This window comes from Tessaracoccus sp. OS52 (genome assembly GCF_020687685.1).
Lineage (GTDB): Bacteria > Actinomycetota > Actinomycetes > Propionibacteriales > Propionibacteriaceae > Arachnia.
The window spans coordinates 1,249,721-1,306,036 of the sequence record NZ_JAJEWM010000001.1 but is presented as its reverse complement, the minus strand read 5'-3'; the positions used below and the strand labels follow the sequence as shown (position 1 = coordinate 1,306,036).

53 protein-coding genes, 1 tRNA gene and 2 pseudogenes (2 of these 56 only partly in view) are annotated in these 56,316 nt (G+C 68.7%); 40 read left to right on the top strand and 16 right to left on the bottom strand.

The genetic code is table 11. From position 1 onward, the window contains the following. The 3 genes in view from LKO27_RS06135 to LKO27_RS06125 are tightly spaced (at most 52 nt apart) and all read left to right on the top strand, a layout consistent with a single transcriptional unit that may run on beyond the window. Nucleotides 1-1,023: the end of a bifunctional (p)ppGpp synthetase/guanosine-3',5'-bis(diphosphate) 3'-pyrophosphohydrolase gene (locus LKO27_RS06135; protein ID WP_227737229.1), read on the top strand. The gene continues 1,185 nt to the left of window position 1, outside the view; 1,023 of the gene's 2,208 nt are visible here — the last part of the coding sequence; its start codon lies beyond the left edge, outside the window; the stop codon is at nt 1,021-1,023. Between the two features lie 52 nt (nt 1,024-1,075). Further along, complete coding sequence (locus LKO27_RS06130; RefSeq protein ID WP_227736175.1) at nt 1,076-1,606, top strand: RNA polymerase sigma factor; 531 nt, start codon at nt 1,076-1,078, stop codon at nt 1,604-1,606. A gap of 1 nt (nt 1,607) precedes the next feature. After that, nucleotides 1,608-2,666 carry a hypothetical protein gene (locus tag LKO27_RS06125; RefSeq protein ID WP_227736173.1) on the top strand — a complete coding sequence of 353 codons (1,059 nt, stop codon included), beginning with the start codon at nt 1,608-1,610 and terminating at the stop codon, nt 2,664-2,666. Between the two features lie 56 nt (nt 2,667-2,722). On the opposite strand, the gene LKO27_RS06120 is transcribed toward LKO27_RS06125, so the two are convergent. Then, nucleotides 2,723-3,967 carry a DUF349 domain-containing protein gene (locus LKO27_RS06120; RefSeq protein ID WP_227736171.1) on the bottom strand — a complete coding sequence of 415 codons (1,245 nt, stop codon included), beginning with the start codon at nt 3,965-3,967 and terminating at the stop codon, nt 2,723-2,725. 101 nt (nt 3,968-4,068) lie between these two features. Between LKO27_RS06120 and hisS the strand changes: the two genes are divergently transcribed. Next, nucleotides 4,069-5,391 carry a histidine--tRNA ligase gene (gene hisS, locus LKO27_RS06115; RefSeq protein WP_227736169.1) on the top strand — a complete coding sequence of 441 codons (1,323 nt, stop codon included), beginning with the start codon at nt 4,069-4,071 and terminating at the stop codon, nt 5,389-5,391. Nucleotides 5,392-5,455: 64 nt separating this feature from the next. Here hisS and LKO27_RS06110 read toward each other — a convergent pair whose 3' ends face one another. Then, the gene (locus LKO27_RS06110; RefSeq protein WP_227736168.1) at nt 5,456-6,304 is read right to left on the bottom strand and encodes a DUF222 domain-containing protein; all 849 of its coding nucleotides are present in this window, start codon (nt 6,302-6,304) and stop codon (nt 5,456-5,458) included. Between the two features lie 150 nt (nt 6,305-6,454). On the opposite strand from LKO27_RS06110, the gene aspS reads away from it, so the two are divergent. Continuing rightward, nucleotides 6,455-8,296: an aspartate--tRNA ligase gene (gene aspS / locus LKO27_RS06105; RefSeq protein ID WP_227736167.1), complete on the top strand. Its 1,842-nt coding sequence runs from the start codon at nt 6,455-6,457 to the stop codon at nt 8,294-8,296. A 6-nt stretch (nt 8,297-8,302) separates the two neighbouring features. Here the strand turns inward: aspS and LKO27_RS06100 are convergent, their stop codons facing one another. After that, nucleotides 8,303-9,526 carry a multidrug effflux MFS transporter gene (locus tag LKO27_RS06100; protein WP_227736166.1) on the bottom strand — a complete coding sequence of 408 codons (1,224 nt, stop codon included), beginning with the start codon at nt 9,524-9,526 and terminating at the stop codon, nt 8,303-8,305. 178 nt (nt 9,527-9,704) lie between these two features. On the opposite strand from LKO27_RS06100, the gene LKO27_RS06095 reads away from it, so the two are divergent. The 3 genes from LKO27_RS06095 to LKO27_RS06080 all read left to right on the top strand — a co-directional run bounded on the left by LKO27_RS06095 (nt 9,705) and on the right by LKO27_RS06080 (nt 12,509). Beyond that, nucleotides 9,705-10,382, top strand: a complete 678-nt coding sequence (locus LKO27_RS06095) for a helix-turn-helix domain-containing protein (RefSeq protein ID WP_227736164.1) — start codon at nt 9,705-9,707, stop codon at nt 10,380-10,382. Beyond that, entirely contained in the window at nt 10,369-11,412 is a 1,044-nt protein-coding gene (locus tag LKO27_RS15535) for a three-helix bundle dimerization domain-containing protein (protein ID WP_370629948.1), read from the top strand. The genes LKO27_RS06095 and LKO27_RS15535 overlap by 14 nt, the downstream gene beginning before the upstream one ends. Before the next feature lie 62 nt (nt 11,413-11,474). After that, a complete protein-coding gene (locus LKO27_RS06080) occupies nt 11,475-12,509 on the top strand; it encodes a low molecular weight phosphatase family protein (protein ID WP_227736162.1) in 1,035 nt (344 codons plus the stop codon). A 5-nt stretch (nt 12,510-12,514) separates the two neighbouring features. On the opposite strand, the gene LKO27_RS06075 is transcribed toward LKO27_RS06080, so the two are convergent. From LKO27_RS06075 to LKO27_RS06060, 4 genes are read right to left on the bottom strand one after another with little or no spacing between them, the layout of a single operon-like run. Further along, nucleotides 12,515-13,519: an LLM class flavin-dependent oxidoreductase gene (locus tag LKO27_RS06075; protein ID WP_227736161.1), complete on the bottom strand. Its 1,005-nt coding sequence runs from the start codon at nt 13,517-13,519 to the stop codon at nt 12,515-12,517. Nucleotides 13,520-13,551: 32 nt separating this feature from the next. Beyond that, on the bottom strand, nt 13,552-14,187 hold the full coding sequence (locus tag LKO27_RS06070) for a hypothetical protein (protein WP_227736158.1): 636 nt from the start codon (nt 14,185-14,187) through the stop codon (nt 13,552-13,554). After that, nucleotides 14,184-14,801 (bottom strand): hypothetical protein, encoded by a 618-nt coding sequence (locus LKO27_RS06065; protein WP_227736156.1) that lies wholly within the window; start codon nt 14,799-14,801, stop codon nt 14,184-14,186. Before LKO27_RS06065 ends, LKO27_RS06070 begins: the two co-directional genes overlap by 4 nt. Then, complete coding sequence (locus tag LKO27_RS06060; RefSeq protein WP_227736155.1) at nt 14,794-15,294, bottom strand: SigE family RNA polymerase sigma factor; 501 nt, start codon at nt 15,292-15,294, stop codon at nt 14,794-14,796. Before LKO27_RS06060 ends, LKO27_RS06065 begins: the two co-directional genes overlap by 8 nt. Before the next feature lie 77 nt (nt 15,295-15,371). Between LKO27_RS06060 and LKO27_RS06055 the strand changes: the two genes are divergently transcribed. The 10 genes from LKO27_RS06055 to aroB are packed head-to-tail and all read left to right on the top strand — an operon-like array spanning nt 15,372 to nt 25,213. Then, on the top strand, nt 15,372-16,769 hold the full coding sequence (locus LKO27_RS06055; RefSeq protein ID WP_370629947.1) for a replication-associated recombination protein A: 1,398 nt from the start codon (nt 15,372-15,374) through the stop codon (nt 16,767-16,769). Beyond that, nucleotides 16,766-17,140, top strand: coding sequence for a DUF948 domain-containing protein (locus LKO27_RS06050; RefSeq protein WP_227736153.1), 375 nt, complete (start codon nt 16,766-16,768; stop codon nt 17,138-17,140). Before LKO27_RS06055 ends, LKO27_RS06050 begins: the two co-directional genes overlap by 4 nt. Next, nucleotides 17,137-17,367 (top strand): hypothetical protein, encoded by a 231-nt coding sequence (locus LKO27_RS06045; protein ID WP_227736150.1) that lies wholly within the window; start codon nt 17,137-17,139, stop codon nt 17,365-17,367. Before LKO27_RS06050 ends, LKO27_RS06045 begins: the two co-directional genes overlap by 4 nt. Nucleotides 17,368-17,393: 26 nt before the next feature. Beyond that, complete coding sequence (gene alaS, locus LKO27_RS06040; RefSeq protein ID WP_227736148.1) at nt 17,394-20,060, top strand: alanine--tRNA ligase; 2,667 nt, start codon at nt 17,394-17,396, stop codon at nt 20,058-20,060. Continuing rightward, a complete protein-coding gene (ruvX, locus tag LKO27_RS06035) occupies nt 20,053-20,523 on the top strand; it encodes a Holliday junction resolvase RuvX (protein WP_227736146.1) in 471 nt (156 codons plus the stop codon). Before alaS ends, ruvX begins: the two co-directional genes overlap by 8 nt. Beyond that, complete coding sequence (gene mltG, locus LKO27_RS06030; RefSeq protein ID WP_227736144.1) at nt 20,520-21,635, top strand: endolytic transglycosylase MltG; 1,116 nt, start codon at nt 20,520-20,522, stop codon at nt 21,633-21,635. Before ruvX ends, mltG begins: the two co-directional genes overlap by 4 nt. After that, the gene (locus LKO27_RS06025) at nt 21,635-22,450 is read left to right on the top strand and encodes a shikimate dehydrogenase (protein ID WP_227736141.1); all 816 of its coding nucleotides are present in this window, start codon (nt 21,635-21,637) and stop codon (nt 22,448-22,450) included. The genes mltG and LKO27_RS06025 overlap by 1 nt, the downstream gene beginning before the upstream one ends. Nucleotides 22,451-22,455: 5 nt before the next feature. Further along, a complete protein-coding gene (gene aroC / locus LKO27_RS06020) occupies nt 22,456-23,652 on the top strand; it encodes a chorismate synthase (protein ID WP_227736139.1) in 1,197 nt (398 codons plus the stop codon). After that, entirely contained in the window at nt 23,649-24,143 is a 495-nt protein-coding gene (locus LKO27_RS06015; RefSeq protein ID WP_227736137.1) for a shikimate kinase, read from the top strand. The genes aroC and LKO27_RS06015 overlap by 4 nt, the downstream gene beginning before the upstream one ends. Continuing rightward, a complete protein-coding gene (gene aroB, locus LKO27_RS06010; RefSeq protein ID WP_227736134.1) occupies nt 24,140-25,213 on the top strand; it encodes a 3-dehydroquinate synthase in 1,074 nt (357 codons plus the stop codon). The genes LKO27_RS06015 and aroB overlap by 4 nt, the downstream gene beginning before the upstream one ends. A 102-nt stretch (nt 25,214-25,315) precedes the next feature. On the opposite strand, the gene LKO27_RS06005 is transcribed toward aroB, so the two are convergent. Next, nucleotides 25,316-25,525 carry a CsbD family protein gene (locus LKO27_RS06005; RefSeq protein WP_227736132.1) on the bottom strand — a complete coding sequence of 70 codons (210 nt, stop codon included), beginning with the start codon at nt 25,523-25,525 and terminating at the stop codon, nt 25,316-25,318. 178 nt (nt 25,526-25,703) lie between these two features. Here LKO27_RS06005 and efp point away from each other — a divergent pair, with 178 nt between their 5' ends. The 13 genes from efp (at nt 25,704) to LKO27_RS05940 (ending at nt 39,976) form a co-directional block, all read left to right on the top strand. Further along, entirely contained in the window at nt 25,704-26,270 is a 567-nt protein-coding gene (gene efp / locus LKO27_RS06000; protein WP_227736131.1) for an elongation factor P, read from the top strand. After that, the gene (gene nusB / locus LKO27_RS05995) at nt 26,263-26,694 is read left to right on the top strand and encodes a transcription antitermination factor NusB (RefSeq protein WP_227736127.1); all 432 of its coding nucleotides are present in this window, start codon (nt 26,263-26,265) and stop codon (nt 26,692-26,694) included. The genes efp and nusB overlap by 8 nt, the downstream gene beginning before the upstream one ends. 17 nt (nt 26,695-26,711) lie before the next feature. Then, a complete protein-coding gene (carA, locus tag LKO27_RS05990; RefSeq protein ID WP_227736124.1) occupies nt 26,712-27,845 on the top strand; it encodes a glutamine-hydrolyzing carbamoyl-phosphate synthase small subunit in 1,134 nt (377 codons plus the stop codon). Next, a complete protein-coding gene (gene carB, locus LKO27_RS05985) occupies nt 27,845-31,159 on the top strand; it encodes a carbamoyl-phosphate synthase large subunit (protein ID WP_227736122.1) in 3,315 nt (1,104 codons plus the stop codon). Before carA ends, carB begins: the two co-directional genes overlap by 1 nt. Then, nucleotides 31,156-32,214: a quinone-dependent dihydroorotate dehydrogenase gene (locus tag LKO27_RS05980; protein WP_227736120.1), complete on the top strand. Its 1,059-nt coding sequence runs from the start codon at nt 31,156-31,158 to the stop codon at nt 32,212-32,214. Before carB ends, LKO27_RS05980 begins: the two co-directional genes overlap by 4 nt. A 4-nt stretch (nt 32,215-32,218) precedes the next feature. Next, nucleotides 32,219-33,031, top strand: coding sequence for an orotidine-5'-phosphate decarboxylase (gene pyrF / locus LKO27_RS05975; RefSeq protein ID WP_227736118.1), 813 nt, complete (start codon nt 32,219-32,221; stop codon nt 33,029-33,031). A 133-nt stretch (nt 33,032-33,164) separates the two neighbouring features. Further along, entirely contained in the window at nt 33,165-33,476 is a 312-nt protein-coding gene (gene mihF / locus LKO27_RS05970; protein WP_227736116.1) for an integration host factor, actinobacterial type, read from the top strand. Nucleotides 33,477-33,485: 9 nt separating this feature from the next. Further along, nucleotides 33,486-34,046, top strand: a complete 561-nt coding sequence (gmk, locus tag LKO27_RS05965; protein ID WP_227736114.1) for a guanylate kinase — start codon at nt 33,486-33,488, stop codon at nt 34,044-34,046. A 34-nt stretch (nt 34,047-34,080) separates the two neighbouring features. Then, nucleotides 34,081-34,425, top strand: coding sequence for a DNA-directed RNA polymerase subunit omega (rpoZ, locus tag LKO27_RS05960; protein WP_227737226.1), 345 nt, complete (start codon nt 34,081-34,083; stop codon nt 34,423-34,425). A gap of 116 nt (nt 34,426-34,541) precedes the next feature. Next, nucleotides 34,542-35,729 (top strand): methionine adenosyltransferase, encoded by a 1,188-nt coding sequence (gene metK, locus LKO27_RS05955; RefSeq protein WP_227736112.1) that lies wholly within the window; start codon nt 34,542-34,544, stop codon nt 35,727-35,729. 10 nt (nt 35,730-35,739) lie between these two features. Further along, nucleotides 35,740-37,725, top strand: a complete 1,986-nt coding sequence (locus tag LKO27_RS05950) for a hypothetical protein (RefSeq protein ID WP_227736110.1) — start codon at nt 35,740-35,742, stop codon at nt 37,723-37,725. A gap of 2 nt (nt 37,726-37,727) precedes the next feature. Continuing rightward, nucleotides 37,728-38,642: a methionyl-tRNA formyltransferase gene (gene fmt, locus LKO27_RS05945; protein WP_227736108.1), complete on the top strand. Its 915-nt coding sequence runs from the start codon at nt 37,728-37,730 to the stop codon at nt 38,640-38,642. Beyond that, a complete protein-coding gene (locus tag LKO27_RS05940; protein WP_227736106.1) occupies nt 38,639-39,976 on the top strand; it encodes an RsmB/NOP family class I SAM-dependent RNA methyltransferase in 1,338 nt (445 codons plus the stop codon). The genes fmt and LKO27_RS05940 overlap by 4 nt, the downstream gene beginning before the upstream one ends. Before the next feature lies 1 nt (nt 39,977). Here the strand turns inward: LKO27_RS05940 and rpe are convergent, their stop codons facing one another. Together rpe and LKO27_RS05930 are read right to left on the bottom strand one after the other, a co-directional pair. Next, nucleotides 39,978-40,631: a ribulose-phosphate 3-epimerase gene (gene rpe, locus LKO27_RS05935; RefSeq protein ID WP_227736104.1), complete on the bottom strand. Its 654-nt coding sequence runs from the start codon at nt 40,629-40,631 to the stop codon at nt 39,978-39,980. Between the two features lie 26 nt (nt 40,632-40,657). Then, nucleotides 40,658-41,521: a PAC2 family protein gene (locus tag LKO27_RS05930; RefSeq protein WP_227736101.1), complete on the bottom strand. Its 864-nt coding sequence runs from the start codon at nt 41,519-41,521 to the stop codon at nt 40,658-40,660. Nucleotides 41,522-41,632: 111 nt separating this feature from the next. Here LKO27_RS05930 and metH point away from each other — a divergent pair, with 111 nt between their 5' ends. After that, nucleotides 41,633-45,112, top strand: coding sequence for a methionine synthase (gene metH, locus LKO27_RS05925; RefSeq protein ID WP_227736099.1), 3,480 nt, complete (start codon nt 41,633-41,635; stop codon nt 45,110-45,112). A gap of 19 nt (nt 45,113-45,131) precedes the next feature. Beyond that, nucleotides 45,132-46,016 (top strand): annotated as a pseudogene (locus LKO27_RS05920) (tRNA (adenine-N1)-methyltransferase); the annotation flags it as partial. Here LKO27_RS05920 and LKO27_RS05915 read toward each other — a convergent pair. Further along, a complete protein-coding gene (locus tag LKO27_RS05915) occupies nt 45,962-46,366 on the bottom strand; it encodes a DUF3054 domain-containing protein (protein ID WP_227736097.1) in 405 nt (134 codons plus the stop codon). The pseudogene LKO27_RS05920 and the gene LKO27_RS05915 sit on opposite strands and share 55 nt — an antisense overlap. Nucleotides 46,367-46,435: 69 nt before the next feature. On the opposite strand from LKO27_RS05915, the gene prcB reads away from it, so the two are divergent. The 5 genes and pseudogenes from prcB to LKO27_RS05890 all read left to right on the top strand — a co-directional run bounded on the left by prcB (nt 46,436) and on the right by LKO27_RS05890 (nt 49,973). Next, nucleotides 46,436-47,224, top strand: a complete 789-nt coding sequence (prcB, locus tag LKO27_RS05910; protein WP_227736094.1) for a proteasome subunit beta — start codon at nt 46,436-46,438, stop codon at nt 47,222-47,224. Further along, nucleotides 47,224-47,916 carry a proteasome subunit alpha gene (prcA, locus tag LKO27_RS05905; RefSeq protein WP_227736093.1) on the top strand — a complete coding sequence of 231 codons (693 nt, stop codon included), beginning with the start codon at nt 47,224-47,226 and terminating at the stop codon, nt 47,914-47,916. The genes prcB and prcA overlap by 1 nt, the downstream gene beginning before the upstream one ends. Further along, nucleotides 47,913-48,962 (top strand): annotated as a pseudogene (locus LKO27_RS05900) (prephenate dehydrogenase); the annotation flags it as partial. The gene prcA and the pseudogene LKO27_RS05900, both read left to right, overlap by 4 nt. 18 nt (nt 48,963-48,980) lie before the next feature. Further along, nucleotides 48,981-49,643, top strand: a complete 663-nt coding sequence (cmk, locus tag LKO27_RS05895; RefSeq protein WP_227737225.1) for a (d)CMP kinase — start codon at nt 48,981-48,983, stop codon at nt 49,641-49,643. Nucleotides 49,644-49,652: 9 nt separating this feature from the next. Further along, nucleotides 49,653-49,973 (top strand): hypothetical protein, encoded by a 321-nt coding sequence (locus tag LKO27_RS05890; protein ID WP_227736091.1) that lies wholly within the window; start codon nt 49,653-49,655, stop codon nt 49,971-49,973. 3 nt (nt 49,974-49,976) lie between these two features. Here the strand turns inward: LKO27_RS05890 and LKO27_RS05885 are convergent, their stop codons facing one another. Further along, on the bottom strand, nt 49,977-51,578 hold the full coding sequence (locus LKO27_RS05885) for an ABC-F family ATP-binding cassette domain-containing protein (protein WP_227736089.1): 1,602 nt from the start codon (nt 51,576-51,578) through the stop codon (nt 49,977-49,979). Between the two features lie 132 nt (nt 51,579-51,710). Between LKO27_RS05885 and der the strand changes: the two genes are divergently transcribed. Then, on the top strand, nt 51,711-53,087 hold the full coding sequence (gene der, locus LKO27_RS05880) for a ribosome biogenesis GTPase Der (RefSeq protein ID WP_227737224.1): 1,377 nt from the start codon (nt 51,711-51,713) through the stop codon (nt 53,085-53,087). A gap of 12 nt (nt 53,088-53,099) precedes the next feature. Here the strand turns inward: der and LKO27_RS05875 are convergent, their stop codons facing one another. Next, nucleotides 53,100-54,419: a hypothetical protein gene (locus LKO27_RS05875; RefSeq protein ID WP_227736087.1), complete on the bottom strand. Its 1,320-nt coding sequence runs from the start codon at nt 54,417-54,419 to the stop codon at nt 53,100-53,102. 164 nt (nt 54,420-54,583) lie between these two features. Here LKO27_RS05875 and LKO27_RS05870 point away from each other — a divergent pair. Further along, nucleotides 54,584-54,657, top strand: a tRNA-Pro gene (locus tag LKO27_RS05870). Between the two features lie 253 nt (nt 54,658-54,910). On the opposite strand, the gene LKO27_RS05865 is transcribed toward LKO27_RS05870, so the two are convergent. The 3 genes from LKO27_RS05865 to LKO27_RS05855 all read right to left on the bottom strand — a co-directional run. After that, on the bottom strand, nt 54,911-55,132 hold the full coding sequence (locus LKO27_RS05865) for a hypothetical protein (RefSeq protein WP_227736085.1): 222 nt from the start codon (nt 55,130-55,132) through the stop codon (nt 54,911-54,913). Nucleotides 55,133-55,274: 142 nt separating this feature from the next. After that, nucleotides 55,275-56,135, bottom strand: coding sequence for an aldo/keto reductase (locus tag LKO27_RS05860; RefSeq protein ID WP_227736084.1), 861 nt, complete (start codon nt 56,133-56,135; stop codon nt 55,275-55,277). 15 nt (nt 56,136-56,150) lie between these two features. Continuing rightward, nucleotides 56,151-56,316, bottom strand: the 3' portion of a protein-coding gene (locus tag LKO27_RS05855; protein ID WP_227736082.1) for a sulfatase-like hydrolase/transferase. 1,364 nt of this gene lie beyond the right edge of the window; the window shows 166 of its 1,530 coding nt (coding positions 1,365-1,530); the start codon falls outside the window, past its right edge; its stop codon occupies nt 56,151-56,153.

The following is a 56,316-nucleotide window of genomic DNA, read 5'->3' as shown; positions in this document are numbered from 1 at the left end:
GAGATCAACTCCGACGAGATCTACGTCTTCACGCCGAAGGGCGAGGTGATGGCCCTGCCCACCGGCGCGACGCCCGTCGACTTCGCGTTCGCAGTGCACACCGAGGTGGGATACCGGTGCATCGGTGCCCGCGTGAACGGTCGTCTGGTCGCATTGTCAACGCCGCTTGCGCAGGGCGACAAGGTGGAGGTCCTGACGTCCAAGAGCCCCAATGCCGGGCCGAGCCGCGACTGGCTTGACTTTGTCGTCTCCAGCCGCGCGCGCCAGAAGATCAGGCAGTACTTTTCGCGCGAGCGCCGCGACGAGGCGATGGACACCGGCAAGGAGATGCTGGCCAAGCAACTGCGCCGCACCGGGCTTCCGATGCAGCGGCTGCTGACGCTGGAGAACCTGACGGCGGTCGCGAACGAACTGAGGCAGACCGATGTCCCCAATCTCTACCAGGCCATCGGGGAGGGGCACGTCAGTGCGCAGTCGGTCGTCGAACACCTGATCTCACTGCACGGCGGGGAGGACGAGGCCGTCGACACCGTCACCGAGGACGTGGTCGTCAAGCAGCGTGCCCGCCCGGACGCCTCCGGGGACGTGCGGATCCTCGTCGAGGGGGATCCCTCCATGGTGGTGAAGCTCGCCAAGTGCTGTTACCCGATGCCGGGCGACGAGATCATCGGCTTCGTCACCCGCGGCGACGGCGTCTCGGTGCACCGCGAGGACTGCACCAACGTCCCGGCGCTGCGAGAGCAGCCCGAGCGGCTCATCGGGGTGTCCTGGTCGGCCAGCACCAGCGGCTCGTTCCTGGTGACCATCCAGGTGGAGGGGATCGACCGCGCAAGGATGCTCTCCGACGTGAGCGCTGCATTCTCGGAGCAGCACATCGACATCATCTCGGCGAGCATCTCGACGAACAAGAACCGGCAGTTCATCGGACGGATCACCTTCGAGGCCCCGGACCCGACGCACCTGGGCCACGTCTTGAAGCAGGTACGTCAGGTGCCGGGCGTCTACGACGTCTACCGGATCTGATCGGATCTGGATCCGGGTGTCACATCGGGGTGCCCCGCGACGTATACCGGTTGTGAATGCAGCAAACGAGGAGCGGTTCCGGGACCTCTACGAGAGGACTTCCCGCAACGTCTACGCCTACCTGCGGCGCCACGCCGACCCGGACGTGGCGGAATCCGTGCTGGCGGAGACCTACGTCAAGGCGTGGCGACACCTGGGGGAGCTCAGCGGCGAACCAATCGGGTGGTTGATCGCGACCGCCCGCAACACCCTGCTGGACCACCACCGTTCGGCGCGCCGCCATGACCAGCTCACCGACGCGCTCTTCTCCGCGGCCCGGGACACCCAGTGGGAGACCCCCGAGTCCGCGGCCCTCACCCGTCACATGCTCCTCGACGCCCTCCGGCAACTGAGCGAGGCCGATCGCGAGGCACTCCTTCTGGTCGGGTGGGACGGTCTCGACCACGCCGCCGCGGCCCGGGTCATGAATTGTTCGGCAAACGCATTCACGAAGCGGCTCGAACGAGCCCGTCGGCGGCTCACCCAACTCGTCGCCCCATCCGTCGAGGCGCCCTTCCTGCGCCCGGTCCCGAAAGAGGTTTGAAATGCACGAACTCAGATCAATCCGCCCCACCGATGACGCCATCGACGCGGAGTTCACCCCCGCCCGGCGAAGGGCCGTCCTCGACGAGGTGCTGGCTGCCCGCCCCGTGTCGCCGCGCCGCACCTGGATCCCCATGGCGGTGGCGGCCACCGCGGGCGTCGCCGCCCTGGCCCTGGGGCTCCAGGCACTTTCGCCGGGGCAGCAGGACGTCACCACCGTCCCCGCCGTCGCGTCGACACAGCCAAGCGGGACCCCGTTCGATCCGGGCTCGGAGCAGCCCACCACCGTCGCGCCGCTCGAGCGCGGGGTGGTGGTGGCCGCCGTCCAGCTGGAGCCGGTGGCGGTGGCGGCGGGTGCCGGCCCGGCGCAGGCACAGGGTGCCTACCTGCATGTGGTCACCGTCTCCGAGCAGGATGGTGAGGTCACCGAACGAGACGGGTACGTCGACGCCGAAGGCTGGTCCTGGGTGCGTCAGGCCGGGGTGGGATCCTTCTGGGCGGTGTTCCCCCCGCTGTTGGGAACCGGGCAGGAGTGGCCGACGGACCCCGTGGCGCTGGACGCGCTGCTCCGCGCGGGTACCGGCAACAACAGCGAGGACGAGCGAGTGTTCAAGGGCGTCCACGAGATCCTGATGTCCGACTCCGCGGGGCCGGAACTGCGGGCCGCCGCCATCCGAGTACTGCAGAACCTGTCGGAGAACCCCCAGGAACCGACCACCGGTAAGGAGGGCATCCTCGCCACCCCGCAGACGGTCGTCAGCCGGGTCGCCCTGCCCGACGGCGGCACCGGCCACCGCGTCTCCTTCACCGACCCGACGTCGCGGCCCGGCATGGAGCACACGCTCGTGCTGGACGGCGAGGGGTGGATCGTGGAATCGGGTTCGACTGGCCTGGCCCCTGCGATGATCCCGGCCGACGAGGTCGGGACCAAGCCCGCCACGCCGCAGGGCACCAGCACCTTCCGCAGCGTCGTCGTGACGCGGGAATGGGTGGACGTGCTCCCCTCGGACTTCGTCGAGGTCCTCGGCACGGAGCGGGTCGCCCAGGAGATCGAGGGCTGAGGCCCATCACAGAAAAGAAGCGCTCGTGGCCGCAGGCCACGAGCGCTTCTGCGTGCTCAGGCGTTGAACTCCGCGAGCGTCTCCTGGGCCTGGTCCAGCCATGACTGGTAGGTCTCCAGGGACTTGACCGTGTCCTTGGCCTTGCGGGAGTCCCCCTTGGCCTCGGCGTCGGCGAGGTCAGCCTTCAGCTTGTCGACCTGGGACTGGAAGAGCGCGACGGTGTCGGCGGCCCGCTGACGGGCTTCGGGGTCCGTGCGGCGCCATTCCTCGGCCTCGAGCTCTGCCACCTTCTCACTGATGGTGCGCACGCGCGCGTCCAGATCTCTCATCGCCTTGCGAGGGACGTGACCCACTGCGCTGAGCTTCTCGAGGAAGTCGCGGTGGATGGACTTGGCCTGCTCGACGTCGGTGACGCCTTCGAGATCCTTCTCCACCTGCTCCACGAGCGTGGTCTTTGCTGCCAGGTTCTCCGACTCCTCGCCGTCGACCGCCTGCTGCGCGTTGGTGCGGGCATCGAAGAAGCGGTCCTGGATTGCCCGGAACCGTGCCCAGAGAGCGTCGTCGTCGCTGCGGCGCGCCGAGCCCGCAGCCTTCCAGCGGGCCATCAGGTCCCGGAAGGCCCCGGCCGTGGCGCCCCAGTCCGTGGATTCGGCCAGCGGCTCCGCCTCGGCGATGATCTGCTCCTTGACCGACTTGGCCTCGTCGCGGTGCGAGTTGACCTCGGTGAAGTGGGACTTGCGCCGGCGCGTGTACTGCGTGCGGGCGGACGAGAACCGGCGCCACAGCTCGTTGTCGGTGGCGCGGTCGATGCGTGGGAGGGCCTTCCACTCCTCCAGCAGCGTCCGGAACCGATCCACGCCACCGCGCCAGTCGTTGCCGGTGGACAGGGCCTCGGCCTCGTCGACCATGGCCTGCTTGGCGGCGATGGTGGCGGCGTTCTGTTCCGCCCGGGCAGCCTTGCGGGCCTCGATCTGCGCCGGCAGCAGCTCCTCGAGCTTCTCCAGCTGCGCGGTCAGCGCGGCCAGGTCGCCGACGGCGTTGGCCTCGGCCACGTTCGTCTTCAGGGTGTCGATGGCCTTGCGCGCGTCCTCGGGTGACATGGCCTGCGCCTCGACGCGCGAGCCCAGCAGCTTGACCTCTGCGGCGAGGTTCTCGTAGCGGCGGGTGTAGAACCCAAGAGCTTCTTCGGGGGTGGCGTCGGGAACCTGTCCGACGCTTCGTTCGGTGCCACCCACTGTGACGTAGACCGTGCCGTCCGGATCGACGCGACCGAAGTCCTGGGGCGCTTGCGTTTCACTCATGCGCCCAAATCTAGCTGGAATGAGTCACCACGTCGCATCGAAACCAGATCCGGGTAGGCTGAGGCCGAACAGCGTCGAATCCCTTAAGGTCACCTTCACCAATGGCACGTCCCAAGCCGATCTCCGGCTTCCCCGAGTACCTCCCCGCCGGCCGGTTTGTTGAGACCCAGGTGCTGCGCACCGTCTCCGAGACCTTCGAGCTCCACGGCTTCGCACCCATCGAGACCCGCGCTGTCGAGCCACTCGAGCAGCTTTCCCGAAAGGGCGAGATCGACAAGGAGATCTACGTGGTCCGGCGGCTGCACGCCGCCGAGGGCGAGGCCGACGAACTGGGCCTGCACTTCGACCTCACCGTGCCGTTCGCCCGCTACGTCCTCGAGAACGCCGGGCACCTCGCGTTCCCGTTCCGCCGCTACCAGATCCAGAAGGTCTGGCGCGGCGAGCGTCCCCAGGAGGGCCGCTACCGCGAGTTCACTCAGGCCGACATCGACATCGTCGGTCAGGACTCCCTGGCCGCCCACCACGACGTCGAGATCCCGTTGGTGGCGCTCGACGTGTTCGAGAAGCTGCACAAGGGCATGGGGCTGGCACCCGTCAGCCTGCGCGTCAACAACCGCAAGCTGCTCGAGGGGTTCTACCGCGGGCTGGGCATCACCGAGACCGCTCCGGTCCTGCAGCGGGTGGACAAGTACGACAAGATCGGTCCCGCGGCGGTCTCCGAGCTGCTGACCGCGGAACTCGGGCTCAGCAACGCCCAGGCCGACGCGTGCGTCGCGCTGGCCGGGATCAGCTCCAGTGACGAGTCCTTCGTCGACGACGTGCGCGCCCTCGGCGTCGAGGACGACCTCCTCACCACCGGCCTGGATGAGCTGGCGGCGCTCGTGCGCGTGGCCGGCCGTGCCGTGCCGGACCGGGTGGTGGCCGACCTCAAGATCGCACGGGGGCTGGACTACTACACGGGCACGGTGTACGAGACGCTGCTGACGGGTTCAGAGAAGCTCGGCTCGGTCGCCTCGGGTGGCCGCTACGACTCGCTCGCCACCGACGGCAGGACCACCTTCCCCGGAGTCGGCTACTCCTTCGGGATCACCCGCATCCTTGCCCCCCTCATCGGAAAGGGCGCACTCGGAGCTTCGAGGTCCGTGCCGTCGGCGGTGCTGGTGGCCGTCGACAACGAGGAGACCCGCGAGGAGGCCATCGCCGTGGCCGCGGCCATCCGGGCGCGCGGCATCGCCGTCGAGGTGGCACCGAAGGCGGACAAGTTCGGGAAGCAGATCCGCTACGCCGAGCGTCGGGGGATCCCGTTCGTCTGGTTCGGGGCGGATTCAGTGAAGGACATTCGCAGCGGCGAGCAGGTCTCAGCCGATCCCGCCCACTGGGAACCACCCGCAGCGGACCTTGGCGTCACCGTCGTCCCGGGCTGACTAGTTCCGTCGCTTCTCCCGCAGATGGGGCGGGGGCGACGTCCCGTCGGGTTCGACCAGGTACTCACGTCCCAGCGGTGATCTCCACGTGAGGTGGCCGAAGCTGGTCCTCATCAGCTGCCAGGCTCCGACGGTCTTGGCCCTGTGGACCAACCGGCTGAGCGGGCGAAGTCCATCGACGGCGGTCTGTCGGGAGTGCCTCCGCTGGATCCGCCAGGAGGCCAAGCGCGCTGGCCAGGCGTTCGTCCCGAGAGCGTTCGTCGCCGGCGGAGCCGAACGCACAGGCCAGGTCACCCAGCGTCTGTTCCAGTCGTCTGGCGTCCAGTGCCTCGACTGAGGCGTACATGTGCGTTGTGCCAGCGTCGGGATGCCCGAAGTGGACTCCGCGACCGTGCTGCGCGAGTTCCTCTCGCTCCTGCTGGAGTGCGGGATCTGCCTGCGCGACGAGGCCTCGTGCGAGCCGTTTCATCCGCTGGAAGGAGATCCTGCCAGCCCTGCGGGCGAGTTGGACGTCCACCCACTGCGCGGCCTCAAGCGCGAGCGCGCTCGTCAGCTCGGTGAGCTTCACCGCCTGCCAGCGAGGGATGAGACCCCTGCAGAACGCATCCCACAGGTGCGGATGCCGGTGTTTGAGGTTGAGGACGTCCGCCACGAGAAGGAGCGCAGAGCGGCGAGACAACCCGAGCGCTGCCCCGAGTTCCAGGCCAAGGAACTCGGAGACGGCAGGTGTGCCGTCATCTCCGGGGTGGACGGACTTCTCCACCAAGGCCTCGACGAGCGTGTCCACCCCTACCGAGTACGTCTCGGCAAGTTCGGCAACGGCGATGGATTCCCGGATCTCCGCGATGCGGATGGTCTCACGGGCACGCTCCACCTGGGCCAGCGCCTCGTTCGCGACCTGCTTCCTGTCCATGTGCCCACGATGTCACCCACCACTGACAAACAGCCCTCCGGGTCTTCGCCTGAGGGGTGTCGCGACGTTCGTGGTATCCGGGGGTGGGCGATAGCATGTGGGGTCGTGGGCTGCACCGTCGATGCAGTCCTCCCAGAAAGGAATAGCTCCATGCAGCGCACCCACAAGGCCGGAGAGCTCAGAGCCTCCAACACCGGCGAAACCGTAGTACTGAGTGGTTGGGTCGGCAAGCGCCGTGACCACGGCGGCGTCGCCTTCATCGATCTGCGCGACGCCTCGGGCGTGGCCCAGGTGGTCGTCCGCGACGAGGTGCTTGAGTCCTCCGGTGCCCACGACCTCCGCAACGAGTACTGCATCCAGGTCACCGGCGTCGTCGAGACCCGGCCCGAGGGCAACGCGAACCCGGACCTCCCCACCGGCGAGATCGAGGTGGCAATCAGCGAACTCAAGGTGCTCAACACCTCCGCGCCGCTGCCGTTCCAGATCGACGAGCGGGTGGAGGTGGGCGAGGAGGCCCGCCTGAAGTATCGCTACCTGGACCTGCGCCGTCCCGCGCCGGCAGCTGCCCTGAAACTGCGCTCGGCCGTGAACCGGGCCGCCCGCAAGGTCCTTGACGCGCGTGACTTCGTGGAGATCGAGACCCCCACGCTGACCCGTTCCACCCCCGAGGGTGCCCGCGACTTCCTGGTGCCCGCGCGGTTGTCGCCGGGCTCCTGGTACGCGCTGCCGCAGTCCCCGCAGTTGTTCAAGCAGTTGCTGATGGTGGCCGGCATGGAGCGCTACTACCAGATCGCCCGCTGCTACCGCGACGAGGACTTCCGCGCCGACCGCCAGCCCGAGTTCACGCAACTCGACATCGAGATGAGCTTCGTGGACCAGGACGACGTCATCGAGCTGGGCGAGGAGATCATCAAGGAGGTCTGGGCGTTGAAGGGCCACCAGTTGCAGACCCCCTTCCCGCGCATCACCTTCGCCGACTCCATGGACCGCTACGGGTCGGACAAGCCCGACCTCCGCTTCGACCTGGAGATCACCGAACTCACCGACCTGTTCGCCGACACCTCGTTTCGTGTCTTCCAGGCGCCCTACGTCGGCGCAGTGGTGATGCCGGGCGGCGGCTCACAGCCGCGTCGCCAGTTCGACGCCTGGCAGGAATGGGCCAAGCAGCGAGGCGCGAAGGGTCTGGCCTACGTGACCGTCTCGGAGACCGGTGAGCTGGGTGGCCCCGTCGCCAAGAACCTCTCCGACGCGGAGCTCGCGGCGCTGCCGGAGCGCACCGGCGCCAAGCCGGGGGACTGCATCTTCTTCGCCGCCGGTGCGCGGACCGCGTCGCAGAACCTGCTGGGCGCCGCCCGGGGCGAGATCGGCCGCCGCTGCGGACTGATCGACGAGAGTGCGTGGAGCTTCCTGTGGGTGGTCGACGCCCCACTGTTCAAGCCCACCAACGAAGCCGTGGAGGAGGGCGACGTCGCTGTGGGGGAAGGCGCCTGGACTGCGGTCCACCACGCCTTCACGTCCCCGAAGCCCGAGTGGCTCGACAACTTCGACGCCGACCCCGGGAACGCGCTGGCCTACGCCTACGACATCGTGTGCAACGGCAACGAGATCGGCGGGGGCTCAATCCGTATCCACCGCCGCGACGTGCAGGAGCGGGTCTTCAAGATCATGGGCATCGGGCAGGAGGAGGCGCAGGAGAAGTTCGGCTTCCTCCTCGACGCCTTCGCCTACGGCGCGCCGCCGCACGGTGGCATCGCATTTGGCTGGGACCGCATCGTGGCCCTGCTGAGCAAGTCGGACTCCATCCGCGACGTCATCGCGTTCCCGAAGTCGGGCGGCGGCTACGACCCGCTCACCCAAGCGCCGGCCCCGATCACGCCCCAGCAGCGCAAGGAAGCCGGAATCGACTTCAAGCCCAAGGCCGCCGAGACCGCGGCGAAGGACAAGCCGGACGCGAAGCACGGCGAGTCGGCGGACCCCATCCAGGTCCCCTGACCCGGATCAGTCGAGCTGGACCTGGAGTCTCCAGGGCCGAACGACGGTCCACAGGGCCAGCACGGCCAGCAGTGCGCAGATGAGCATGCCGGCGGCCATCGGCACGGCGCTCGTCATCGGGAAGCTTCCGATCACGGGCCCGACGATGGCCGCCAGGCCCATGTTGAGCGCGCCCATCAGCGAGGCCGCCGTGCCGGAGTCGCGCCGGTGGTGCTGCAGCGCGATCACCTGGCAACTGGGCATGGAGGACCCGAAGCCGAAGGTGTAGGCGAACATCGCAGGCACCAGGGCCCAAGGGCTCTCCGCCGTCGCACCGATCCCGAGCAGCACAGCCGCCGCCAGCACCATCACTCCGGTCCCCATCACCAGGGTCCACTGCGGACCGAACCGGTTGGCCAGACGGCTTCCGGACTGCACCCCGATGAACACGCCCACCGAGCACAGCGCGAAGATCAGGCCGAACCCGCCCTCGGAAAGGTTGAACGTCTCCTGGAACAGGACCGAGGAACTGGAGACGTAGGAGAACAGGCCGGAGAAGGCCAGCGCTGAGGTGAGCCAGACGCCCACGAAGGTCCGGTCCCCGAGCACGCGCGCATAGGCTCCCCGCAGCTCGCCCACCCCGCCACGCGTGCGTTCATGGGGCGGGCGGGTCTCGAGGATCAGCACGAACACCAGCGTGACGACGAAGGCGCCGTAGACAGCCAGCACCCAGAACACCCCTCTCCAGTCCAGCAGGACCACGAGCCAGCTCCCGACGACGGGCGCGATGATGGGTGCCAGGCCGGAGACCAGCGCGAGCCGGGAGAGCATGATCACCAGCCGCCGGCCGCTGAAGAGGTCGCGCGCCATGGCCATGGCGACGACAGCACCACCGGCGGCGGCAAATCCCTGGAGCGCCCGCATCCCGGTCAGGAACGCCACGTTCGGGGCGATCGCCACCAGCACCGAGGACAGGACGTGGATAACCGTCATCCCCACGAGCGGGACCCTGCGGCCCAACCGGTCACTCAGGGGCCCGATCAACAGCTGGCCGACGGAGAACCCGATCACGGTGGCCGACAGCGTCAGCTGCACCTGCGGGTCGTTGATGCCGAGATCAGCCTTGAGGCTGGGGAACGCGGGCAGGTAGAGGTCGATGGTGAACGGACCGAGGCCGGTGAGGAGGCCGAGGGTGAGGACGATGGCGATACGCCGGCGACTGCTGTAGCGGTCCCCGAGATTGACTTCCACGATGCTCCAGAACTGGTGCGGATCAGAAAGAGCCCACGGCGGGCACGAGGTTCCACCGCGGGCGACGTTGCGAGCAGATGCTATACCCCGCATCCAACCGTGTGGAATTGGCTTTCTCGGATGGTCACTCGCGAAGGACTCGGCTACAGTTCTCTCAACGACGATTGAGGGAATACCGATGCTGGTGGATCTGCACGCGGCACTGGCCGATCCGTCACGGCTGGCCGTCGCGCAGTTGCTGTACGCGAACGACGCCACCCCGGGTGAGTTGGGTGAACGCCTGGGCCTGCCGTCGAACCTGCTGGCCCACCACCTGAGAGCGCTCGAAGCCGCGGGGGTCACCGCACGGCACCGGAGCGAACACGACCGGCGACGCCACTACGTCACCCTGCGTATCGACCGCCCCTACGTCGGTTCATTGGTCGCGGTCGGTCTGGAAGGTGTCAAGGTTCCCAGGCGAGTCCTGTTCGTCTGCACCCGGAACTCGGCGCGCTCCAAGCTGGCGGCGGCAATCTGGCGAGCCGGGAGCGACATCCCGAGCGCAGACGCCGGGACGGCGCCCGCCCCGGGACCACATCCCTTGACCGCCCGCGTGGCCGGTCGCCTCCGGCTCCACCTGGACCAGGTAACCCGGCACGTCGACCAGGCGAGGAAACGCGGAGACCTCGTCGTCACTGTCTGCGACCACGTCCACGAGACCTGGGCGGAAGCGGACTCAGCAATGCACTGGTCCGTGCCTGACCCCGTGGCAATCGGCGATGAGGAGGCGTTCGTCTCCGCGGCCGAGATCCTCCGCACCCGCATCGCACTACTGGCAACCAACCTCCAGAAGGGAACGTCCCATGTCCGAATCTGAGAACCCTCCCAAGGCCAATCTGCTGTTCGTCTGCGTCAAGAATGGCGGCAAGTCCCAGATGGCCGCCGCCATCGCCCGCCAGATCGGCGGGTCCGCCGTCGAGGTCACCTCGGCCGGCACCAAGCCCGGTTCCTCCCTGAACCAGGAGTCCATCGACTCACTTGCTGAGGTGGGTGCGAACATGGACGGAGAGCATCCGAAAGCACTCACCGAGGAGATGCTGCGGTCCGCCAGTCACGTCATCCTCGTGGGCACCGAGGCGCAGCTGCCGCAGATGGAAGACCTCGCTGCCGACGTACGCGTGTGGGACACCGACGAGCCCAGCCTGCGCGGCATCGAGGGTGCCGAGCGGATGCGACTGGTCCGCGACGACATCTCCCGCCGGGTCATCGACCTCGTGCTCGAGGTCACCGGGCAGCCCTCCGGTCACGCCGAGCGTTACCGGAGCATCATCGACGACCTCGCAAAGCACTACGAAGGCGTCTTCACAGCCGACGAGGTGCGCGCCTTCGTCAGGGAGGCGCACGCCGCGCTGGCCGCCACCACCCGGATACCCGCCAACCTGCCCGTGTTCGTCGAACGGTTCGCCCACGACAAGCTGCGAGCGGCTGCCAAGAGCAAGGGCGAACCTCTCGACGGCAGGCCCGAACTGTTGTTCGTCTGCGTCCAGAACGCGGGCCGGTCCCAGCTGGCCGCGGCAATGGCCAAGCACTTCTCCGGTGGTCAGGTCAATGTCCGGTCGGCCGGCTCCAGGCCTTCCGGGCAGATCAACCCCGATGCGCTGAGGGTCCTCGAGGAGCGCGGTATCGAGGCCGCCTACCTGTTCTCCAAGCCCCTCACCACCGACGCGCTGCAGGCCTCCGACGTCGTGATCACCATGGGCTGCGGTGACGAGTGCCCCTTCTACCCCGGCAAGCGCTACGAGGACTGGAAGCTCGACGACCCGAACGGGCAATCGATCGAGACCGTGCGGCGGATCGCCGACGAGATCGAGGTGAAGGTCAAGGGTCTCCTCGCCGAGATCCTCTGAACTGGGCACTGATTGTGCGACGATATTGCTCCCAGAGGTCTCTCTGATCGGAGGCAAGGCAGATGACAGCCGGTGAATCGCCCAAGCCCCACCTGCTGTTCGTCTGCGTGAGCAACGGCGGCAAGTCCCAGATGGCTGCCGCACTGGCACGCCAGCTCAGCGGCGACGCGGTCGAGGTCACTTCCGCCGGGACGAATCCCGGCACAGGACTCAACCAGCAATCAGTGGAGGCGCTCCGTGAGGTGGGGGCAACCGTGGAGGGGGAGCATCCCAAGCCACTCACCGACGACATGCTCCGCTCCGCCACGCACTTGGTCATCCTGGGCACGGAGGCCAAGGTCGTGCCGGTCGCGGGGATGTCTGCCCAGGTCCAGGTCTGGGACATCGACGAGCCGAGCCTGCGCGGCATCGAGGGCGCCGCCAGGATGCGTCTGGTCCGCGACGACATCTCCCGGCGGGTGGTCGACCTGGTCATGGAGGTCACCGGTCAGCCGGCGGAACATGCCGCCGAGTACCAGCGCATCGTCGCCGACCTTGCAGCGCGCTACGCCGGCAGCTTCAGCGAGGAGGAGGTGCGCGCCCACGTCCGGGCCGCCCATGCCGAACTCGCACCCGGGAGCCACGTGCGCACCTTCCTGCCCGTCTTCGTCGAACGCCGGGCCCACGAACGCCTCAGGGCAGCGGCGCGGCGCGCCGGTTCCCTGCCCGAAGGCCGGCCGGAAGTGCTGTTCGTCTGCGTGCACAACGCGGGGCGTTCGCAGATCGCCGCGGCCATGGCCAGGCACTTCTCCCGTGAGCGCGTCGTCGTACGGTCCGCGGGTTCCAGCCCTACCGGTGCCATCAACCCCCTCGCGCTGCAGGTGCTCCAGGAGCGTGGCATCCACACGGAGTACCTGTTCAGCAAGGAGATCTCCGCCGATGCCCTGGAAGCCTCCGACATCGTGGTGTCGATGGAGCCGGGACTGCCGCCATATCCGGGCAAGCACCACCTGGAGTGGGTGATCGCGGATCCCGAGGGGCAATCGATCGAGCAGGTGCGACGGATAGCCGACGAGATCGAGGTCCGCGTCAAGGAGCTGCTGGCAGAGATCCTCTGACAGGGTTAACCCGTCAGGCCCCAGGCCTGGGCGGTCAGCTCCAGCGAGCGGAGCCGCACGGCTGGATCGTGGGCGTAGGTGACGGTGATCAGTTCGTCGGCGCCGGTCTGCTCCACGACTGACTGCATCACTTCCGCCACCTGTTCCGGCGTGCCGACCGCGCTGACCTGCAGCATCTTGTCCGCCATCATCCGTGCCATCTCTGTGACCTCGAACCCGGGCTCGCCCGGGGGCTGGAGCTTGGTGCGGCCGCCGGTGCGCTGCATCGCCAGGAACATGTTCTGCGTCACCGTGAACTGGTGGTGCGCCTCCGCCTCGTCCTCGCAGGCCATCACGTTGATCCCCACGCTGACGTAGGGCTTGTCGATCTGCGCGGTGCTGGCCTCGGCGTCGAAGTTGCTGCGGTAGACCTCGAGCGCCTGGAACAGGGCATCGGGAGCGAAATGGGAGGCGAACGAGTAGGGCAGCCCGAGCGCTGCGGCCATGGTCGCGCCCGCCGTCGAGGAGCCCAGCATCCAGATGGGAACCCTGGTGCCCTCCGCGACGCCGACGTGGATTCCCAGCCGGTCGCGGCCGCCGTCGAACCAGTTCATGAGGTCGACGACGTTCGCGACGAAGTCGTCGGGCGCGGCACTGGAGCGCGCCAGCGCTCGGGCGGTGAGCTGGTCGGTGCCCGGCGCCCGGCCCAGACCCAGGTCGATGCGGCCGGGGAACATCTGGGCCAGCGTGCCGTAGTTCTCCGCCACCATCAGGGGCGCGTGGTTGGGCAGCATCACGCCGCCGGAGCCGACGCGGATCCGCTCGGTGAGGCCCGCGGCGCGTCCGACGAGAAGCGACGTCGCCGACGACGCCACGGAGGCGGTGTTGTGGTGCTCGGCGTACCAGAGCCGCTCGTACCCGAGCCGATCCACCAGTTGCGCAGCCTCCATCGCGGCGTCGATCGCCTGCGCAGGGGTCTGGTCGGAGGAGACGGAAACGAGGTCCAGCACGGACAGGGGCACACGAGTCATGAACTCCAACGTAGCCAGTTGGGCAACTCGGTTCAGGAGCTGCCGAGCAGCTCGTCGACGAGCGTTCGATCGCCCGGTTGGAAGAGAAGGTCTTCCCGGTCCTCGGCCACCGAGACGAACTCCGCGTTCCCCGAGGGGGCGAACGCGCCCTGGTAAGTGCCGACCACCCAGTACTCGTCGGACCCGCTGCTTTCCAGGAACAGCAGCGGATCGCCCGCGAGTCGCGCGAGGTTCGAAATGTCTCCGTGCTCCCAGACCCGCACCACGTCCCCCACCTCGGCGGATCCCGCCACCACGTCGAGCACTACGGCCGTGTTGACGGTGGCCGGGGAAGCCATGGCCTCCAGCTCCGCTGCCGACGGGGTGCGTCCCGTCCCCGCGTACGGGTTGAGGAAGGGGTCGTCGGAGGAGTAGCTGGACTCATCCGGGTAGGACAGGGTCGCCTCGCTGGCCTCGACGCGGACCTGTACCACCAGGTCCGCCGCGGCTGCGAGTTCGGAGATGTCGGCGTACCAGGGCCCGTCCACCTGGATGACGGCCTCGACGAGCAGCCCCGAGGTCTGGCTCGTGGGCACTGCCCGCGGGTCGGTTTCACGCAGCGACGAGGTGCAACCGCCGAGGAGGCACAGAACTGTGATCGCGAAGACCGTGTTCTTGACGCTGATCACGGGAGCCACCGGACGCCGTCGTCCTCACAGTGCGACGTGCGCGCGAACTCCCCGTTCGCGCACCCCTCGTCGACGAGCATTCGGGCGCCCAGGGGTTCGGGCAATGCCACGGTCAAGGGCACGTACGGGTTCGAGGGGCACTCGGCGGCCTGGTTGGGGTCGATCCATTGCACCTCTGCCCGGATCGAGACGGCTTCGTCGGTGATCGTGACCTGGGGAGGCAGCACCTCACCGGTGAAGGCGCTCGCGCACTCGACCCGGGTCACCAGCAGGTCGAGCCTGGTGGTCTCGGCGGTCACTGCCGCGGGATCGGCAAGTTGCCAGACCGCGAGGGTTCCCGGCGGCTCGTCGGCCAGCGATGTCGCCTCCGGGGTGCCCGGTGCGGTGGTGGCTGCTGGATTGCTCGAGGCCGGTGCGTCAGCCACATCCAACCCCTCCGGGAGGAGCCGCGGGACGCCCAGTGCCAGGGCGCCCAGCAGCACCACCAGTCCCGCTCCCGCAGCCAGGCGCTGCCCAGCCCGCTGCCTCGATGCCCGGCGCCGAACCACAGCGAGGGGAATCGGCGGGAGATCGTCGGACCCAACGTCGGCCAGACGATCCTTGATGTCATTCATGGTCTGCTCCTTCGCCCAGGTACTGCTCGGAGAGGAGGCTCTGCAGCCGGGCCAACCCGCGTGAGGTCTGGCTCTTGACGGTGCCGACGCTTCGGCCAGTGCGCCTGGCGACCTCCTCGATCGCGAGGTCATCGACGTAGCGCAAGACCACCACCTGCCGTTGCTGCCACGGCAGCCGCGCAAGGGCGGCAGCGAGCACGTGGCGGTCCTCGACCCCATCTCCTGCGCCCGACGGCATCTCAGGCAGCTCGCCGGTCGGAATCTCGCCGCGCCACTTCCGCCGCCACCAGGCCGACTGCAGCCGGATCATCGCCGTGCGGACCCAGCCTGCGGGGTTGCTGTTGATGCCATCCCAGTGCCGGTAGGCCTTCGCGAGCGCCTCCTGCAGCAGGTCCTCCGCCACGTGACGGGAGCCTGTCAGCATCCAGGCGGTCCGAAGCAGCGCGGGGGAGTCCCGTTGCAGGAACTCCTCGAAGCCGTCGGGGTCGGGCATGGGCACCTCCTCACTCTCCCAGAGGGGCTGGACCCCGTGGGAGGTTCCATGCGAACCGCACGGTTAGGCTGATGGGCGTGAACTACGACCTCTTCGGCAACCCGGACCCGAGCCCGGTCAAGCCCGTGGGCTCGCTCGGCGACGCCCGCTTTGAGGGTGCGCCGCTCGCGGTCCGGATGCGGCCGCGCACCCTGGAGGAGATCGTCGGTCAGCAGCACCTCCTCGGGGCAGGTTCGCCACTGCGCAGGCTCGTGGCGGGACAGCCGATGAGCGTGTTCCTGTGGGGGCCGCCGGGCGTCGGCAAGACCACCCTCGCCTCCATCGTCTCCCGTGCCTCGGGCGCCCGCTTCGTCGAGGTCTCCGCTGTCAGCGCCGGCGTGAAGGAGCTGCGTGCCGAACTCGACGCCGCGCGCCGCGAACTGGAGCGCGGCAACCCCACCGTGCTGTTCATCGACGAGGTCCACCGCTTCTCCAAGACCCAGCAGGACGCGCTCCTGCCGGCGGTGGAGAACCGCATCGTCACCCTCATCGCGGCCACCACCGAGAACCCCTCGTTCTCCGTCATCTCACCGCTGCTCTCGCGGTCACTGCTCCTGCGGCTCAAGCCGCTGACCGACGACGACATCGGCGGCCTCGTGGACCGGGCGGTCGCAGACCCGCGCGGCCTCGGTGGCAACGTCGCGCTCACGAAGGCGGCCCGCTCCGACCTCATCAGGATGGCGCAGGGGGACGCACGTCGGGCGCTCACCTTCCTGGAGGAGGCAGCGGCGAGCGCCAAATCGCTGGAGACCACGGAGGTCACGCCCGAGGTGGTGGCCTCCGCCGTCGACCGCGCCACCGTCCGCTACGACCGCGACGGCGACCAGCACTACGACGTCATCAGCGCGTTCATCAAGTCCATCCGCGGTTCCGACCCGCAGGCCGCACTCCACTACCTGGCCCGGATGATCGAGGCGGGGGACGACCCCCGCTTCATCGCCCGCCGGCTGATGATCTCCGCCTCCGAGGACGTCGGAATGGCCGCCTCGGGCGTGCTCCAGACCTGCGTCGCGGCCGCCCAGGCGGTGCAGCTGCTGGGCATGCCGGAGGCGCGGATCACGCTGGCGCACGCGACGGTGGCCGCCGCGACGGCGCCGAAGTCGAATGCCGTCTACCTGGGCATCGACGAGGCCATCGCCGACGTGCGTGCGGGCAAGGGCGTCGACGTCCCGCCGCACCTGCGCGACGCCCACTACTCCGGGGCGGAGAAGCTCGGGCACGGCAAGGGCTACAAGTACCCACATGACCATCCCCACGGTCTGGTGGCGCAGCAGTACCTGCCCGACGACCTACTCGAGGCCCGCTACTACCGCCCCACCCCCAATGGTGCGGAGGCGGCGGTGGGGGAGCGCCTCGCGGCCATCGAGGAGGCCACCTCGGTGCGGCCGCGGTCAGCTAGAGTTACCGCGAAGCGTCACGAGGAGACCACAAAATGACCGTTGGACAGATCGCCGCCCTGCTGGCCGCCGTCGCACTGTGCGTGCTGGTCGCCTTCTGCGCCGTACCGCTGCTGAAGCTCGGGCGGGTGCTGGAGGAACTGCGCCTGGCGGTGCGCGACGTGGGCCACAACTCCGTGCCGATCCTGCAGGAGCTGAAGGGCACCGTCGAGGCCACCAATGACGAGATCGCCAAACTGTCGCTGGTCACAGAGGACGTCCACAAGGTGTCCGGCCACGCCAGCGTCGTCAGTGAGAACGCCGCCCAGATGTCAGCTCTGTTCGCAGCCACGCTCGGGGGCCCCTTGGTCAAGACGGCCGCGTTCACCTACGGCGTGCGCTCGGCCCTGAAGGGACGGAAGAAGAAGTGAGAAGTCTGTTCTGGCTCATCGTCGGGGCCGCCCTGGCCGCTTTCGTGATCACCCGCGGCCGCTCCCTGCTGCTCCGCCTCACCCCGGCGGGCATAGCCGAGCAGGTGGAGCGCAAGGGCAACGAGGCTGCCGTCAGCTTCGGCGACTTCTACGCCACCTTCAAGACCTCCATGGCTGCCCGCGAGGCCGAGCTCCGAGCCGAGCTCGACGTCCCGGACCGCATCTGAATCACCACCGCTAGGAACCAATCCACATGAAGACCTCCGAGATCCGGAGCCGGTTCATCGACTTCTTCGCCGCACGCGAGCACGTCGTCGTCCCGAGCGCCTCGCTGCTCTACAACGACCCGACCCTGCTGTTCGTGAACGCGGGCATGGTGCCGTTCAAGCCCTATTTCCTGGGCGACGAACCGGCGCCGTTCAAGCGGGCCGTCTCGGTCCAGAAGTGCGTCCGCACCCTGGACATCGACGAGGTGGGCAAGACCACCCGCCACGGCACCTTCTTCCAGATGAACGGCAACTTCGCCTTCGGTGACTACTTCAAGGCCGAGGCCATCCAGTACGCCTGGGACCTGGTGACCGGGAGTGTGGCCGACGGTGGCTGGGGCTTCGACGGTGACCGCATCTGGGTGACCGCACTGTACGGCGACAACGAGACGATCGACCTGTGGCAGCAGGCCGGCATCCCCAGGGAACGGATCCAGGAGCGCGGTCTCAAGGACAACTACTGGCACATGGGCGTCCCCGGTCCCGGCGGCCCCTGCTCCGAGATCTACTTCGACCGCGGTCCCGAGTTCGGCCCCGACGGCGGCCCGGAGGCCGACGAGGACCGCTTCCTCGAGATCTGGAACCTGGTGTTCCAGACCGAGGAGCTCTCCGCCGTGCGCGCCAAGGACGACTTCGACGTCCTGCGGCCCCTGGCCACCCGCAACATCGACACCGGCAACGGGCTGGAGCGCACCGCCTACCTGCTGCAGGGCGTCGCGAACATGTACGAGACCGACGAGGTCTTCCCCGTCATCGCCAAGGCCTCCGAGCTCTCGGGCAGGACCTACGGCAGCGACGAGGCCGACGACGTGCGCTTCCGCGTGGTCGCCGACCACATCCGCAGCTCCCTGATGCTGATGACCGACGGCGTGACGCCCGGCAACGAGGCGCGCGGCTACGTCCTGCGCCGCCTCCTGCGCCGCAGTATCCGCGCGATGCGGCTGCTCGGCGTGGGTGACCCGGTGCTCGGCGAACTGCTTCCCGTGAGCCGGGACGTGATGGGCATCTCCTACCCTGAGATCCATGGGGCCTGGGACCGGATCGCCCAGGTTGCCGCGACCGAGGAGGAGTCCTTCCGCCGCACCCTGCAGTCCGGCACCACCATCCTGGACACGGCCGTCGCCCGGGCGAAGCAGGAGCGAGCCTCGACCCTGCCCGGCGAGCAGGCGTTCCAGCTGCACGACACCTACGGGTTCCCGATCGACCTGACCGTCGAAATGGCTGCCGAGCAGGGTCTGGCGGTCGACCGGGAGCGGTTCAACGCCCTCATGACCGAGCAGAAGGAACGGGCACGGGCCGACGCCAAGTCCAAGAAGGGCGGCGGCGTCAGCCTGGAGGCCTACCGCGTCGTCCGCGAGCGCGGGGAGACCCCTTTCCTGGGCTACACGGACCTCGATGTCGAGACGTCGATCTCCGGCATCATCTCCGGCGGCTCCGTCGTCGACCGCGCGGGCGACGGTGACGTCGTCGAAGTGGTGCTGGCCGAGACCCCGTTCTACGCCGAGGCCGGTGGCCAGGACGCCGACCATGGCCGGATCACCGGTGACGGCTTCTCCCTCGACGTCCTCGACGTGCAGCGTCCCGTCCCGGGGCTGGTGGTGCATCGTGTCCAGGTGCTCGGCGAGCTGGCACAGGGTGCACACGCGAGCGCGCACGTGGATCCGTCCGCCCGCCACGCGGGTTCCCAGGCGCACACGGCCACCCACATCGTCCACGCGGCGCTGCGGGAACTGGTTGGCCCCACCGCAACCCAGGCCGGCTCGTACAACAAGCCGGGCTACCTGCGTTTCGACTTCGCCGCGTCCCAGGGCATGTCGGATGAGCTCAAGCTCGAGATCGAGCAGCGCGCCAACCAGGCCATCCGCGAGTCGTTCGACGTGACCGCCCAGCAGATGGAGCTTGAGGAGGCCAAGGCTCTCGGCGCCATGGCGATGTTCGGCGAGAAGTACCCACCGGTGGTGCGCATGGTGGAGCTGGCCGGAGCGTGGTCCCGTGAACTGTGCGGTGGCACGCACGTCCCCAACACCGCCCAGATCGGCGTCCTGAACCTGGTGAGCGAGCAGTCCATCGGTTCCGGCGTGCGGCGGGTCGAGGCACTGGTGGCGGGCGACGCCTTCCAGCGCTTCGCGGCCGAGCGGGCCCTGGTCAACACGCTGACCGACACCCTGCGGGTGCGGCCCGACGAACTCGTGCCCCGTATCGAGCGCCTGATCGCGCAACTCAAGGACGCCGAGAAGCAACTTGCCGCCTTCCAGTCCGCCCAGGTGCTGGCACGAGCCGGGGAACTCGTCGGCGCTGCCCGCGACATCGCGGGCGTGCGCTACCTGGGCGTGCCCGTGCCTGGCCTCGGCGGGGGAGATCTCCGCAGCCTCGCCGGCGACCTGCGCAACCGCCTGGGCAGCGGGCCCGCCGTCGTGGCGCTCGTGGGTGGCGGCGACGGCAAGGCCGCGGCCCTGGTGGCCACCAACGACGCCGCACGCGACCTGGGGCTCAAGGCCGGCCGGCTCATCTCGGTCGCCTCGGAGGCCCTCGGAGGCAAGGGCGGTGGCAGGGACGACATGGCCCAGGGTGGCGGGACGCGGCCGGAGGCCGCCGACGCGGCGCTGTCGGCCGTCGAGCGAGCCATCGCCGACGCCCTGGGTGATCGTGCCTGATCTCCCCACCGGGAACCGGCTCGGCATCGACTGGGGCAAGGCCCGCATCGGGGTGGCCGCGAGCAACAGTGGCACGAGCATCGCCTACCCAGTCGAGACCGTGCCCGCTGGCGGCAATGCCGTGCGTCGCCTGTCGGAACTGGTGGCCGAGTACGAACCGGAGATCGTCTATGTGGGGCTCCCGCTCACCCTGGGTGGCGAGCGGAGCTTCGCCGCCCAGTTCGTGCTGGAGAGGGCCCGGGAACTGGGATCGGCCATTGGGGCCAGGCCGGTGCGCCTCATAGATGAGCGGATGAGCACCGTGTCGGCATCACGTAGTCTTGGCAGTGCGGGTCAACGTGCCAAGCAGCAACGCAAGGTCATCGATCAGGCTGCTGCGGTGGAGATCCTGCAACGTGCGCTGGACCTCGAGATCAGCGCCGGCGTCCCGGCCGGTGAGCCCTTGGAAGGAGTCGACGAGTGAGGCATTCGTTCGTGGACAACGACGGCAACCTGAACTGGCGCACCATCGGATACCACGCCCGAAGCGCCTTCGCGGTCGTCTTGTCGGTGGCGGTGCTCATGGCGGGCGGCTGGTTCGTCTACAGCAAGGTCAACGAGGCCTGGGTCTCGTGGCGAACCGCCGATGACTACATCGGCGAAGGCGTGGACGACGTCTCGGTGGTGGTCCCGCCCGGTGCCACGCTGACGAACATCGGCGACATCCTCGTCGAGAACGACGTGATCAAGTCCACCAAGACCTTCCGGGAGGAAGCGGCCAAGAACCCGGATGCCGCCAAGCTGCAGGCGGGCCGTTACAACCTGAAGACCCAGATCCCCGCCGCCCGGGCGCTGGAGATGATGCTGGATCCCGCGAACCTCGACGTGATCACGATCACCATTCCGGAGGGGTACACGCTCGGGCAGCAGTGGACCACGGTCAGTCGTGAGCTCGGCATCAAACGCGAGGACATCGCCGCGGCCTTCGCAACTGGGAAGATCACCCTTCCCGATTGGGCCGGAGGCAACTTCGAGGGCTTCATGTTCCCCGACACCTACCAGGTGGCGGAGCCGGTTGACCCCCTCCAGATCGCTCAGGCACAGGTGGCCCAGTTCAACCGCGTGGTGGAGGAGATCGGGCTCCAGGAGGGCGCCGCAGCGCTGGGGCTCACCCCATACCAGGTCATCATCGTGGCCTCCATCATCGAACGTGAGGTGGCGCAGGCCGAGTACCGGCCGATGGTCGCCTCGGTCATCTACAACCGCCTCGCCGAGGGCATGAAGCTCCAGTTCGACTCCACGGTGCACTACGCCACCGGCAACTTCGACGTCGTCACCACGACGGCCGAGGAACGGGCCAATCCGTCCCCCTACAACACCTACGTGCACGTCGGGTTGCCCCCCGGCCCCATCAGCAACCCGGGGCGCGCCGCAATCGAGGCCGCGCTCAAGCCCGCGGACAGCAACTACCTGTTCTTCACAACCGTTGACCTGGACACCGGTGAGACCCGTTTCGCCGAGACCGAGGATGGTCACGCCGAGAACGTCGCCGCGTTCCAGGAATGGTGCCAGGCCAACACTGGCCGCTGCGTCTGATGCGCTGCGCAGTGATCGGGGATCCCGCCGCGCACTCGCTGTCCCCGGCCATCCACCGCGCGGGCTACGCCAGGCACGGCCTGGACTGGACCTACGAAGCCATCACGGTCACGCCCGAGGGACTCGATGCTTTCGTCACCGAGGTCCTTGCCGACGACGACTGGGCAGGTCTGAGCGTCACCGCTCCCCATAAGGAGGCCATCTGCCGCTTCGGTGAGCCGGACCACGTCACACGACTCGTCGGTGGTGGCAACACCTTGGTGAAGGGCCAGGCGCCGACCGTGCACAACACCGACGTGCCCGGCTTCGTCCGCGCCTGGCGCCACTATGGGTTGGGGCCACTCAGGCGTGCGGCCATCGTCGGAAATGGCGCGACGGCGCGGTCCCTGATGGTCGCGCTCGCGGGCCTCGACGTGGCCGAGGTGCTGGTGCTCGCGCGCAGGCCGGAGCGTGCAGGCTCGCTCGTGGAACTGGGCCTCGCCCTCGGAACGGCTGTCGAGGCGGTGGCCATCGACGAGGAGCTGCCGGAGGTCGACCTGCTGGCCTCCACCGTCCCCACCGAGGCGACGGCCCCCCACGCCGCGCGCTGGGCGAAGGCGGCCAGCGTCCTCTTCGACGCGGTCTACCACCCTTGGCCGACGCCGATGGCAGGGGCTGCCGCGCCGGGCCAGACCGTGATTACGGGGCTGGACCTGCTGGCCGGGCAGGCCGTCGACCAGTTCTACCTGCTGACCGGCCATGAGGTCACCTTCGCCGACTGCCTATCCGCGGCGCAGGACGAGCTGCGGAGTCGTCACGCAACCGTGGAAGAATGACAGCCATGCTCCGATACCTCACCGCCGGCGAGTCGCACGGCCAGGCCCTGATCGCTTCGATGGAGGGCATTCCAGCCCACGTCCGGGTGGGGGTACCCGAGCTCGAGCGTGCGCTGGCCCGCCGTCGCCTCGGCATCGGACGCGGAGCCCGGATGAAGTTCGAGGCCGACGAGCTCACCCTGCTCGCCGGCTTCCGCCACGGCGAGACGCTGGGCTCTCCGATCGCGGTCATGATCGGCAACACGGAGTGGCCGAAGTGGCAACAGGTCATGGCTCCCGGTGAGGTGGCTGCCGACGCCCTCGCGGAGATCGCCCGGAACGCCCCCCTGACCCGACCACGGCCCGGACACGCGGACCTCGCGGGGATGCAGAAGTACGACTTCGACGAGGCCCGTCCCATCCTTGAGCGCGCCTCCGCCAGGGAGACCGCGGCGCGGGTGGCCTTGGGCGCCATCGCCCACGCCTTCCTCCAGCAGACCCTGGGTGTCACGGTCCTGAGCCACGTCGTGGCGCTCGGCCCTGCGGAGTCCCGCTCGGGGCGACTCCCGACCTACGCGGATCTTGAGGCCATCGACGCCGCACCCACCCGCTGTTTCGACCCCGAGGCCGCCGCCGCGATGGAAGCGGAGGTGGAGGCTTGCCGGAAGGCGGGAGACACCCTCGGAGGTGTGGTGGAGGTGCTCGCCTGGGGCCTGCCTCCAGGCCTTGGTTCGCACATCCAGGGCGACCGACGGCTGGACGCGCGCCTGGCGGGTGCGCTCATGGGCATCCAGGCCATCAAGGGCGTCGAGGTGGGGGACGGCTTCGAGGTGGCGCGCCGCCGCGGCTCTGCGGCACACGACGAGATCCTGCCCGGGGAAACGGGCGTTGAACGGGCAACCCACCACGCGGGCGGCATCGAGGGCGGCATGACCACCGGCGAGGTGCTGCGGGTGCGCGCGGCGATGAAGCCGATCTCCACGGTGCCCCGTGCCCTTCGGACCATCGACGTCTCCACCGGTGAGGCCGCGGCCGCCCACCACCAGCGCAGCGACGTGTGCGCGGTCCCGGCCGCGGGCGTCGTCGCCGAAGCCATGGTGGCCCTCGTCCTCGCCGAGGCGGTCCTGGAGAAGTTCGGCGGGGACTCTGTCTCCGAGACGAAGCGGAACGCCGAGGCCTACCTGGCCCACCTGAGCGAGCGCGGACTGCAGGTGCACTCATGAGCATCGTCCTGGTGGGTGCCCCGGGATCGGGCAAGTCCTCGGTGGGTCGTGCCCTGGCAAGTGAACTCGGCCGAGACTTCATCGACGTCGACGCGCGCATCGAGGAGGTCGTGGGCAAGCCCATCCGCGAGATCTTCGCCGACGACGGGGAGGCGCACTTCCGCGAACTCGAGGAGTCGGCCACCCTGGAGTTGATCCAGACCGACGCCGTCGTGGCGCTGGGCGGGGGAGCGGTGCTGAGCGAGAAGGTCCGGCGTGCGCTGGCCCACCACGACGTCGTCTGGTTGCAGGTGTCCATCGGCCAGGCCACCCGGCGGGTGGGCATGAACACGGTGCGGCCACTGCTGCTCGGCAACGTCCGCGGTCGCCTGATCGAGCTGCTTCGCGAACGCACGCCGCTCTACGAGGAAGTTGCCACCACCACCATCGACACCGACGAACGCTCGGCCGAGGACGTCGCGAAGGAACTGGCGGAGAGGCGGCGTCCATGAACGTGCTCGTGGAGTCCAAGGCCGGACCCTACGACGTTCACATCGCCCGGGACGCCCTCGACCGGCTGCCGGAACTGCTGGAGGGGTCGGATCGGGTCGCCATCATCCACTCCGCGCCGTTGGGCGACATCGCACACCACGTCGCGGGCATGGCCACTGGTCAGGTGATCAGGATCGAGGTCCCCGACGCGGAGGAGGCCAAGACCCCCGGGATCCTGGCCTGGTGCTGGGACCAGCTCGCTGAGGCGGGCTTCACGCGCAACGACGTCGTCGTCGGCCTTGGTGGCGGTACCGCCACGGACCTGGCCGGGTTCGTCGCCGCGACCTGGCTGCGCGGCGTCGCCTACATCAGCGTTCCCACCTCGGTTCTGGGGATGGTGGATGCTGCCTTGGGCGGCAAGACGGGGATCAACCTCGCCGCGGGGAAGAACCTTGTAGGCGCGTTCCACGAGCCGCGCGCCGTCATCTGTGACCTCACACTTCTGGACAGCCTGCCCGCCGCCGAGATCCGGTCGGGACTGGCGGAGGTGGTCAAGTGCGGCTTCATCGCGGACCCGCAGATCCTGAAGCTGGTCTCCGACGACGTGGACGACTCCCTCGACGTCTCCTCCATCCGGTTCGCCGACCTGGTCCGGCGGGCAATCGTAGTCAAGGCAGAAGTGGTGGCCGCCGACCTGACCGAGCGCACCTCGGTCGGCTCCGACGTCGGCAGGGAGGCGCTCAACTACGGCCACACCCTTGGACACGCCATCGAGGCACGCGAACACTTCACCATGCGTCACGGCGAGGCCATCAGCATCGGAATGTGCTGGATGGCCGAGGTTTCACGCCGGCTGCTCGGACTCGACGACGAGACCGCGGCACTCCATGGGCAACTGCTGGGCGGACTTGGGTTGCCCCTGTCGTATGACCCCGATGCCTGGCCGGAACTGCGCAAACTCATGAGCCTCGACAAGAAGTCTCGCGGATCCACCCTCCGGCTGGTCGGGCTAAGGGCCCAGGGCAAGCCCGTGATCATCCGGGACCCGGATGAACGGGTGCTCGCCCAGGCGTACGCGTCCCTCTCCTGAAAGGCCGCCGCACAGCACGAGGGCGGGTGCTTGGTGCACCCGCCCTCGGCCCCGCTCATGGCGGGAAATTTCAGCTACACAAGCTGTACGTCTGAAACAGGATCAGTGACGGTGGTCACGGTCGGTGGCGTCGTTGAACGCCTCCGAAGCGCTGTCCTTCACGTCCTCCACGCCCTGCTTCACGTTGGCCTTGCCTTGTTCCAGGCGGCCTTCAGCTTCGAGCTGCTCGTTGTCAGTTGCATCGCCTACGGATTCCTTGATCTTGCCCTTGGTTTCCTCGGCTGCGTTGGAAATTTTGTCACCCAAACCCATACACAACTCCTTCCGTCGAACTCGATGCCGAATTGCACCGGAGAGGCAAGCCTACGTCGGGATGGGCCCCGATCAAGGGGAAATGTGGCAACTCGGGGCGTTTTTCGCGCCGGAGGCGGGATTGGGTAGACTCTCGCGACGGCCCAATAGGCCACCAGCTGAACGAGAGGCGAATGACGTGGCGTCGACCAACGACCTGAAGAATGGCATGGTGCTGGACCTGGACGGACAGCTCTGGCAGGTGCAGTGGTTCCAGCACCACAAGCCGGGCAAGGGCAACACCGTCGTGCGCACGAAGCTGAAGCACGTGCTGACCGGCAAGATCGTCGACCGGACCTTCAACTCCGACACCAAGGTGGACACCGCCACCGTCGACCGCCGCGAGATGCAGTACCTCTACATCGACGGCGACGACTACGTCTTCATGGACAACACCACCTACGACCAGATCCACGTCAGCGCTGACACCGTCGGCGACGCCAAGGACTACATGCTGGAGAACCAGGCCGCCACCGTCGCCATGCACGAGGGCAACCCGCTGTTCATCGAGCTCCCGGCCTCGGTGGAACTGGAGATCACCTACACCGAACCGGGACTCCAGGGCGACCGCTCGACGGGCGGCACCAAGCCGGCCACCCTCGAGACCGGCAAGGAGATCCAGGTGCCGCTGTTCATCACGACCGGGGAGAAGGTCAAGGTGGACACCCGCGACGGTTCCTACCTCGGCCGCGTCACCGGTGCCTGAGGCGCCCCACTACGGCACCCAGACGAAGGCCCGCAAGGCCGCCCTGGACGTGCTGTTCGCCGCAGAACTGCGCGGTGTCGGTCTGGTCGACCTGCTGAACCAGCAGCTGACCTTCGAGGGCAAAACGGTCCGCGAGCTCACGACCAGCATCGTCCACGGGGTCGCGGAGCACCGCGAGGAGATCGACGCGCGGATCTCCGCGGCCGTCTCAGATTCGTGGACGCTGGAACGGATGCCGGCCGTTGACCGTAATCTGGCCAGGATCGCGGTCTTCGAACTGGACCACACCCAGGTCCCGGCGTCGGTCGCCATCGCGGAGGCCGTGCGTCTGGCCTCGGACCTGTCCACCGACGAGTCACCCACCTTCCTCAACGGCCTCCTCTCGCGAGTCGCGGCCACGAGCCCAAAGCCCACTGAAAACTGACCACTGACGAGGTACGCATGAGTTCTCAACCCGCCGCAATTCTGGTTCTGGAGGACGGACGCGTTTTCCGTGGTCGATCATTCGGTGCAGCCGGCGAGACCTTCGGCGAGCTGGTGTTCAGCACCGGCATGTCCGGTTACCAGGAACTCCTCACGGACCCGAGCTACCACCGTCAGGTGGTGCTGACCACCGCGCCGCACGTCGGCAACACGGGCTGGAACGACGAGGACGACGAGTCCTCCCGCATCTGGGTGGCCGGCTTCGTCGTCCGGGACCCAGCTCCCCGGCCCTCCAACTGGCGCTCCCGCGGCAGCCTCGACGCCGAACTCGCGCGGCAGGGCATCGTCGGGATCGCCGACGTCGACACCCGCGCCATCACGCGCCACATCCGCGAGGCCGGGGCCATGCGCGTGGGGATCTCCACCCAGGACCTTGATGAGAAGTCGTTGCTGGCCAAGGTCCTGCAGCAGCCGTCCATGAAGGGTGCGGACCTGACCGGCGAGGTCACCATCTCCGAGCCCTACGTCATCCCCGCCAAGGGGGAGAAGGTCTACACCGTCGCGGTCCTTGACCTGGGCATCAAGTCCATGTCCCTGGAGCGTCTGTCGGAGTTGGGGATCGAGCAGCACGTCCTGCCCGCGACCGCCACCTGGGACGACGTCGCGGCCATCGGGCCCGACGGCGTGTTCTTCTCCAACGGCCCGGGCGACCCGGCCGCCGCCACCGGCCCCATCTCGCTGCTGCAGGAGGCGCTGGCGAACCGGGTTCCGTACTTCGGCATCTGCCTTGGCAACCAGTTGTTCGGTCACGCACTGGGCTTGCGGACCTACAAGCTGAAGTTCGGCCACCGTGGCCTGAACCAGCCGGTCAAGGAACTCGCCACGGGCAAGGTGGAGATCACCGCGCAGAACCACGGCTTCGCCGTCGACGCCCCCATCGGCGAGGACGTGGCGACGCCCTACGGCACCGCCCGCGTGAGCCACATCTGCCTCAACGACGACGTGGTGGAGGGCCTCGAGCTGCGCCGCGACGGCCGGCTCGCGGCCTTCTCGGTGCAGTACCACCCCGAGGCCGCAGCCGGCCCCCACGATTCAACCCACTTGTTCGACCGTTTCGTCGAGATGCTGGCAAACGCCGGGAAGGAAGCCTGATGCCCCGTCGCCAGGACATTCAATCGATTCTCGTCATCGGATCCGGGCCGATCGTCATCGGACAGGCCTGTGAGTTCGACTACTCCGGGACGCAGGCCTGCCGGGTGCTCAAGGAGGAAGGGTTCCGGGTCATCCTCGTCAACTCCAATCCCGCGACGATCATGACCGACCCCGACTTCGCCGACGCCACCTACGTCGAACCCATCACCCCGGAGTTCGTCGAGCGCGTCATCGCCAAGGAGCGGCCCGACGCAGTCCTCGCCACCCTGGGTGGCCAGACGGCGCTCAACACCGCCATCAAGCTGCATGAGAACGGCGTCCTTGAGCGCTACGACGTCGAACTCATCGGTGCGTCGGTGGAGGCGATCCAGCGCGGCGAGGACCGCGAGCAGTTCAAGCAGATCGTCCTCGGCCTCACCGACATCGCCGGCGGCGCGCCGGAGGTCGCCCGTTCGGCCATCTGCCACAGCATGGCGGAGGTCCTGCAGGCTGCCGACGACCTCGGCTACCCCGTGGTCGTGCGCCCGAGCTTCACGATGGGTGGCGTCGGCTCCGGCTTCGCGCACGACCCCGACGAACTCCGCCAGATCGCCGGTGCGGGCCTGTCCGCCAGCCCCGTCACCGAGGTCCTGATCGAGGAGTCAATCCTCGGCTGGAAGGAGTTCGAACTCGAACTCATGCGTGACCACAACGACAACGTCGTGGTGGTCTGCTCCATCGAGAACTTCGACCCGATGGGCGTCCACACCGGTGACTCCATCACCGTCGCCCCCGCCATGACCCTGACCGACCGCGAGTACCAGCGGATGCGCGACGTCGGCATCGCCATCATCCGTGCGGTCGGCGTCGACACGGGCGGCTGCAACATCCAGTTCGCCATCGAGCCGGCCACGGGCCGGATGATCGTCATCGAGATGAACCCCCGGGTCTCCCGTTCGTCGGCCCTGGCCTCGAAGGCCACGGGTTTCCCGATCGCCAAGATCGCCGCCAAGGTCGCCGTCGGCTACACCCTCGACGAGATCCCCAACGACATCACGCAGGCCACCCCGGCGAGTTTCGAGCCGGTCATCGACTACGTGATCGTCAAGGTGCCCAGGTTCGCGTTCGAGAAGTTCCCGGCCGCCGACTCCACCCTCACCACGCACATGAAGTCGGTCGGCGAGGTGATGGCGATCGGTCGCAACTTCACCGAGGCGCTCGGCAAGGCCCTGCGTTCCATGGAGGACCCGAAGGCGCCCTTCGACTTCACCGCCGCCCACGACCGCTCCGTGCAGGAACTGCTCGACGACGCCAGCCGCCCCCAGGATGGCCGGATCCGGCTCGTGATGCAGGCGCTGCGGCAGGGCGCGACGGTCGAGCAGGTCTACGAGGCCACCGGCATCGACCCCTGGTTCACCCACCAGCTGGAGCTCCTGCGGGATCTGGCCGACGAGGTGCGCGACGCCCCGGAACTCACCCCCGCGGTGCTCCGCAAGGCCAAGAAGCACGGCTTCTCCGACGCCCAGATCGCGGCCCTGCGCGACCTGAGCACCGACGTCATCCGCGGTGTCCGGTGGGCGCTCGGCATCCGGCCGGTGTTCAAGTCGGTGGACACCTGCGCCGCCGAGTTCGAGGCGAAGACCCCCTACATGTACTCCTCCTACGACGAGGAGAACGAGGTTCCGGCCAGGGAGAAGCCCGCGGTGCTGATCCTCGGCTCGGGTCCGAACCGGATCGGTCAGGGCATCGAGTTCGACTACTCCTGCGTCCACGCCACCATGGCCCTGCGCGACGCGGGCTACGAGACCGTCATGATCAACTGCAACCCCGAGACGGTCTCGACCGACTACGACACCTCCGACCGGCTCTACTTCGAGCCGCTGACCGCCGAGGACGTCCTCGAGATCTACCACGCCGAGGTCAAGGCCGGCCCTGTGCTGGGCGTCATCTGCCAGCTCGGCGGCCAGACCCCGCTCAAGCTTGCCCAGACGCTCAAGGACGCGGGAGTCCCGATCCTCGGAACCAGCCCGGAGGCTATCAACCTGGCCGAGGAACGCGGTGCCTTCGGACGCCTGCTGGCCCGAGCCGGACTCCCGGCTCCCAAGCACGGGATGGCCAGCTCGTTCGCCGAGGCCCAGGAGATCGCCGCGGAGATCGGCTACCCCGTCCTCGTGCGGCCCAGCTACGTACTGGGCGGTCGCGGCATGGAGATCGTCTACGACGACACTGCCCTCGAGCGCTACATCGCAGGCGCCACGGAGATCACCGAGGACTCCCCGGTGCTGGTGGACCGCTTCCTCGACGACGCCGTGGAGATCGACGTCGACGCCCTCTACGACGGTGAGGAACTCTTCCTCGGCGGCGTGATGGAGCACATCGAGGAGGCCGGCATCCACTCGGGCGACTCCGCCTGCGCGCTGCCGCCCATCACCTTGGGCGACGCCGCGGTGGAACACATCCGCCACTCGACCGAGCTGATCGCCGAGGGCGTGGGCGTGCGCGGCCTGCTGAACATCCAGTACGCGTTGCACGGTGACACCGTCTACGTGCTGGAGGCCAACCCGCGTGCATCGCGGACCGTGCCGTTCGTGAGCAAGGCGAACGACATGCCGCTGGCCAAGGCCGCCGCCCGGATCATGCTTGGGGAGAAGATCGCGGACCTGCGCACGGCCGGGCTGCTGCCCGCCACGGGCGACGGCGCCACCACCCGTCCGGGGGCGCCCGTCGCGGTGAAGGAGGCGGTGATGCCGTTCAACCGGTTCCGCACCACCACCGGTGCGTTCGTGGACACCGTCCTCGGCCCGGAGATGCGCTCCACCGGTGAGGTCATGGGGCTGGCCCACGACTTCGGCACCGCCTACGCGAAGGCCCAGGCAGCCTCCGGAGGGCCGCTGCCCACCACCGGCACCGTGTTCGTCTCCGTGGCCAACCGGCACAAGCGGCACGCGCTGTGGCCCATCAAGCGCCTCGCGGATCTCGGCTTCAAGCTGCTGGCCACCAGCGGCACCGCCTCGGTGCTGCGGCGCAACGGCGTCGAGGTCACCGAGGTGCACAAGCTTTCCGAGCGCGAGGACGGCGACGAGGCACCCACCATCGTCGAGCTGATCAACAGCGGCGAGATCGACCTGGTGTTCAACACGCCCCAGGGCAACAACGTCGACGGCGCCTCACCGCGCCTGGACGGGTACCTGATCCGCACGGCGGCGGTGCTCGCCGACGTCCCCTGCGTCACCACGGTGCCCGGACTGGCCGCCGCGGTGCAGGGCATCGAGGCGCTGCGCCGAGGCGGGCTCGAGGTGCAGTCCCTGCAGGAATGGGCGGCCGCGACCCGATGAAGCAGCCGTCCGTGGGCACCCGGCTGATGCGCTCTGCGTACCAGCTGGGCCTGCGGCCAGTGCTCTTCCGGCTGCACGGGGGAGACCCGGAGCGGATCCATGAGGACATGGTCCACCTGCTTTCCAGGCTCCCGGTCGGCGCCCGTGGCCGGGTCGCGGATCCGGTGACCGTGGCCGGGATCCGATTCCCGAACCGTGTGGGCTTGGCGGCCGGCATGGACAAGGACGGCCTGGCGGCGGCGGCCTGGGCCCGGCTGGGTTTCGGGTTCGCGGAGTTGGGTACCGTCACGGGCCGTCCGCAGCCGGGCAATCCGTTGCCCCGCGTCTTCCGGCTGCGGGCGTCGAAGGCCATCATCAACCGGATGGGTTTCAACAACGCCGGGGCCGACGCCATGGCCGCCCACCTGCACCGGCTCGGGGTGCGGCGGGGCAACAACGCCGTCGGCATCCCGTTGGGGATCTCGATCGGCAAGACCAAGCTCGTGGCGCTGGACCACGCCGTCGACGACTACCTGCACTCCCTGCGGACGCTGCACCCCTACGCCGACTACTTCGCCGTCAACGTCTCCAGCCCGAACACCCCGGGGCTCCGCAGCCTGCAGGGTGCCGAGGAGTTGGCCGCGCTCCTGGCCGCACTCGTCGGCGAAGCGCGGACGCTGTCCGGCCGGCCCACCCCGATCCTGGTCAAGCTCGCCCCGGACCTCGACGCGGCCCAGCTCCGCGAGACCCTGGCCGTCATCGACGACTCCGGTGCCGCGGGCATCATCGCCACCAACACCACGCTCTCGCGCGCTGGGCTTGCGGCACCCGACAGGGCGCTGGCCCAGGAGGCGGGCGGGCTCAGCGGAGCCCCGCTGACCGAGCGGTCCCTGCGGTTCGTGGAGCGCGTCGCGGCGGGATCCCGGCTACCGGTGGTGGGCGTGGGCGGCATCATGGCGCCCTGCGACGCCGCCCGGATGTTCGACGCCGGTGCGCAGCTGGTCCAGTTGTACACGGGTTTCATCTACTCCGGGACCGCGCTGGTGCGCGGCATCCGCGAACTGGAAGGCAGGTGAGCCGGTGACCGGCTACAAGCAGCGGCTGGACGACCTGACAGCGACCCGCGGCAGGCTCTGCGTGGGGATCGACCCGATGCCCTCGGTGCTGGGCGCCTGGGGCCTGGACACGACGGTGGCCGGGCTCGAGGCCTGCGCCCGTGGCATCGTGGAGGAACTCGCCTCAACGGTGGCCGTCTTCAAGCCGCAGTCGGCCTTTTTCGAGGCCTTCGGGTCAGCAGGCGTGGCCGTCCTGGAGCGCGTCCTTGCCGACATCCGCGGAGCGGGGGCGTTGTCCCTGCTGGACGTGAAGCGCGGCGACATCGGCTCTTCGATGGCCGGTTACGCCACCGCGTTCCTCGACGACGCCTCCCCGCTGCGTGCCGACGCCATCACCCTGAGCCCCTACCTGGGTGTGGGGTCGCTGGTGCCGGCGATCGAGCGCGCCGTCGACTCCGGAAGGGGCGTCTACGTCCTGGCCCGCACCTCCAACCCCGACGGCCTCGCCATCCAGACCGCCGTCGTCGCGGGTGGCACGGTGGCGCAGCACGTGGTGGACGAGGTGGCCGCGGGCAACCCGGGCTGGGACCACGCCGTCGGGCTGGTCGTCGGGGCGACGCACGCGGCGCTGGGCTGCGACGTGTCGGCGTTCAACGGGTCCGTCCTGGTGCCCGGAATCGGGGCCCAGGGCGGCACCATCGAGGCAGTCCGCGAACGCTTCGGACAAGCGGCCTCGCTGGTGCTGCCCACGGCCAGCCGGGAGGTCATCGGTGCCGGTAGGGCCGAACTGCTGGCAAGGGCGTCGGCCCTGCAGGAACAGGCCTTGTCGCTGTCCTGAGAGCGTTCTCCTGGGCCCTCCGATGAAACTCACGGCAACTTTTTCGTGTTCGCGCTAACACCGGTTGTCAGGGGCTAGATTGCAGCCAAGCGTTGGAACACCCCGTCTGGGGGTGACGTTGAACTGGAGTCCCATGGCCATACCGCAGCTGAGCCCTGAACAGCTCGAATCCGCACGCAGTGCCGCAACAGCGGCCCGCCGCGCCCGCGCCAACCTGAAGGAACAGGTGCGCACCGGCGAGGTCTCACTGGGTGCCGCGCTCGAGCGGGCGATGGACGACGACGTCCTGTCCCGAGTGAAGGTGGTGGATCTGCTCCGCGCCCTGCCCAGGGTCGGAATCACAAGATCGCAGGAGATCATGCAGAGCCTCCAGATCGCGCCGAATCGTCGCATCCGCGGTCTCGGCCGCCACCAGGTGGAGCGCCTCAAGGAGTTGTTCTCCTAAGCTGTCGGGGTGACGAAGAACAAAGCAGCAGTCTGGGTGATCTCCGGCCCCAGTGGAGTCGGCAAGGGAACGGTGTGCGCGAGGTTGCGCGAGCTCCGCCCAGAGGTGTTCTTCTCGGTCTCGATGACCACGCGCCCACCGCGGCCCAGTGAGGTGCCTGGGGTGAGCTACCACTTCGTGACGGACGAACTTTTCTGTGAACTGATCGATTCCGGACAGCTCCTCGAACACGCGGTCGTGCACGGGCTGCACCGCTACGGCACGCCGCGTCGTCCGGTCGTGGAGGCACTTGCCGCGGGCCGCACCGTCGTGCTCGAGATCGACCTGCAGGGTGCGCGCCAGGTCAAGCGGAACCTGCCCGAGGCGAAACTGGTCTTCCTGCAGCCGCCCTCATGGGACGAGCTCGTCAACCGGTTGCGGGGCAGGGGCACGGAGGACGAGGAGGCCCAGCAACGTCGCCTCGAGACCGCGAAACTGGAACTGGAAGCCATCACCGAGGCCGACGAAATCGTGGAGAACGACGACGTCGAGAAGACCGTCGCGCATTTGATAGGCTTGATGGGCTTGTGACCACAGGCAAACCCCGTTTCTTGATCAGAGGTCAATCTTGAGCATCCAACCCGAAGGCATCACCAATCCGCCGATCGACGACCTGCTGGAGTCCATCGACTCCAAGTACCGGCTGGTGATTTTCGCGGCCAAGCGCGCTCGCCAGATCAATGCCTACTACTCGCAGCTCGGTGAGGGGCTGCTGGAGAACGTCGGACCGCTGGTTTCAGCCGCTCCGCAGGAGAAGCCGCTGTCGATCGCCCTTCGGGAGATCAAGGACGGCCTGCTCGAGTACACGCAGATCGACCCCGAGGAAGAGGCCGAGCGCGCCGCGGAGGCCGACGCCGATCCGGCTTTCTCGTTCGTCGATCCGTTCGCTGACACCGACCCAGCTTCCTGACCTCCTAGGTTGCAGACTCCCCGCGCCTGCGGGGTCCAGGGCCCAGTGCCTTGGTTGGTGGCTTGTTGCCACCCAAAAACACACGACGTGGCTTGTCGCCACAACAAGGAGTACCAATGAGTCGTCTGTTCACCTCAGAATCGGTCACCGAGGGACACCCCGACAAGGTCGCTGACTCCATCTCCGACGCGGTCCTCGACGCGTTGCTGGAGCAGGACCCCGCCTCGCGTGTCGCCGTCGAGACACTGGTGACCACCGGCCTGGTGGTGGTGGCCGGTGAGGTCACCACCTCGGGTTTCGCCGACGTCGCCCAGATCGCACGCCAGCGGGTCCTGGACATCGGTTACACGTCCTCGGCAATGGGCTTCGACGGCGCCTCCTGCGGTGTGTCCGTTGCCATCGGCGCCCAGTCCCCGGACATCGCACAGGGCGTCGACTCGGCCTACGAGGAACGGGTCGAGAACGACACCGACACGATCAGCCACCAAGGCGCCGGCGACCAGGGCCTGATGTTCGGCTACGCCTGTGACGAGACGCCATCCCTGATGCCGCTGCCCATCGAGTTGTCGCACCGGCTGGCGCAGCGGCTCGCTGAGGTTCGCAAGGACGGAACGCTCGAGTACGTGCGGCCCGACGGCAAGACGCAGGCCTCGGTCCAGTACGTGGACGGCCGCGCCAGCAGCGTCGAGACGGTGGTGGTCTCCACCCAGCACGCCGCAGGCGTCTCGCTCGAGCAGACCATCCGACCGGACATCGAGCGACACGTCATCCTGCCCGTCCTCGAACGCTACGGCTTCGGGTCCCCGGAGCGGGTGCTGGTGAACCCCACCGGCAAGTTCGTGATCGGCGGACCGATGGGGGACGCGGGGCTCACCGGCCGGAAGGTGATCGTCGACACCTACGGTGGCATGGCCCGCCACGGTGGCGGTGCCTTCTCCGGCAAGGACCCCTCGAAGGTCGACCGCTCCGCGGCCTATGCGATGCGGTGGGTTGCCAAGAACGTGGTGGCCGCTGGCCTGGCCAAGCGTTGCGAGGTGCAGGTGGCCTACGCCATCGGCAAGGCCCACCCCGTGGGTTTCTACCTTGACACCTTCGGCACCAGCGCGGTCCCTCACGACCAGATCCGCGACGCCGTCCTGGCGACCTTCGACCTGCGCCCGGGCGCGATCATCCGCGACCTGGACCTCCTGCGCCCGATCTACGCCCAGTTCAGCGCGTACGGCCACTTCGGCCGCGAGGAAGAGGCAGCTTCGTGGGAGCGCACCGACCGCGCCGACGCCCTGGCCAGGGCGGTGAAGGGCTGAGGATGCCGCGATGTCGGCGGACGCGCCAGCCCTGATCGACGACCCGCAGCCACCGCGTGTGGCGCGGGTCGCCGTCGACACACCCCTGGCGCACCTCGACCGGCTCTTCGACTACACGGTGCCGGACAAGTTGGCCGAAGAGGCAGTCCCGGGTGTCCGGGTCCGGGTCCCGTTCTCAGGCCGCGTGCTCGACGGCTGGCTGATCGAGTTCGGTCAGCCGGAGCCCGGCATGAAGCTGCTGCCCATCGGCCGAGTCGTCTCCCCGGAGCAGATCGTCACCCCCGAGCTCTACGAGCTGCTGCGCATGGTGGCCGATCACTACGCGGGTGTTTGGCCCGACGTCGCACGGTTCGCCATCCCGCCGCGGCACGGTGCCACGGAGAAGGCCGCCCAACGGGAGTGGCCCGAGCCGAAACCCCTGCCGGCGGCGTCGGTGCTCCCGGGCTTTGAAGGCGGTGGCGGCTTCCTCGAAGCCATCGCGTCCGGTCTCGGCCCACGCGCGTTCTGGCAGGTGCCGGCCGTAGGGGGAGCGGCGGGGGACCTGCTCGGGGGAGTTGTCGAGGCGGTTGGCGCCGCCGTCGCTTCTGGCCGGGGAGCCGTGGTGGTGGTCCCGACCGCCCGCGAGCTGGAACAGGCCCTGAAACGGCTGGGCCAGGCTTTCGGCAACTCAGCCGTGGCGACCCTGAGTGCGGAGCTTGGGCCGTCGTCGCGTTACCGCAACTACCTGGCCACCGTGCGCGGTCAGGCCCGGATCATCGTCGGTACCCGGAGCGCCGTGTTCGCACCGGTCAAGGACCTGGGACTGGTCGTCGTGGTGGACGACGGCTCCGACTCCCACTCGGAGCAGAAGGCGCCCTACCCGCACACCCGCACCGTGGCGGTACTGCGCACCGTCCAGTCGGGTTCCGCGCTGCTGTTCGCCTCCCACGCCCGGTCGGCCGAGGCGCAGGCCCTGATCACGCGCGGCTGGATGCACCCGATCGGTCACCCCCCGGCGCTCACCAGACGGCTCACGCCACCGGTGAGGATCGTCGGCGACAACCCGTCCCGGGAACCCACCGCCGCCCGCCTCCGCCTGCCCTCCGACGCCTTCAGGTTCCTGCGGGAACGGCTGCCGCAAGGCCCGGTGCTGGTCCAGGTGCCGCGCGCCGGACATTCGGCGGGGCTGAGCTGCCGACGCTGCGGCAACCGGGCCCAGTGCCCCAAGTGCCATGCCCCGCTGCGGATGCCTGCCAGGGGCGTCACAGCTTGTTCGCTCTGCGGACACCAGCCCACCCGATGGGAGTGCGACCACTGCCACGGCACCGAGGTCCGCGCCACCGTGGTGGGTGCTACCCGCACCGCTGAGGAACTCGCGCGCGCCTTCCCGGGAGTGCTGGCGGTCAACAGTTCCGCCGACGCCATCCGCTCCGAGGTCACCGACGCCTCCGCCATCGTCGTGGCAACCCCCGGCGCCGAACCCGTCGCGAACGGGGGGTACGCAGGCGTGCTGCTCCTGGACACCGGCCTCATGCTCGCCCGCGCCGACCTGCGCGTCGAGGAGGAGTCGCTTCGTCGCTGGCTCAACGCCATGGCGCTGTGCCGCCCGCCCGAGGAGGGTGGCACCGTCATGGCAGTGACTGCCTCCACCGCGGATGGGCCCCAGCACCCCACCCTGCAGGCCCTCGTGCGGGGCGACGTCGGCGGGTTCATGGAACGGGAACTCGCCGAGCGCGCCGCTGTGGGCCTGCCGCCCGCGGCGAAGGTGGTTCGCGTGGGAGGAGATCCCGACGCCCTCACCGAGTTCCTGGACAACGACCCCTTCGAGGGGGTCGACATCCTCGGTCCGACGGAGCTGCGTGGCGGTCCCGAGCCCGAGTTCGCCGCCCTGCTGCGAGTGCCGCTGGAACGCGGCAAGGACTTGGTCACGAGTGTGAAGGCGGCCGCGGCGATCCGCTCGGCGCGCAAGGAGGGTGGCAGGCTGTACCTCCAGGTCGATCCCGAAGTGATGGAGTGAGCATGAGACTGGTCTTCGCAGGCACGCCGGAGGTGGCGCTGCCCTCGCTGGAGGCGCTGCTGGGCTCCAGCCACGAGGTGGTCGCCGTCGTCACCCGGCCGGATGCGCCCGCCGGCCGGGGCCGCAAGCTGACCCCCTCACCGGTGGCGCAGCGTGCCCAGGAGCTGGGACTGGAGGTGCTCAAACCGGGCAAGCCGTCGCAGGATGACTTCAAGCAGCGCCTCCGGGAACTGGCTCCGGACGCGTGTCCGGTGGTGGCCTACGGCGCGCTGTTGCCGCAGTCGGTCCTGGACATCCCGCGGCTGGGGTGGGTCAACCTGCACTTCTCGCTGCTGCCGCGCTGGCGTGGCGCGGCGCCGGTCCAGCGCGCGATCATGGCCGGTGACGCTGAGATCGGCACAGCGTGTTTCCGGATCGTGCGGGAGCTGGACGCCGGCGACGTCTACCGGATGGCAGCGATCCCGACGCCGGACGCCACCGCCGGTGAAGTGCTGGCCATGCTCGCAGCCACGGGCGCCTCACAACTGGTCGAGGCGCTCGACGCGATGGCGGCGGGTGAGCAGCCGACGCCGCAGGCCAACGTGGGCGTGACGGTCGCGCCGAAGGTGACGGTGGAGGAGGCCCGCCTCGACTTCACCCGCCCCGCCCGCGAGCTCCGCAACCTCGTCATGGGCTGTTCCCCGGACCCCGGTTCCTGGTGCGAGCTGGATGGCGAGCGCTTCAAGGTGTACCGCGCCACCGTCGCCGAAGATGACGTGGCGCTGAAGCCCGGTGAACTGCTTCTGCTCAAGAATCGGGTCCTGGCCGGCACCGGCCTGGGCGTACTGGAACTGCAGGAGGTGCAGGCCGCCGGCAAGCGCCGGATGAACGCCGCCGACTGGGCCCGCGGCGGACACTCCGGGGCGGTGCTGAGGTGACCGCCCCCTCCCCCCGACGGGTGGCCTTCGACGTCTTGCGCCAGGTAACCGGCGAGGACGCCTACGCCAACCTCGCCCTCTCCAAACGACTCGCGACTGCGGGACTCGACAGCCGCGACGCAGGCTTCGTCACCGAGCTGGTCTCCGGCACCTGCCGCCTGCTGGGCACCTACGACCGCATCATCGAGGCGGCCGGAGGCCGTGCGCTCAGCACTCTCCAGCCAGCCGTCGTCGACCTGCTGCGGTTGGGCAGCCACCAAGCCCTGAGCATGGACGTGCCCGGGCGGGCGGCGGTTGCCACCACCGTCGACCTCGCTCGCGAGACCGTGGGGCAGCGGGTCACTGGCGTGATCAACGCCATCCTGCGGAAGGTCGCCGCCAAGAGCCTCGACGAGTGGACCCGGCAGTTGGCAGACGGGGCCCAGGGAGTGGAGCGGCTCGCCGTCGAGGGGCACCATCCCGTCTGGGTGGCACAGGCCTACGCCGATGTCCTGCCTGACGGGGAACTTTCCGCCGCGCTGGCCGCCAACAACGTCGCGCCTACCCCCACGCTGGTGGTGCGGCCGGGCCTGCTCGAGCGCGACGAGCTGGTCCGACTTGGCGGCGAACCCACCGGGTTCTCACCGTTCGGCGCCAGCTTCGATGGCCAGCCGGGTTCTCTCGAGCCCGTCCGGGACGGCCGAGCGGGGGTGCAGGACGAGGGCTCGCAACTGGTGGCCTGGGCCCTGGCCCGCGTCGATGCACCGGCGGGGCCGTGGCTGGACCTGTGCGCCGGCCCGGGGGGCAAGGCCGCGCTCCTGGCCGGTCTGGCCCGGGAGTCCGGCGAGGCCCTCGTCGCCAACGAGGTGGCCGAGCACCGGGCGCAACTCGTGGAGCAGGCGCTCTCCGCCTACCCGGAAGGCACGGCCACGGTGGTCTGTTCCGACGGCCGCCGCCCCGAGGCACTCGCCGACCGCGGACCCTACGCCCGCGTCATGGTGGACGCACCCTGCACCGGTCTGGGCGCCCTGCGCCGTCGGCCGGAATCACGGTGGCGCCGCAGCCCCGACGACGTGGCGCAGCTCGCAGGACTGCAGCGCGACCTGCTGCGCTCCGCGATCTCGCTCACCGCGCCCGGGGGAGTGGTCGCCTATGTGACCTGCTCGCCGCACCGGGCCGAGACCCGCGACGTCGTCGCGGAAGTGCTGGCCGACGGCGGCCTCGTCGAGCTGCTCCACGCCTCCGACTACCTGCCACCCGACGCGGACGCGGGCGAGGGCGACTTCGTGCAGCTGTGGCCGCACCGCCACGGCACAGACGCGATGTTCCTGGCGCTGCTGAGGTTCCCGGCCTAGCTCAGTGGGAGCAGGCGGCGACGGCGAGGTCGCGCAGCCTGTTGACCATGGCGTTCGGATCATCGGCGCTGTAGACGGCCGAGCCGGCGACGAAGGTGTCGGCCCCGGCCTCGGCGCAGCGCTCGATGGTCTCGGCCGAGACGCCGCCGTCGACCTGGACCCAGATGTCGCGATGGCCGACGAGTTCGCGGGTGCGGCGGATCTTGGGCAGCACGAGGTCGAGGAACTTCTGGCCGCCGAAGCCCGGCTCCACCGTCATGAGCAGGACCATGTCAACCTCGCCGAGCATTCCGGCGTAGGAGTCGATGGCCGTGGCCGGGTTCAGCGCCATCGACGCGCGCGCGCCCAGTCGTCGAAGTTCACGCGCCAACCTGACCGGTGCCCTGGCGGCCTCCACGTGGAAGGTCACCGACTCGGCTCCGGCCTCGGCGTAGGCAGGGGCCCAACGGTCCGGGTCGGCGATCATGAGGTGGATGTCCAGCATCTGGTCGGTGCTTCGGCGGATGGCCTCGACCACCGGCAGGCCGATCGACAGGTTGGGCACGAAGTGGTAGTCCATGACGTCGACGTGGATGGCCTCGGCGTCGGGGATGCGGCCGATCTCGGCACCGAGGTTGGCGAAGTCCGCGTTGAGGATGCTGGGGGTGATGCGCATGGCACCAACCCTATTCCAGACCGCCCTCAGTTCTTGTTCCAGGGGTCGTCGCCACGACGACCCTCGCCCCGCCCGCGCAGGTAGCGCTCGAACTCCGCAGCGATGGCATCTCCCGTGGCACCCTCCACGTCGGAGGCGTCCTTGGCCTCCTCGAGCTGCTCGATGTACTCGGCCACGTCCGGATCCTCCTGGCTGAGTTCATCGACGGCCGCGGTCCACTTGTCCGCCTCCGCGGGGAGGTCGTCCAGGTCAACGGCGATCTCCAGCGCGTCGGACAGCTGGGTCAGGACCGCGTGCTGCGCCTTCGGGTTCGGCGGGGTGGCCACGTAGTGGGGGACCGAGACCCACAGCGACACCGTCGGCACGTTCTCCGACATCAGGACCTGGTTGATGACCCCGACGATTCCCGTGGGGCCCTCGTACTCCGAGGTGCTGAGCCCGAACCGTGCCTGCAGGTCCGGGTCATAGCTGTACATGTTGACCGGCAGCGGGCGGGAGTGGGGAGTGTCGCTGAGCATCGCGCCAAGGAGCACGACGATGCCGGGGGCCACGGCCTTGATCTGCTGGACCAGGTCCCGCACGAACGAGCGCCACAGCAGACTCGGTTCGGGGCCGACGACGACGATCAGGTCCCGGTCCGGGTGCCTGACCAGTTGCAGGGTGGTGTGCGGCCACTGCAGCCACGGACCGTCGGGGGAGCGTCGGACGTTGGGGCGGGTGGCCTGGAAGTCGTAGTAGCGCTCGTCGTCGATGCGCCCCAGTTCCTCGTTGGGATACTTCTCCAGGAAGTACAGGGCGCTGTCGCTCGCAGCGTTGCCCGCGTCGTTCCAGCCGCTGAAGGCTATGACGACGGCGGGGTCACGCAGATTGCCCAGACGCTCGTACTGCATTCCCCAATCATATGACGCTGTCACTGCCCACCCCAGCAGGCGCGGCGAGGGGTGACGCTGAGCGCGAACGGATTCATTCGCACAGGTGCAGGCCCAGTACCCTTGGGCAGCATGTCGACCTCCATCCTGAATGACCTGAAGTCCCGTGTCCTTGTCGCCGACGGCGCCATGGGCACGATGCTGCAGTCGTTCGAGGAGTTGAGCGTCGAGGAGGACTTCCAGGGCCTTGAGGGCTGCAACGAGATCCTCAACGTCACCCGGCCCGACGTCGTCGCAGCCATCCACCGCGCCTACTTCGAGGCCGGGGCGGACTGCGTGGAGACCAACAGCTTCGGGACCAACCTCGCGGCCCTGGGCGAGTACGACATCACCGACCGCCTGGAGGAACTCGCGGAGGCGGCCGCACGGATCGCCCGGGGTGTCGCCGACGAGTTCTCCACGCCGGAGAAGCCGCGCTACGTGCTGGGTTCCGTGGGCCCGGGCACGAAGTTGCCCAGCCTCGGACACATCTCGTTCACGGCCATCCGCGATGCCTACCAGCTCCAGGTCGAGGCAATGGTGGCCGGCGGCATCGACGCCGTGCAGATCGAGACCGCCCAGGACCTGCTGCAGGCCAAGGCCGCCGTCATCGCGGCCAAGCGGGCCCGCGCCAAGCTCGGCGTCGACCTGCCGATCTTCGTCAACGTCACCGTGGAGACCACCGGCACGATGCTGCTCGGGTCCGAGATCGGTGCCGCGCTGACCACCCTGGAGGCGCTCGGCGTCGACGTCATCGGGCTCAACTGCGCCACCGGCCCCGCCGAGATGAGCGAACACCTGCGTCACCTGTCACGGCGCTCCGGCGTGGGGATCGGCGTCATGCCCAACGCCGGCCTGCCGGAGCTCACCGCCGACGGTGCCCGCTACCCGCTGAGCCCCGACGGCCTTGCCGACGCGCTGGGCCAGTACCTCGACGAGTTCGGGATGAACCTCATCGGCGGGTGCTGCGGCACCACGCCGGAGCACATCCGCCTGCTGGCCGAACGCTTCAGCGGCCAGCCGGTGAAGGAGCGCACGCCCGAACTCGAACGGTCCGCCTCCAGCCTCTACATCGAGGTGCCCTTCGAGCAGGACGCCAGCTACCTCAACATCGGCGAGCGGACCAACGCCAACGGTTCCAAGGCCTTCAAGGACGCGATGCTTGCCGAGAACTGGGACGAGTGCGTGGAGATCGCCAAGTCCCAGGCCCGCGACGGCGCCCACGTGCTCGACCTGTGCATCGACTACGTCGGCCGCGACGGCGTGCGGGACATGGACATCCTGGCCTCCCGGCTCGCAACCTCCGTGACCCTTCCGATCGTGCTGGACTCCACCGAGCCACCGGTCATCCAGGCCGGGCTGGAGCGCCTCGCCGGGCGCTGCATCATCAACTCCGTCAACTACGAGGACGGCGACGGACCGGAGTCGCGTTTCGCCAAGGTGATGCCCATGGTCGCCGAGCACGGCGCGGGCGTCGTCGCGCTGACCATCGACGAGGAGGGGCAGGCCCGTACCGCAGAGTGGAAGGTGCGCGTCGCCTCCCGACTGATCGAGGACCTGACCGGCAACTGGGGCCTCGACGTCGGCGACATCCTGGTGGACTGCCTGACGTTCCCGATCGCAACCGGTCAGGAGGAGACCCGTCGCGACGGGATCGAGACCATCGAGGCCATCCGCGAACTCAAGCAGCGCTACCCGGGCGTCCACACCACGCTGGGCGTCTCCAACGTGTCCTTCGGGCTCAACCCAGCCGCCCGCATCGTGCTGAACTCGGTGTTCCTGAACGAGTGCGTCGCCGCCGGACTGGACTCGGCCATCGTGCACAGCGCCAAGATCCTGCCGATGGACCGGATCCCCGACGAGCAGCGTGAGGTGGCACTGAACCTGGTCTACGACCGCCGCCGCGAGGGCTATGACCCCCTCACCAAGTTCCTCGAGCTCTTCGAGGGCGTCACCGCCGCCGACGTTCGAGCCAGCCGGGCCGCCGAGCTGGCTGCCCTGCCGCTTGCGGAGCGGCTGCAGCGCCGCATCATCGACGGCGAGGGCAAGGGCCTGGCCGCCGACCTTGACGAGGCGCTCAAGACCAAGCCCGCGCTGGAGATCATCAACGAGGACCTGCTGGCCGGCATGAAGGTGGTCGGGGAACTGTTCGGGTCCGGCCAGATGCAGTTGCCCTTCGTTCTCCAGTCCGCCGAGGTGATGAAGACCGCCGTCGCGCACCTGGAACCCCACATGGAGAAGGTGGCCGACTCTGCGGGCAAGGGGACGCTGGTGCTCGCGACGGTGCGCGGCGACGTCCACGACATCGGCAAGAACCTGGTGGACATCATCGTCAGCAACAACGGCTACACGGTTATCAACATCGGCATCAAGCAGCCGATAAACGCCATCGTCGAGGCCGCCGAGGCCAACAAGGCCGACGTCATCGGCATGTCCGGCCTGCTGGTGAAGTCGACGCTGGTGATGAAGGACAACCTGGCCGAACTCAACCGGCTCGGGCTCGCCCAGAAGTACCCGGTCCTGCTGGGTGGCGCTGCCCTGACCCGCACCTTCGTCGAGCATGACCTGGGCGACATGTTCGACGGCGAGGTCCGCTACGCCAAGGACGCCTTCGAGGGGCTCGCGCTCATGGACGCCGTCATGGCCGTCAAACAGGGCGTGCCCGGGGCCAAGCTGCCGGAGGCGCGCAAGCGGCGGTACGCCAAGACCTTCGTCGAGGAGGAGGTGGACATGGACGCGCTGCCGCGTTCCGACGTCGCCCGCCGCGTCGACGTGCCCACCCCGCCGTTCTGGGGCTCGCGGGTCGTCAAGGGGATCGCGCTCGCCGACGTCGCGCAGTGGCTGGACCACCGCGCCACCTTCATGGGCCAGTGGGGCCTGAAGGCGCTCAAGGGCGGGCCGAGCTACGACGAGCTGGTGGCCACCGAGGGCCTGCCGCGGTTGCGGATGTGGCTGGACCGGATCAAGACGGAGAACCTGGCGAACTTCGCGGTTGTCCACGGCTACTGGCCGGTCTACAGCGAGGGCCGCACGCTCATCGTCGGCGACCCCGAGGACTGGACGCGCGAGATCACCCGGTTCACGTTCCCGCGGCAGCGACGCGACCGGCACCTGTGCCTGGCGGACTTCTTCCGCGACAAGGAGGAGGCCCAGGAGCTCGGGCCCGACGTGCTGGCGATGCAGTTGGTGACGATGGGTGCGGAGGTGGCCAAGGGCACCGCCAAGCTGTTCGAGGCAAACGCCTACCGCGACTACCTGGAACTCCACGGCCTCTCGGTGCAACTGACCGAGGCGCTGGCGGAATTCTGGCACGCCCGCACCCGGCAGGAGCTGGGGCTGGAGGGCGACGGCGAAGTGGAGGCCGCCATCAGGGACCAGGCCTACCGCGGCTCCCGTTACTCCTTCGGGTACCCCGCGTGCCCGGACCTGGAGGACCGTGCCAAGCTCGTCAAGCTGCTGGAGCCGCACCGCATCGGGGTCGAATTGAGCGAGGAACTCCAGTTGCACCCGGAACAGTCCACCGACGCCATCGTGCTCCACCACCCGGAGGCCAAGTACTTCAATGCCAAGTAACCTCTCCGGGGTCTCCACCGGCCCGCTCCAGGTGGGCGACCGCGTCACCCTCACCGACCCGAAGGGCCGCCGCAAGTCCATCCTCCTCAAGGAGGGTGGGGTGTGGCACACCACGCGCGGAGCGGTCAGCCACGACGACCTGATCGGCCGCCCCGACGCGGTCACCGTGAAATCGGTGGGTGGGGTCGAGTACCTCGCGATGCGTCCGCTGCTGAGCGAGTTCATGGTCTCCATGCCGCGCGAGGCAGCCGTCATCTACCCCAAGGACGCCGCGCAGATCCTGATGTGGGCCGACATCTTCCCGGGTGCCCGCGTGCTCGAGGCCGGTGTCGGGTCCGGTGCATTGTCGCTGGCGCTGCTGCGCGCCATCGGTGCCGAGGGCCGGCTCCACTCCTACGAGCGCCGTGAGAAGTTCGCCGACGTCGCGCGCGGGAATGTGGAGACCTTCCTCGGCGGCCCACACCCGGCCTGGACCCTGACCGTGGGAGACCTCGTTGAGTCCATCACCGACGAGCCCATCGACCGAGCGATCCTGGACATGCTCGCCCCCTGGGAGTGCATCGACGCCGTGGGGGAGCGGCTGGTCGCCGGAGGCGTCGTCTGCTGCTACGTCGCGACGTCCACCCAGCTCGGCCGCGTCGCCGACACCCTGCGTGCCCACGGCGGGTTCACCGAACCCCACCTCACCGAGACGACGGTGCGCGACTGGCACGCCGAGGGCCTGGCCATCCGGCCGGGCCACGGCACCTCCGGGCACACGGGTTTCCTTGTGATCTCCCGTCGGCTCGCCCCCGGGGTGACCGCCCCCATGCGCAAGCGGCGTCCCGCACCGGGCGCCTATGGTCCCGACTACTCGGGCCCGCGGCCCGCCAACATCCCGGGGTTCGAGGCGTCGGAGGACTGAGAGCGGCCCTTCAGCAGGCGGTAACCGAGCCGCCAGCCGAACAGGAACGCGGCCAGCACCAGCGTCGCGACCACCACGAAGGCCATCGCGGCACCACCGCCGACGACGATGCGCAGACCCATGCCACCGAGCACCGTGACCAGCCACACCACCAGCGCGGCGCGCAGGCCGAAGCCGTCGTCGTCGAGGAGGTTAAGTACGACCCAACCGAACAGGCAGGCCAGGAGGAACGGCCAGGCCGTCTCCAGGATGCCGAGGAAGCTGAGCCCGTTGGCGTGGGTGGCGCGTCCGATGACGGCGAACACCAGCACTAGGAACAGGTCAATGGCGGCCGGCACGATGCGCATCATGGAAATCAACCTACTGCCTCGGTCCACTAGGATCGACTGAGCACGCGAACGTTGAGGAAGGGCTGATCGATGGACGAGGGCAACCCAGCGTCGTTCCGGGACTTCATGGCCCGGGTGGCTCCGGATGCACTCCCACGAGGCGCCGGTGTCCCCGACGGCGCGGTGCACGGCACCACGATCGTCGCCGCGGCCTTCGACGGCGGGGTCCTGATGGCTGGCGACCGGCGCGCCACGCTCGGCTCCACGATCGCCATGCGGGACATCGAGAAGGTCTTCGGCGCGGACCACCAGTCAGTGATCGGCGTCGCCGGCGTAGCCGGCGTGGCTGTGGACCTGGTACGGCTGTTCCAGGTGGAACTTGAGCACTACGAGAAGGTCGAGTTCGCCGAGCTCAGCCTGGACGGCAAGGCCAACCGCCTGGGTGCGCTGCTGCGGGCCAACCTCCCGCAGGCCATGCAGGGTCTGGCTGTCCTCCCGATCTTCGTCGGCTGGGACACGCAGGCCGGGCGCGGCCGGATGTTCTCCTACGACGCCACCGGAGGCCGCTACGAGGAGCAGAGCTTCGCGGCCGTCGGCTCCGGGGCGGTGTTCGCACGCGGTGCGCTGAAGAAACTGCACGATCCACGCGCCGGTGAGCGGGAAGCGGCCATCGCGCTGCTGCAGGCCCTCTACGACGCTGCCGACGACGACTCCGCCACCTCCGGCCTCGACCTCACCCGCGGCATCCTGCCCTTGGTGATGAGCGTCACCTCAGCCGGGGTGCGCCGCTTCGACGCCGACGAACTGCGCCCCCTGGCAGAGGAGATCCTCGCCGCTCGGGCCCAGCGCCCCGACGGCCCCCGGGCAGGAGCACTGTGATGTCGGCACCGTTCTACGTCTCGCCGGAGCAGTTGATGCAGGACCGGGCCGAGTTCGCCCGCAAGGGCATCTCGCGGGGCCGCTCGGTCGTCGCGCTGAGCAGCACCTTGGGCATCGCACTGGTGGCGGAGAACCGTTCCCCGAGCCTGCACAAGGTGGCCGAGATCTACGACCGGATCGGCTTCATCGCCGTCGGACGTTACAACGAATTCGAGGCGTTGCGCGTCGCCGGCATCCGGCAGGCGGATCTGCGCGGCTACTCCTACGACCGCCGCGACGTCACCGCCCGCGGCCTGGCGGGGCAGTACTCGCAGTTGCTGGGCGCGGCGTTCTCCGCAGCCGAGAAGCCCTACGAGGGGGAGTTGGTCGTCGCGGAACTGGGATTCGAGCCTGCCGCGGACGTTCTCTTCCACGTCTCCTACGACGGCAGCATCTCCGAGCACCGGTCCTTCGCCGTGCTCGGCAGGGATTCCGACGGCGTGGCCGCGAGGATCCGCTCCGGCATCGCGGCCGACGGCGCAGCCGATCTTCCTGCTGCCGTCCGGCTGGCCCGCACGGCGCTGTCCGAAGAGGCCCCGCTGGAGGCCGAGAGCCTGGAGGTGGCGGTGCTGGAGCGCGGTCGCGGGACGCGCCGGACCTTCCGTCGGATCACCGGCGAGGTCCTCATCGATTGGCTGGCCGGTCCCGCATGACTTCGGTGCTGATCATCGGGGCCGGGCTGGTCGGCTCCTCGCTGGGCCTGGCACTGACCAAGGCCGGCCTGGATGTCCACCTGGAGGATCGCGCGTCCTCGCACGCCAGGGTGGCCGCGGGTATGGGCGCCGGCCGGATCTCGCACCTGGGACCCGACGACGTCGACGTCGTGGTGGTGGCGACGCCGCCGTCGGTGATCCCGGAGGTGGTGTGCCGGGCGCTGGAACGGTTCCCCCGCGCCGTGGTGACCGACGTCGGATCGGTGAAGGCGCCCATCATCGCGGCGGTGGAGAGGGGCAGCGAGCACCACGCGCGCTACGTGCCGTCGCACCCCATGGCCGGGTCCCAGTTCACCGGACCGCTGACTGCCTCCTCGGAGCTGTTCCGCGAGCGCACCTGGGTGCTCACCCCATCGGTCGACAATGCCCCCGAGCACGTCGAGGCCGTCCGCGAACTGGCGCGCACGGCCGGCGCGCGGATCGTGGAACTGGACCCGGCGGCCCACGACGAGGCCGTCGCACAGGTCAGCCACGTGCCGCACCTGATGAGCATCCTGACCGCCAGTCACCTGCGCGAAGTGCCGGGCGACCACCTACTGCTCGCCGGTCAGGGCATCCGCGACGTCACCCGGATCGCCGGTTCGGACACGTCCTTGTGGCGCCAGATCATCACCACCAACGCGGCGGCGGTCCGCGAGGAACTGGAGGAGGTGGCCGAGGACCTGGCCTACCTCATCTCGGTGCTGGACCAGCCAGACCTGCTGGAGGAGTGCCTGCGGATCGGGCAGAGCGGCGCCCGGTCGCTCACCGGCAAGCACGGGCGGGCGCCCCTGGACGTGGTGGTGGTGACCGTCGAGATCCCCGACGAACCCCGCGCCCTTGCACGCCTGTTCGGCGACGTCGGCGAGATGGGATTCAACGTCGAGGACTTCGACCTCACCCACGACGTCGTGCGTGAGGTCGGCTACCTCTCGATCTCCGTGGAGGCCGCCAAGGGCGAGCAGTTCCGTGACGACCTTGCTGACCGGGGCTGGAACGCCTGGTCCGACCAGATGGAGGCCCACATGTCAGGACCAATGGTGATCGCGATCGACGGGCCCAGCGGTTCCGGGAAGTCGACGACCGCGAGGCTGCTCGCTGAGCGCCTGGGCCTGGCCTACCTCGACACCGGCGCCATGTACCGGGCGGTGGCGTGGCAGTTCCTGCGCTCGGGTCTTGATGCCTCGGACAGCGAGGGCATCTTCAAGCTCGCCGCAGCCACTGACCTGCGGATCGCCACCATCCCGGACAAGCCGAGGGTCAGCGTCGACGGCGAAGTCATCACCGACGCCATCCGAGAGCCCCGGATCTCGGAGAAGGTCTCCATCGTGGCCGCCATCCCGGAGATCCGGAAACACCTGACGCGCAGGATGCGGGAGATCATCGCGGCGCACGGGCGTCGCATCGTCGTCGAAGGCCGCGACATCACCACGGTCGTCGCGCCGGATGCGGACGTGCGGGTGCTGCTGGTGGCGGATCCCGAGGCGCGAGTGGCACGTCGCAGCGTAGAGCTGGGGGACAAGGCCGATGCCGCCGCGGTCACGGACCAGGTGATCCGCCGCGACCGCGACGACTCCCGGCACACGAACTTCACCGAGGCCGCCCATGGCGTGGTCGTGATCGACTCCACCCACCAGACGCCGGACGAGGTGGTCGAGCAGATCGTCGCCCTGACGCGCGCGCAATAGGCTCACCCCATGACCCTCGACGTCCTCGTTTTCTACGTTCCGGTGGCGGACACCGACGGCGTGCTCGCGGCGTTGTTCGCCGTCGGGGCAGGCCGGGTCGGCAACTACGACGAGTGCGCCTTCGTCTCTCCCGGCCGCGGGCAGTTTCGGCCGCTGGAGGGCGCCGACCCCACAGTGGGACACGTGGGGGAGCTGGAGTACGTGGAGGAGAACCGGGTGGAGCTCACCTTCCCCCGTGACCTGCGCGATCGCGTCGTCGCCGTGCTGCGCGAGGCGCATCCCTACGAGGAGCCGGCCTTCCACGTGCTTGAGAACCATGCCGCCGACTGACCGTCAGGGCACCGTCAGCGTCCCGTCGGGCCCCAGCTCCACCACCTCGTCGAGTTCCAGCCGGTCGAGCAGGTGCTGGTCGTGGCTGACCACGAGCAGGGCGCCACGGTAGCTGCGCAATCCCTGGATGAGCTGCTCCACGCTGTCGAGATCGAGGTTGTTGGTCGGCTCGTCGAGGATCAGCAACTCCGGCGGGGGATCTGCCAGCAGCAGCCGAGCGAACGCCACCCGGAACCGCTCGCCGCCCGAGAGCGACCCCACTGGTCGCTCGACGATGTCGCCACGCAGCAGGAATCGCGCGAGCCCGCCGCGGATCTCCTGTGGCTGCCGGCGGGGGGCTGCCGCTTGCACCACCTGGAGTGCCGAGGCTGCTCCGTCGAGGGCGAGGGTCTGGTCGAGGTACCCGAAACGCGTGGTCAGAAGCCTCCCGCGCGCGGGTAGCTGGCTTGGTGCGTCGGGGTGGAGCATCGTCCTCAGCAGCGCTGTCTTCCCCACGCCGTTGTTCCCGATCAGGGCCAGCCGCAGGCCGCCGGTGACGTGGACGGTCCGGTCGGTCCCGGCGAGCTCGGCCAACAGCCGACCAGCTGCGACGCCCGGGTCCACGATCTCCACCCTGATGGAGCTGTCGTCGCGGATCCGTTCCTCCGCCGCACCGAGCGCCGACTGCGCCTCTGCCACCTTCGCCGCAGCCTTGTGCATCTCCGCCGCGCGGACCTTCTCGGACTTCTGTCCCCAGGCATTCATCACTATTCGCGGAGCCCGCTTGTTGAGGAAGTCCTTCTTGCTCTTCTGCTTGCGTCTGGCCATCGCCGTCTGGATGTGGTCGCGTTCGCGACTCTCCGCGCGTACCTTCTGCTCGGCGGCTCTCACAGCTTGCTCGGCGGCCGCCTGCTCGGCATCCAGCCGCTGGGTGTAGTCGTCGTAGTTGCCGCCAAACACCCTCAGGCCGCCGTCGTGGATTTCCAGAATGGCGTCCATGAGGTTCAGCAGGGCGACGTCGTGGCTGACCACGAGGAGTGTCCCCTTCCAATCCTTGACGGCCGCGTAGAGCGCCTCGCGGGACCGGGCGTCGAGGTTGTTCGTCGGTTCGTCCAGGACGGAAATGGGTGCACCCGACAGCTCGAGCCCGCACATTGCCACCAGCATGAGTTCGCCCCCCGAGAGCGACCCTGCGGGGCGGTCGAGGACGCCGTCGGGTTGGAGGCTGGGCAGGCGTTTCGCCAGCAGTGCGACCGCGCGGGACTCGACGTCCCAGTGGTCGGCCACCGCGTCGAAGTTCTGCTGCGCGAGGCTGCCCGCCTCGATGGCGCGCAGGGCCGACAAGGTGTCGTCGATGCCCAGCAGCTGGGCGACGGTGATCTCAGGGCGCTGGAACAGGTCCTGGCGGACATGGGCCACTTCGCCGGGGACCAGCAAGTCACCGGAGGTGGGAGGCAGCTCTCCTGAGATCAGTCGCAGCAGCGTGGTCTTGCCGGTTCCGTTGCGGCCGACGACGCCCGTGCGGCCAGGCGGGATGGTGGCGCTCAGGCCCTGGAGCAGGGGTGCGTCGAGGGGATCGAAGCCGAAGCTGACGTCGGAAAGGACGATGGATTGCGGCGTGGGCATGGGTCTCCTGGTCGGTTGGCGTGCGCCGGACCGGAGCGGACATGCTCGAACGGTGCAGCGCGGGTCAGCGGTGCGACCAGGACTCCACGGAATTTCCAATCGTCGGGGACAGAAGCGCAAATACATTAACCGATAGGATGGGCTGATGCCAAGAGCACGAGGAGCGCAGTGAGCGAAGAACAAACACCGATCAAGCCCGTGGTGGCCGTGGTCGGCAGGCCCAACGTGGGCAAGTCGTCCCTCGTCAACCGCATCCTCGGCCGTCGCGAGGCTGTCGTGCAGGACGTTCCCGGCGTGACGCGCGACCGCGTTTCCTACGACGCCAACTGGAACGGCCGCGAGTTCGTCCTGGTGGACACCGGCGGCTGGATGTCCGATGCACGCGGCATGTCCCAGCAGATCGCCGAGCAGGCCGAACTGGCCATCTCCCTCGCCGATGCAGTCCTGTTCGTGGTCGACGCCACCGTCGGGACCCTCGACGAGGACGAGGCTGTCGTGCGGATCCTGCGCCAGTCGAAGAAGCCCGTCATCCTGGCGGCCAACAAGGTCGACGACCAGCGTCACGAGGCAATGGCCGCGACCATGTGGAACCTGGGGCTGGGGGAGCCGTACCCGGTCTCGGCGATGCACGGCCGCGGCTCGGGAGACCTGCTCGACGCCCTGCTGGACGCCCTCCCCGAGGCTCCCAAGGAGCGGTTCGTGGACGAGGCCGGCCCCCGCCGGGTGGCCATCGTCGGCAAGCCGAACGTGGGAAAGTCGTCGCTGCTGAACAAGATCGCGGCCCAGCAGCGGGTGGTGGTCTCCGATATCTCCGGCACCACGGTCGACCCCGTTGACGAGATCGTCGAGGTCGGGGGCCGGATCTACAACTTCATCGATACCGCCGGTATTCGTCGTCGGATCAAGGAGGCCTCCGGACACGAGTTCTACGCCTCGTTGCGCACCCAGACGGCGATCGAGCGGGCGCAGGTCTGCGTCGCCGTCATCGACGCGTCGGAGCCGCTGACCGAGCAGGACCTGCGCATCCTCACCAACGTGGAGGAGACCGGGCGGGCGCTGGTGGTGGCGTTCAACAAGTGGGACCTGACCGACGAGGAACGCCGTCGCTACCTGGACCGTGAGATCGAGCGGGACATGGTGGGGTTCACCTGGGCGCCGAAGGTCAACATCTCCGCCCTCACCGGCCGCAACGTCGACAAGCTCAGCAAGGCGATCGAGGAGGCTGCCGAGGGCTGGGAGACGCGGATCTCCACGGGCAAGCTCAACGCCTTCCTGGGGCGCATCGCAGCCTCGCACCCGCACCCCGTCCGCGGTGGCAAGCAGCCGAGGGTGCTCTTCGGGACCCAGGCGCAGAACTGCCCGCCGACCTTCGTGCTGTTCACCAGCGGTCTGCTGGACCCGGGCTACGTGCGCTTCGTCGAGCGCAGGCTCCGCGAGGAGTTCGGGTTCTCCGGGTCCCCGATCCACATCGAGGTGCGCGCCCGCGAGAAGCACAAGGACCGCAAGTAGGTCCTCGGTCTGCTAATCCCGTCTTCGTGTGCCGTGGTGCGCGCTGACCTCGTAGCGGAAACCGAGTGGACTGGTCCATTCAAGAATCCCGGCGCGGGGCTGTTTCACCTTCCAGATCCCGGCGGTCTTCGCGCGATGGGCGCGTCTGCTCAGTGGGGCCAGGTTGCCGAGCCGCGTCTGGCCCCCGCCGCCGGGCCGATACGGGACCGTGTGGTCCACGTCCAGCCCTCGTTGGCTGCGGTTGGAGAAGGGGAACAGTTCCTGAGGCAGCGACAGCCCCAGTGCCATGCGCAGCCGCGTCGACGGCACGTAACTGTCCTCGGCGGGCAATTCGTTGAGATCGATGACCGGTTGCAGGACCACCTCTGCTCCTTGGAGCATGTCGGCCAAGGACCCGACGGCGAGGTGACCCGCGCCCTCAACACGGGCCGAACCCTTTGCTTCCCCCAGAGCGTCGATGTTCACATGAACAGCCATGCCGAGCCTGGGGCGCAGCTTGCTCAGCGGGACCGTGATGCGGCCACACAGGTGCCCGAGACAGGCATGGGGGTTCCCACGCCGGTCCGCGGCTTGAGGTGCCTCACCCGGCAGAGCGGGTTGTGCTGCGCCCTGTAGCAGTGCGAGGGCATATGCAGGATTGGCCAGAATCCCGAGAGCCCGGGCCCGGAGAGCGTCACGAGTTGCATCCGGACTGGCTTCGCGGAGGATCTCGGCAATCCGGGTGACGGCTGCATCGACGTAGCGTGCGTCCAGCGTGCCGAGACGGCCCTTGATGTTCATGGTGCCGTTGTGATGCCCCCACACATGGATGCCGAGGTGCTCGCGCGACTGGCGTTCCTTCTCAGCGGCCACCTCCGGGTCCGCATCGATGATGAGCCTTGCCAGTAGGTTGAAGGCGGCAGTCCAACTGAGGCGGTGCTGGGTGCGCAACCACTCTGAGGTGACCCGCTCCGCGACGTCCCCCGGCAGGTCCGAGCACTTCGCCGCAGCTCGGCAGGCGCGGTCCGCGTCGATCTGCAGGTCTGTCAACGCGTGGAAGAGCGTGGGGTGGCGGTGCTTGAGGTTAACCGCGTCAGCGATCCTGCCCGCTGCGGCGGTGGGGGTGCAGCCGAGGAGGCCCGCCACCTCCAGACAGAGGAACTCCGAGACCGTCGGGCCATCCAGGCCGACGCGCAGCCTGCGTTCAGCCAGGACCGGGAGGACGTCGTCGAAGCCGACCCCATAGGTGTCCGCCAGCGCAGCCAGGACGATGACCTTGCGTGCCTCGGCGAGGCGCGACAACCGAGCTGCCTCCTTGAGGTCCTCGGCGAGCGTCCGTGCGATGTGCTCCATGCCACACACACTATTCGGGACCACTGACAGAATGAGACAGGTGTGCGATTCCCGGTGCGGGCGAGCCCGGACCCCGCCGCCGACCGGGTCCATGGGCGGCCCCCTGTCGATGTGCCAATTCGGCAAGAACTCGCTAAGCTGTGCGGGTTGTCTCACGACGACGGCGGGCTGTAGCGCAGCTTGGTAGCGCACTTGACTGGGGGTCAAGGGGTCGCAGGTTCAAATCCTGTCAGCCCGACCGCAAAAGGCCTTGTCAGAGGCTAACTCTGGAGCCACTGGCTCCCGTGCCTGACGGTGAAGACGACGTGATGGCAGGTCGTGTCAATCATGCCGAGACCTTCCAGCATGGTCGGCCACACCTGAAGCATCGAAAGGCTCTGGATGATGACGATCCCGATGATCGCCATGCGTGACGAAAGCCCCCGGGTCTCCTTTGCGTGAGAGCCACGGAGGCTTTCGGCCGCCGGGCGGGCGCCTGGCGTCTTGGGATATCAGCTGGCGCAGTGAGGGGACTCGGCGATCGTCTTCGCCGTCATCCTTGCGCCCTCATGGGCTGCCTTACCGGCCTTGATCGCCGCACCCACGGACTTGTCGAGGCAGTCCTGGACGATGACGCCGTACCCCCGATGGTGACTTTCGGTTGCCTGGGCTGCTGGCGCAGCTCCGGCGAAGGCGACGAGACCGATGGCTGTGCCTATCAGGAACTTCTTCATTGATGACCCCTTTGGCTTAGTGCCCGCGGCGCGGGCGATGGCATGACACTACGTTGCTGTGCAATGTTTGTCTAGGGTCGTGTCGAATGTTTGTAGAGTCTAGGGTGCGCATGACAACCCGCGACCCGTATCTGCCCCGGATTCAGGCTGCGGTCAGGGCAGCCACCTCGTCGTCGGTCAGCTCCAGATCTGCGGCGGCGAGGTTGGCCTCGAGGTGTGCCACCTTGCTGGTTCCGGGGATGGGCAGCATCACGGGGGAGCGACGCAGCAACCAGGCCAGGGCGACCTGGGCCGGCGTCGCGCCGCTGTGGGCCCTGACGACGTCGTCGACGGGGCCGCCCTGGTCAGCGAGGCGGCCAGCGTCGATCGGCGCCCATGGGATGAAGCCGATGCCCTCGCGTTCGCAGAAGTCCAGGACGTCCTCGCTGGAGCGGTCCACCAGGTTGTATCTGTTCTGGACCGAGGCCACTTGCAGGCCAGCCTCCTGGGCCGCGACGATCTCCTCGACGCTCACCTGCGAGAGGCCCACGAGGCGAACGAGGCCTTCGTCGACGAACTCCTTCATGGCACCGAACTGTTCCTCGCGGGGCACCTGCGGGTCGATCCTGTGCAGCTGCCACAGCGGGATCTGTTCGAGCCCCAGCCGGCGCAGCGACATGAGCACGCATTGCCGCAGGTACTCGGGCCGTCCCACCTGGGCCCAGATGTTCGGGCCGTGGCGCGTGTGGGCGCCTTTGGTCGCGATCGTGACATTCCCGTACCCACCGTCGCGGTGCAGGGCTTCGAAGATGAGGTCTTCGGATACGAACGGGCCGTAGGAGTCGGCGGTGTCGATGAAGTCGACGCCCAGTTCGACGGCGCGGCGGAGTACCCGGATCGCCTCGTCGTGGTCCCCCGGGGGACCCCAGATCCCGGGACCGGTGATGCGCATGGCGCCGAAGCCGAGGCGGGTGACCTCCAGTTGCCCGGCGAGCCGGAATGATCCAGAAGCGGAAACGGTCATGCTGCCACCCTAATGTCAGTTGGTGTTCCCGGGGACGGAGTCGTAGTCGGAGTGGGAGATCGCGGTCATCGGGACGTCGAAGTCCGTGACGGCCAGCATCCAGTTTGCGAACGCCTTGTCGCCGCGCTCCTGGAGGATGGAGTGCAGGCGGGTCGCCAAGGTCTTGCGAATGTCGTCGAAG

What these genes read in the sequence shown, in the direction of transcription:
- LKO27_RS05950 (WP_227736110.1), top strand. Translation starts at nt 35,740, where the DNA reads ATGTCGGCGGACGCGCCAGCCCTGATCGACGACCCGCAGCCACCGCGT.
- LKO27_RS06120 (WP_227736171.1), bottom strand. Translation starts at nt 3,967, where the DNA reads ATGAGTGAAACGCAAGCGCCCCAGGACTTCGGTCGCGTCGATCCGGAC.
- LKO27_RS06060 (WP_227736155.1), bottom strand. Translation starts at nt 15,294, where the DNA reads ATGCCCGACCCCGACGGCTTCGAGGAGTTCCTGCAACGGGACTCCCCC.
- hisS (WP_227736169.1), top strand. Translation starts at nt 4,069, where the DNA reads ATGGCACGTCCCAAGCCGATCTCCGGCTTCCCCGAGTACCTCCCCGCC.
- aroC (WP_227736139.1), top strand. Translation starts at nt 22,456, where the DNA reads ATGCTCCGATACCTCACCGCCGGCGAGTCGCACGGCCAGGCCCTGATC.
- aroB (WP_227736134.1), top strand. Translation starts at nt 24,140, where the DNA reads ATGAACGTGCTCGTGGAGTCCAAGGCCGGACCCTACGACGTTCACATC.
- aspS (WP_227736167.1), top strand. Translation starts at nt 6,455, where the DNA reads ATGCAGCGCACCCACAAGGCCGGAGAGCTCAGAGCCTCCAACACCGGC.
- LKO27_RS06080 (WP_227736162.1), top strand. Translation starts at nt 11,475, where the DNA reads ATGACAGCCGGTGAATCGCCCAAGCCCCACCTGCTGTTCGTCTGCGTG.
- LKO27_RS15535 (WP_370629948.1), top strand. Translation starts at nt 10,369, where the DNA reads ATGTCCGAATCTGAGAACCCTCCCAAGGCCAATCTGCTGTTCGTCTGC.
- LKO27_RS05980 (WP_227736120.1), top strand. Translation starts at nt 31,156, where the DNA reads ATGAAGCAGCCGTCCGTGGGCACCCGGCTGATGCGCTCTGCGTACCAG.
- mihF (WP_227736116.1), top strand. Translation starts at nt 33,165, where the DNA reads ATGGCCATACCGCAGCTGAGCCCTGAACAGCTCGAATCCGCACGCAGT.
- rpe (WP_227736104.1), bottom strand. Translation starts at nt 40,631, where the DNA reads ATGCGCATCACCCCCAGCATCCTCAACGCGGACTTCGCCAACCTCGGT.
- LKO27_RS06015 (WP_227736137.1), top strand. Translation starts at nt 23,649, where the DNA reads ATGAGCATCGTCCTGGTGGGTGCCCCGGGATCGGGCAAGTCCTCGGTG.
- LKO27_RS06050 (WP_227736153.1), top strand. Translation starts at nt 16,766, where the DNA reads ATGACCGTTGGACAGATCGCCGCCCTGCTGGCCGCCGTCGCACTGTGC.
- LKO27_RS06075 (WP_227736161.1), bottom strand. Translation starts at nt 13,519, where the DNA reads ATGACTCGTGTGCCCCTGTCCGTGCTGGACCTCGTTTCCGTCTCCTCC.
- metH (WP_227736099.1), top strand. Translation starts at nt 41,633, where the DNA reads ATGTCGACCTCCATCCTGAATGACCTGAAGTCCCGTGTCCTTGTCGCC.
- LKO27_RS06025 (WP_227736141.1), top strand. Translation starts at nt 21,635, where the DNA reads ATGCGCTGCGCAGTGATCGGGGATCCCGCCGCGCACTCGCTGTCCCCG.
- LKO27_RS05930 (WP_227736101.1), bottom strand. Translation starts at nt 41,521, where the DNA reads ATGCAGTACGAGCGTCTGGGCAATCTGCGTGACCCCGCCGTCGTCATA.
- LKO27_RS05875 (WP_227736087.1), bottom strand. Translation starts at nt 54,419, where the DNA reads ATGGAGCACATCGCACGGACGCTCGCCGAGGACCTCAAGGAGGCAGCT.
- LKO27_RS05890 (WP_227736091.1), top strand. Translation starts at nt 49,653, where the DNA reads ATGACCCTCGACGTCCTCGTTTTCTACGTTCCGGTGGCGGACACCGAC.
- cmk (WP_227737225.1), top strand. Translation starts at nt 48,981, where the DNA reads ATGTCAGGACCAATGGTGATCGCGATCGACGGGCCCAGCGGTTCCGGG.
- prcA (WP_227736093.1), top strand. Translation starts at nt 47,224, where the DNA reads ATGTCGGCACCGTTCTACGTCTCGCCGGAGCAGTTGATGCAGGACCGG.
- LKO27_RS05860 (WP_227736084.1), bottom strand. Translation starts at nt 56,135, where the DNA reads ATGACCGTTTCCGCTTCTGGATCATTCCGGCTCGCCGGGCAACTGGAG.
- carA (WP_227736124.1), top strand. Translation starts at nt 26,712, where the DNA reads ATGAGTTCTCAACCCGCCGCAATTCTGGTTCTGGAGGACGGACGCGTT.
- LKO27_RS06110 (WP_227736168.1), bottom strand. Translation starts at nt 6,304, where the DNA reads ATGGACAGGAAGCAGGTCGCGAACGAGGCGCTGGCCCAGGTGGAGCGT.
- LKO27_RS06005 (WP_227736132.1), bottom strand. Translation starts at nt 25,525, where the DNA reads ATGGGTTTGGGTGACAAAATTTCCAACGCAGCCGAGGAAACCAAGGGC.
- prcB (WP_227736094.1), top strand. Translation starts at nt 46,436, where the DNA reads ATGGACGAGGGCAACCCAGCGTCGTTCCGGGACTTCATGGCCCGGGTG.
- LKO27_RS06095 (WP_227736164.1), top strand. Translation starts at nt 9,705, where the DNA reads ATGCTGGTGGATCTGCACGCGGCACTGGCCGATCCGTCACGGCTGGCC.
- LKO27_RS05915 (WP_227736097.1), bottom strand. Translation starts at nt 46,366, where the DNA reads ATGATGCGCATCGTGCCGGCCGCCATTGACCTGTTCCTAGTGCTGGTG.
- LKO27_RS06125 (WP_227736173.1), top strand. Translation starts at nt 1,608, where the DNA reads ATGCACGAACTCAGATCAATCCGCCCCACCGATGACGCCATCGACGCG.
- carB (WP_227736122.1), top strand. Translation starts at nt 27,845, where the DNA reads ATGCCCCGTCGCCAGGACATTCAATCGATTCTCGTCATCGGATCCGGG.
- LKO27_RS05885 (WP_227736089.1), bottom strand. Translation starts at nt 51,578, where the DNA reads ATGCCCACGCCGCAATCCATCGTCCTTTCCGACGTCAGCTTCGGCTTC.
- LKO27_RS05865 (WP_227736085.1), bottom strand. Translation starts at nt 55,132, where the DNA reads ATGAAGAAGTTCCTGATAGGCACAGCCATCGGTCTCGTCGCCTTCGCC.
- metK (WP_227736112.1), top strand. Translation starts at nt 34,542, where the DNA reads ATGAGTCGTCTGTTCACCTCAGAATCGGTCACCGAGGGACACCCCGAC.
- alaS (WP_227736148.1), top strand. Translation starts at nt 17,394, where the DNA reads ATGAAGACCTCCGAGATCCGGAGCCGGTTCATCGACTTCTTCGCCGCA.
- fmt (WP_227736108.1), top strand. Translation starts at nt 37,728, where the DNA reads ATGAGACTGGTCTTCGCAGGCACGCCGGAGGTGGCGCTGCCCTCGCTG.
- LKO27_RS06065 (WP_227736156.1), bottom strand. Translation starts at nt 14,801, where the DNA reads ATGAATGACATCAAGGATCGTCTGGCCGACGTTGGGTCCGACGATCTC.